The sequence below is a fragment of the Samsonia erythrinae genome (genome assembly GCF_004342665.1).
GTDB lineage: Bacteria > Pseudomonadota > Gammaproteobacteria > Enterobacterales > Enterobacteriaceae > Samsonia > Samsonia erythrinae.
The window spans coordinates 57,672-115,342 of the sequence record NZ_SMBY01000006.1 but is presented as its reverse complement, the minus strand read 5'-3'; the positions used below and the strand labels follow the sequence as shown (position 1 = coordinate 115,342).

The window sequence follows — 57,671 nt, the reverse complement described above, 5'->3', positions numbered from 1 at the left end:
TGCTGGGCGGGATGCTGGCAGGTCACGACGAGTGTGAAGGCACCATTGTGGAAGAAAACGGTGAGAAAATGATGCTGTTCTACGGCATGAGTTCCGCGTCTGCGATGGAGCGTCATGTCGGCGGCGTAGCGGAATACCGTGCCGCAGAAGGGAAAACGGTGAAGCTGCCGCTGCGCGGCCCGGTTGATAACACGGTGCGCGATATTCTGGGCGGTCTGCGTTCAGCCTGTACCTATGTCGGAGCGTCGCGTTTGAAAGAACTGACGAAACGTACAACGTTTATTCGCGTGGCTGAACAGGAAAACCGTATTTTCAACGGATAAACGTCGCGGCCTTTATTGCTGATTAGCGGTGTTTTACCTCATATTTTTGCGGTAATCCGCCGCTTTTGGCATCGGTGCTGGCCTGCTCAGGCCCCGGCCAATACCGTTCCTAATTGGAAGATGGGCAGGTACATGCCTATCACCAACGCCCCGACGATGCCGCCGACAACCATCATCAGCAGTGGCTCCAGCGTCTGTGTTAGCATGTCGGCCTGTTGCTGTACCCGCCTTTCGTGCCAGTCTGCCAGTTGTGTGAAAATCTCATCTAATGCACCGGTTTCTTCCCCTACTCGGATCAGCTGGGGGCAGGGTGTCGGGAATAAGTCTGCATGCGGCTGCGTGGCGTGATGTAGTGAGATGCCTTGATACAGTTGCGTTTGTATCTGCTGGATCGCACTTTGATAAAGCGGATGCGGGATCGTTGCGGCGGCATCCAGCCCTTCCGGCAGCGTCAACCCCGCATGCTGCGTCATCGCCAGTATGGTAAAAATTTGGTTTAAGGATTTACCGCGTATCAGGTCGGATACCAAAGGCAGTCTCAGCAGCCATTCCTGTTCTCTGGTTTTCCACGCAGGTTGTTTTTGCCTCAAACGAGCATACACCAGTATCAGGCCGCCGAGCAGCAGCAGCCCACAGAGTCCATATTCCGTCATAATGTCAGCCAGGTGGAGCAGTTGCCGGGTAAACCACGGCAGCGCCGTGTTGAACGGGGCGTAAAGCGTCGCGAACTCGGGTAAAACCAGCGTCAACATCATGGTGCAGACCAGCGTTGCGATGACCAAAATAAAACAAGGGTAACGTAATGCCTTAGTGACTTTCTGTTGCAGTCTGGAGTGCTTTTCCTGCTGCTGCGCCAGGTGTAAACAGCATGTGTCCAAGTTACCGGTCAATTCACCGACGGCAATAAGGGAACGGTACAGAGCGGGGAAGATGTGAGGATATTCGCTCAGCGCCTCAGACATCGCTTTTCCCTGTCCGATATGGGTGCAAACATCCCGTAGTACACAACGCCAGCCGGGACGCTCGTGTTGGTCCGCCACCAGATTCAGCGCCTCTGGCAGTGGTAAGCCTGCTTGTAGCAGCGCGGCCAACTGTTTGATGATTTCGCCCAACTGTTCGCGTTTCCAGTAGCCAACCGGCAGATAAGGGCCGTTTTTGACGAAGAGCGGCTGATAGCCCTGCGCGATCAGGTTGGCGTAAGCGTGCTGGCGGTGTTTGCCAATGCATTCACCGTCGGTAAATTCGCCTTCTGATGTCATTGCCTGCCAATAATATAAACGCGCCAGTTTCATTGTTGCTCCTGATGCATTGACCGCTCGTCGCCGACAACACGGTAGATTTCAGCGAGTGAGGTCAGACCGTCATTGACTAAAGCGAGCCCGGCAGCCAGCAATGTCGGATATTTTGAATCGCGTGACAGGGCGGACAATTCGTGGGGGCTGGCATTGCTGGCCAAAGCGGTTTGAAAGTCCTGCGTGACGGGGAGTAATTCATAGAGCGCCACGCGCCCGTAATAGCCGGAAAAGCAGTGGTGACAGCCATTGGCCTGCCAGTGCTGGAAGGGGCCTTGCCACAGCGTGTCCGGCAGCGCAGGTAACGGGTCGCCTGGCGTTTTACAGTGTGGACATAATCGACGAACCAGACGCTGCGCGATGATTAACTTCAGGGCGGCGGCGAGTAAATAACCGGGAATGCCCAAATGGTTGAGGCGGGTCAACGTTTCTACCGCTGAATTGGTATGCAGTGTGGACATGACCAGATGGCCGGTTTGCGCGGCTTTGACTGCAATTTCTGCGGTTTCGGCATCACGAATTTCACCTATCATCATGACGTCCGGATCCTGACGCAGCAAGGCGCGCAGGATCCGACTAAAATCCAGTTCGGCTTTAGGATTGATTGCGGTTTGGTTGATCCCCTGTAACGGAATTTCGACCGGATCTTCCACGCTACAGATATTGCGGCTGCTGTTGTTCAGCCAGCGTATTGCGCTGTAGAGCGTGACGGTTTTGCCGCTGCCTGTTGGGCCGGTGACTAGCAGCATGCCCTGAGAAGCGCTGAGTACGCTGATCAGCTGTTGTAATGCCTCAGGCGTGAACCCCAGTTTCTCCAGCGCTAATTCCTGTTGATGGGTTTGTAAAATGCGTAGCACGACTTTTTCACCCTGATGGACGGGGAGTGTCGCGATACGCAACGAATAGTCGTGTTGATCCAGCGTCAGGCTGAATTGACCATCCTGCGGCAGCCGCCGTTCCGCGATGTTCAGCTTGCCCATGATTTTCAGCCGCGCGGTAATGCGGTTTGCCAGATCGGGGTGCGGTGAGGCGATCTCCTGTAAAACGCCGTCAATACGTAGCCGTACGCGGTAGCCGTCCGAGAGCGGTTCAAAATGAATATCGGAGGCCCGACGTTGAACCGCCAACCGTAGCGTTTGGTGAATAAATTGCACAACCGGCGAGTCTTCGTTGCGTTCCCGGTAGCCGGTATCGGCATGATAGGTTTCTGTGGATTCAGCAACCGTATTGTACGGCTCAAGCGGCTGTTCCATTCTGGCGGGGGGCCATTGTTCGACCATAATCCGGCGATTGCCTGCAAAGCGCAGCGCGGCAATCATCTCTTCAGAGGGAGGACCGGCGATGGCGATGGTAAGCGTTTGTTCATCAAGGTTAAGCAAGCGTGCATGATAGCGTTGGCACAGCGTCCGCAATTCGCTGAGCATGTGTTCGGTAGAAGACGATGAGTCTGTCATGATTAACCCGCCGCGTTATCGAAACGGAAAACGTCCTGACAGGCCGCTTGCAGGCTTTCCATGTTGTTGTCTGTGGCACAGCGTTTGGTCCAGCGCGAGGCGCCGGCTTCCGCATCCCACTCCGGCGTCAGAATGACGCGCAGTCCTTGCAGGGTGGACTGTCCGGTTAGCGTAATCACGCCCTGAGCGACGCTAACGGCGCTGACATAACGTGAAGATCTGCTGGCCGGTATTCCCTGACGCCCCGTGTCACAGGTTGTAAAGGCCGCATTTTCCAGGCCGCAGAGATCGACCGGCGTTTTATACGCCACCATCGTTTGCAGCATGTCCGTCAGCGCGGCTTTTTGCAGGTAGCCCTGATAGGCAGGCACGCCAATGGCGCTGAGGATCGCGACGATCGCAATCACAATCATCAGTTCAACCAGTGTGAATCCTTGTTGTGTGATCATGTTTATTTCCCTGTTGTGGCGCATAAAATCGATGTGCATGCATCGTGGTATCTGGCCCGCAGCATAGGAAAAGGGCCGGAATCTGGCGAGCGGGGAAAAGCAAAATAGGAAAGCGCGGCAAAGCTTTTTTAAAAGGTTACGCAACGTTGAAAAAAATTTGCGGGTAGATACGCAGTATTACGCGAGAGGGAACGGGGATGCCGCCGTGAAAAACGTGGGGGCGTAACAAAAACGCCAACGAGGCGCACACGGCACCTCGCCAGTAGAGAGGGGATATCAGTGGAAACGCATGGATAAATCCAGTGCCTGTACGTGCTTGGTTAAAGCCCCGACCGAAATATAGTCCACGCCGGTTTCCGCATAGGCTCGTAACGTATCGAGAGTGACGTTGCCGGAAATTTCCAGCAGCGCGCGACCTTGCGTGATATCAACGGCCTTTCGGATGTTATCCAGACTGAAATTATCCAGCATAATGATATCTGCGTCGGCGTCCAGAGCCTGCCGTAGCTCCTCTAACGATTCGACTTCAACTTCTACCGGGACGTCGCGGCGTAACGACTGCGCTTTTTCTACTGCATTCTTGATTGAGCCCGCGGCGATAATGTGGTTTTCCTTGATCAGGAAGGCATCGGACAGGCCAAGCCGATGATTAGTTCCGCCGCCGCAGGATACCGCGTATTTCAGCGCGGTACGCAGCCCCGGCAGCGTTTTACGCGTATCGAGCAGTCGGGTGCGCGTTCCCTGTAGAACCGTAACATAGCGGCTGACTTCGGTCGCGACGCCAGACAGCGTTTGCAGGAAATTCAACGCGGTGCGTTCCCCCGTCAGGAGCTGTTTGGCTGGTCCGGTAAGCTCGCACAGCGTTTGATTCGGGGTGATGGCATCGCCGTCGGCGACCTGCCAGACGATGCTGACATGGTTGCCTAACTGAAAAAAGACCTCTTCAACCCAGCGTTGACCACAAAAAATGCCGGCCTCACGCGTGATGATGCGTGCGCTTGCGGTGCTGTTATCGGGGAGTAGCCGGGCAGTAATATCCTGATTAATATCGATACTGCCGCCCAAATCTTCACGCAATGCCAGTTGCACGCTGGCGGGGATATCTTGTGCAATACGGGAACGCAAGGTTTCCTGACGCTGTTCCTGACTGTCGCGACGCGTTGACATGTTCAAACTCCGAAAGGGGATTCGGACACCTATGCTACCTTGTTTATATCAAGACAGCCACAATGAATAGTCTTTATAATTCATGTCGTTACTCTCTGGCGGTCGTTAATGGCCGCCAGAGATGACCGCGGTTTAGAAATTGTAACCGACAACCAGGTAGTAGCCCCAACCGGTGGATTTCACCTCAAACGGGCCTTTGCCGAAATCCAATTCTGTTCCGTCAGCCCACTGTCCACCGTTGTGGAAATAGCGTGCGACGAAAGAGTAGTGCCAGTGGTCGTAGCCAAGCGCCAGAATGTGGCTGGAGGCGATAGCATTGTTTGTGCGGCTGGCGCCCGATTTATCTCGCAGCTTTGAGCCAAAATCGAAATTGGTAAAACTGATATACGAGACGTTGCCGCCCAGCAGAGATCCCAGCGGGTAGGCGTATTTTACTTTTATGCGATAGCCGTCCCACTCGTTCTCATTACCTGCATCATAGTTCTGCCATTGGTATTTGGCATAGCCGTTCAGTGAGAGAGACAGATCGGTGCCGGTATCGATATCGGTCCCTAACCCCATGTACCAGGTGCTCTGACGTGAACTTTTATTCCGGCCCTGATCGTAAATCACGTTATTGGCGATATACCACTCTTTAAATGGCCCGACGCTCAGGTCGGCTCCCGTCAGTTTATCAATGGAGAAACGCGGTTCGATTTCGACAAATAGCGGAGAACCTCTGTCCCAAATACCGCGGCTGCCGGGATCGCCGCCAAAAAACTTGGGCGCATCGGCGTAGCCGTAGAAATCGAACCAGTCTTTACGCGCAAACGCTTCGTATTCGAGATAGGTCGTGCTACTGAGCTGCGGTCCGAAACGCGTGTGGGCGCTACCGACAACGTTAATGCTCTGATGCCACCAATCTGACAGGTATTCAGCGTTGTGGTTGTTGTCAGCAAGGGCTGGCATAGCGCATGACAGAGCGAGCAATGAGCCTGCGGCGAAAGTTTTTTTCATGTTAAGTACCATTAGTGAGACGCCGCGTATGTGATACGCGAGGCAGCAAAATAATGTTTTGCGAGACCCAATAAAATCAGAGGCGGGTTTTGTCAGATATTGTAAGTGAAATTTGACTCAATGCACGAAAACGTTTGCTTTTAGATAGATGATTACATTTTTATTGTGATTCTAGTCACATAATGTGGTTGATAACGTCCTGCGATGAAGAAGGGGGCGTCAGCGCGGTTGGTATGACGACCTGCCATTAACATCACAAAAAGGGAGATAAAAACCATTGATATCCCGTTGAATAGGTAGGATGCCGTGAAACATGATAATCTTGAGGGCAAGGATTTTTCGCCCCATGGGTTTGCGCCTGATTCAGCCCGGCAAACGATACGATGCGAGGTTATCGCTGATGTTTTTGGAAAATGGCTGGCTATCTGACATTACACGTATGCCTTCGCCGCATTATGACGATCGCCCGAATAACGAGGTTCCTTCCTTACTGGTGATCCACAACATCAGTTTGCCGCCTGGCGAATTTGGCGGTCCCTACATCGACCACTTGTTTACGGCGACGTTAGATCCCACGGCGCACCCCTATTTTGCCGATATCGCCCATTTGCGCGTGGCGGCACATTGTTTGATTCGTCGCGACGGGCAGGTGACGCAGTATGTTGCTTTCGATCGGCGAGCCTGGCATGCCGGCGTGTCGGAATTTGAAGGACGTGAACGCTGTAATGATTTTTCGATTGGGATTGAGCTGGAAGGGACGGATACGTTGCCGTTTACGGCGGCGCAGTATCAGTCGCTGGTTGCGATAACGCAGGTATTAATGCGCCATTATCCCATTACACCATCGCGGATTGTCGGGCATAGCGACATTGCGCCGGGCCGTAAGACCGACCCCGGCCCGGCGTTTGACTGGGACTGCTATCACCGCCTGCTGCAAGAAAAGCGGGCAGAGAAACAGGAGAGCCAACATTCATGACGCTGTTTACGCTGTTGCTTACGCTGGCATGGGAGCGATTGTTCAAACAGGGAGAACACTGGCAGCTCGATCATCGGCTTGAGGTGGTGTTCCGGCATATTCCTTCTCCCTCTTTATTCCAAACGCTGTTTCTGATGCTGTGCAGCATGGGAGTGGTGGCTGGCCTGCTGTGGTTGACGAGTGGCCTGTTGTTCGGCCTGATTTCTCTTGTGTTGTGGATCGTCATCAGTCTGATGTGTATCGGGGCAGGTGAAATCCGCCAGCACTATCGCCGCTACTTACAGGCGGCCCAGCGCGGCGAGGCGGATGCCAGTCGGGAAATGGCGGCGGAACTGGCGCTGATTCACGGCCTTCCGGTGGGGGTCAGCGAAGGCGAGAAGTTAAAAGAGTTGCAAAACGCCTTGCTGTGGATAAATTTCCGCTTTTATTTAGCCCCGCTATTCTGGTTTGTCGTCGCCGGGCCTTACGGGCCGGTTGCGCTGGTGGGGTATGCTTTTTTGCGTGCCAGACAGACCTGGCTGGCACGGCATCACACGCCGCTGGCGCGTGCTCAGTCCGGTGTTGACCGCCTGTTGCATTGGCTTGACTGGATCCCTGTACGCTTGGCAGGGGCTGCTTACGCACTGTTGGGACACGGTGAAAAAGCGCTGCCAGCCTGGTTCGCGTCGCTAGGGGATTTCCGCTGTTCCCCTTACTGGGTGTTAACCCAGCTTGCTCAGTTTTCACTGGCGCGTGAATCTCATATCGAACCGGTTGAGACGCCCAAAGCCGCGGTGACGCTGGCGAAGCGCGTCACGTTGGTACTGGTGGTCGTGGTGGCGCTCCTGACGATATACGGTGCGTTGGTATAATTTCCCAACGCACGTTCCACGGATTCGTTCCTCGTTTAGCGCCGGTCTGCGGGCGGCTCGCCAAATACGGGCATGCCGCGAGGGTCCCAACCGAACGTTTTTATTCGCGTGTGTCGGTTGGGATCGTACAGCGGATCACCTTCGATCTTGCTATTGCTACGGGCGTGATACACCAAAACGTCCTCTCCCGTTTCCGTTTGGGTGAAACTGTTGTGCCCGGGGCCGAACTGACCGTTTGACCAGCTTGTGGCAAAGACCGGCTGCTGTGATTTATGCCAGCTCGTTGGATTTAACAGGTTGCTGTCCCTGTTCGCCCACAGTAAGCCGATGCAGTAGTTTTCGTCGGTGGCGCTGGCCGAGTAGGTGATCAAGATACGTTCACCGTGCTTAATGACGGCGGGGCCTTCGTTGACGTTAAATCCTCTCATTTCCCATGGCAGTTCCGGCTTGCTTAACATGATTGGCGTGCCTTTCAGCGTCCACGGATTTTCCATTTCCGCCAGATACAGGTTCGAATTGCCGGGAATGGCGGGGTCTTTCTGCGCCCACAGGTAATAATGCCTTCCCTGATGTTCAAACTGAGTAGCATCCAGCGAGAAGGTGTCGAATTGCGTATAAATTCTGCCTTTTTCAATCCAGTTGCCTGTTAACGGATCGCTGTCTGCGCATTCCAGTACGAACATACGATGCTGGAATAAACCGTCCTTAATCGCTTCAGTGGGGGCGGCGGCGAAATAGAGATACCATTTGCCGTTAATCACGTGCAGCTCCGGCGCCCAAATGAGCGCACTCAGCGGGCCACGTTCGTGCTTGAGCCAGATGGTGACCGGCGTGGCAAGGGGAAGCGCTTCCAATGAGTCTGCCCGGCGAATTTCAAGCCTGTCGTATTCCGGTACTGAGGCGGTAAAATAGTATTGACCATCCGAATGGCGAAGAATGAAAGGGTCTGCCCGCTGTTCAATCAGTGGATTAGGCCATTGATGTGGGTTCATCACTCTCTCCTTTTCTTGAGACGTTAAGTGGTTTGCTGCGCTGGCTATCGATATCGCTCAGTTCCCGATAGTTATTACGGCGTTTCTCCAAATCGATCTGTATTTGCCGCATGAGTTGGCGATCGACCTTGAGTAAACGTACCACGCCTGCGGTGATCAAATAGCCTAAGCTGGGGAGGAGGGTGAACAGCATGATGATGCCATGCAGAGCCTCCGCATTTTGCTGTTTAGCATTGGCATCATAACCATAGTAAGACAGCAGGAAACCGACCATCGCCCCCGCAATCGCCAGCCCGACCTTGAGGAAGAACAGGTTGCCTGAGAAGCTGATCCCGGTTATTCGCTTACCGGTTTTCCATTCGCCATAATCATCTACATCGGCCATTAGCGACCAGTGAAGCGGCGAAGGGATTTGGTGCAGGATATTCAGCAGGAAATACATCACCAGAATAAAGTGGGTCATGTGGGGGTTAAAAAAATAGAAGGCGCAGGAAAAGATCGCCAGCGCAATGTTGACCCAGAAAAACACTTTCAGTTTGCAGAAGCGGTCGGTAAGCGGTTTCGCCAGCGCGCTGCCGAACATCATGCCAACGACACCAAGGCTGATAAACAGACTGGCAAATGACGCGGACTTTTCCATCACCCATGTCACGTAATACATCGTTGCCGCCATGCGAATAAAACCGGGGCAGACGTTACACAGGGTGAGCAGCAGGATTCGCGGCCATTGATCGTTTTTCCAGATGTCCCTCAAGTCTGCTTTCAACGCATCATGAGTGGGGATTGCCGGTTTAATGCGTTCCTGAACGGTAGCGAAGCAAAACAGGAACATGAATAACGCCATGATCGCCATGACGCCCATCGACATTTGGTAGCCGCGTGCTTTGTCCTCCCCGCCAAACCATTCGGCCATGGGGAGCAGTGCAGAGGAGAGGATGAGCGTCGCGATGCCCACCATAATGAAACGGTATGACTGACAGGAAACCCGTTCATGCGGGTCGGCGGTGATGACGCCGCCCAGCGAGCAGTAGGGAATGTTGATGGCGGTATACGTCAGCGACATCAGAAAATAGGTGAGAAAGGCGTAAATGACCTTGGCGTTATAGCTCCAGTCTGGCGTAGTAAACATGAGGACGCTGAACACAACATAAGGCACGCAGATCCAGAGGAGATAGGGGCGAAAGCGCCCCCAGCGACTCTGGGTTCGATCGGCGATGGCGCCCATGATGGGATCCGTTATGGCATCGATGACGCGAATGGAAAGTAGCAGTGTTCCCACTAACGCGGGCGAGAGACCATAGACATCAGTATAGAAATAGCTCAGGAATAGCATGATGGCGCCGCCAATCATGTTGCATCCTGCGTCACCCATCCCATAACCAATCTTTTCTTTAACGGACAGCACGTTGTTCTTCATGACTGCTGACTCCTGTTACTCATGTGTAGACGTGATTATTCCTTCCGATTCGGGATCAATGGACGTATGAAATCGGTTGCAAAAATGGACAAATGAGTCAGACGGAGAGAAATGTGACGGCGGTTGCAAATGTGAAAAAGGCCGACAGCATCGGCCATAGGACATAAATGTTGGGCTTACTTCGCCTGCTTTTTCTGTTTTATCGTGTAGCCCGTGGCCAGAATCATCAGCCAGACCGGGATCAAAATGACGGAGATCCGGATACCCGGCGTCATGTACATAATGACCAGTATGCCGGCGAGGAACAGCAGGCAGATATAGTTTCCTAGCGGATAAAACAGCGCCTTGAACTTGGTCGCCACGCCGTCTTTTTCTTTTTGTGCGCGGAACTTCAAATGCGCCAGACTGATCATCGCCCAGTTAATCACCAGCGCGGACACGACCAGCGCCATTAATAGCTCGAACGCTTTACCGGGAATGAGGTAGTTGATCAGCACACATAGCGCCGTCGCCAGCGCGGAGAGGCCGATAGCGACCACAGGTACGCCACGGCGATCGACGGTTTCCAGCACTTTGGGGCCGTTCCCCTGTTTCGCCAGACCGAACAGCATACGGCTATTGCAATAAACGCAGCTGTTATAAACCGACAGCGCCGCCGTGAGTACGACGATATTCAATACCGTTGCCACCACATTGCTGTTCAATTCATGGAATATCATCACGAACGGGCTGCCGCCTTCTACCACTTTCCCCCACGGATAAAGCGATAAGAGGATAGCGAGTGAGCCGATGTAGAAAATCAGGATACGGTAGATAACCTGATTGGTGGCGCGTGGAATGCTTTTCTCCGGGTCATCCGCTTCCGCCGCTGTAATCCCCACCAGTTCCAGACCGCCAAAGGAAAACATGATCACGGCCATCGCCATCACCAGACCTAATCCGCCATTCGGGAAGAAACCGCCCTGCGCCCATAAGTTGGTAACGGTGGCCTCCGGGCCTCCTGCGCCGCTAAGCAGCAGCCAACCGCCAAAGACGATCATGCCAATAATGGCGGCGACCTTGATGATGGCAAACCAGAATTCCATTTCGCCGTAGATTTTCACATTCGCCAGATTGATGGCGTTAATCAACAGGAAAAAGGCAGCGGCGGACACCCAGGTCGGAATGTCTGGCCACCAGTATTGAACATAAATCCCGACGGCGCTGAGTTCCGCCATCGCGACCAGCACATACAGCACCCAGTAGTTCCACCCGGAGGCGAAGCCGGCAAATTCGCCCCAGTATTTATACGCAAAATGGCTGAACGATCCGGCGACGGGTTCCTCAACGACCATTTCCCCCAATTGGCGCATGATGAGAAACGCAATCAGTCCGCCAATCGCATAGCCCAGCAGGACCGATGGGCCAGCCATTTTGATTGTCTGCGCAATACCGAGAAAAAGCCCGGTACCGACTGCGCCGCCTAAGGCAATCAACTGTATATGGCGGTTTTTCAAACCCCGCTTCAGTGTGCCGCCCTGATGTTGATGATCCATCAAATTTAACCCTCTGCCTGTGCAAGTAAAAAACACGGTGTGAACGAACACGCGTATTATCGACTGTACGTTTGTGTCATTTTATTTTTACGGGAATAATCTTTCTTAAAATGGCAGGACCTCTACCGTTTGTCAGAGAATAGTGGTAGGTGAACAAGATTGCACTGATTTCTTAATGTCCGATAACTAAAAACTATTGTGTCATCAAAGTTTTTCTTCTTGTGCCGATTAACAGATAAGCCGCGGCGTTTTTTTGCGCATACCTCTTTCGTCTTAACCCTTATTTATATCCGCTTATCCTGGACGTAAAACGCCGCGTTGTCCCGTCGGCGTTGAGGGCGATCATGTCATCGATGTGTGAATTAAAATTCTTGTTTTATGAATTAAAATTCATTACCACGGCGTTTAAACGCTTCAGCAATGTCTGTTTTGCTGTTTCAAAAAAATTAAAATATGGATGGAAGGGGTAAGGGCTATACCACAGGCGGGCTATCGTTCTGCCGCTGCTTCCCAGGGCATTTGTTAAAATCCAGTGGGATTGATGTTTTAGGTCAACGTGCTTATGGACAGAACGTGAATACTTTGTTACTTTAGCGTCACGTTTTTTAAATTGGTATTACCAATTGACTCCGCGCCATTCGCAGAGAAGAATCCACTATGGCATACAGTAAAATCCGTCAGCCCAAATTGTCGGATGTGATTGAGCAGCAGTTGGAGTTTCTGATCCTTGAGGGAACCTTGCGTCCCGGCGAGAAGCTCCCACCGGAGCGCGAACTGGCAAAGCAGTTTGATGTTTCCCGCCCTTCTCTGAGAGAAGCCATTCAACGCCTGGAAGCCAAAGGGTTACTTTTGCGCCGTCAGGGTGGTGGTACCTTCATTAAAACCAATTTGTGGCAAAGCGTCAGCGATCCGCTGGCGGAATTGTTGAGCACACATCCTGAATCCCAGTTCGATCTTCTGGAAACACGCCATGCGCTGGAAGGCATTGCCGCCTACTATGCGGCGCTGCGCGGCACGGAATCGGACCTGCAACGAATTCGGGATTGCCACGCGGTAATTGAAACCGCGAGGGAAGCGGGCGATTTGGAAGCCGAGTCTGAAGCCGTTATGCAGTATCAGGTTGCTGTAACAGAAGCCACGCATAATGTGGTGTTACTGCACTTATTGCGTTGTATGGGGCCGATGCTCGAACAGAACGTGAGGCAGAATTTTGAGTTGCTTTATTTGAGCCGTGAAGTGTTGGCTCAGGTGAGCGTTCATCGCGCCAGCATTTTTGAGGCGATTGTTGCCCGCGAGCCGGAGAAGGCGCGCGAAGCATCACACCGCCACCTGGCGTTTATTGAGGAAATATTGCTGGATCTTAACCGGGAACATAGTCGACGCGAGCGTTCGCTGCGCCGGCTCCAGCAACGCAGGGATTGAGCGTCCTTGAGTATTTTGGGGCTCTGAATGCGGAAATGACGACGAGCCTGTCTTCATACGTTTTGTGACCGAATAGGCCAGAACGCATGGAGACAGGCTCCAATAACTAACTGATTAGAGAAGATAAGGAATAACCATGTCAGATCGTTTAAATAATGACGTGGATCCGATCGAAACCCGCGACTGGCTGCAGGCGATCGAATCGGTCATCCGTGAAGAGGGTGTTGAGCGCGCTCAGTTCCTGATTGATCAGGTTCTGAGTGAAGCACGTAAAGGCGGGGTCAGCGTTGCTGCTGGTTCAGCCGCGCGTCAATATATCAACACCATCGCAGTGGAAGACGAGCCGGAATATCCAGGTAATCTGGATCTGGAAAGCCGCATTCGCTCAGCGATTCGCTGGAACGCGATCATGACGGTGATGCGTGCTTCGAAAAAAGATCTGGATCTGGGCGGCCACATGGCTTCTTTCCAGTCTTCCGCAACTTTCTACGAAGTGTGCTTTAACCACTTCTTCCGCGCCCGCAATGCGCAGGACGGCGGCGACCTGGTCTACTTCCAGGGCCATATTTCTCCGGGCGTTTACGCGCGCGCTTTCCTTGAAGGCCGTCTGACTGAAGAACAGATGAACAACTTCCGTCAGGAAGTTCACGGTAACGGTCTGTCTTCTTACCCACACCCGAAACTGATGCCGGAATTCTGGCAGTTCCCCACGGTGTCAATGGGGCTCGGCCCGATCGGCGCCATCTATCAGGCTAAATTCCTGAAATATCTGGAACACCGCGGCCTGAAAGATACCTCCAAGCAAACCGTTTACGCTTTCCTGGGCGACGGTGAGATGGACGAGCCGGAATCCAAGGGCGCGATCACTATCGCGACGCGTGAAAAGCTGGACAACCTGGTCTTTGTTATCAACTGCAACCTCCAGCGTCTGGATGGTCCGGTTACGGGTAATGGTAAAATCATCAACGAACTGGAAGGCATTTTCAGCGGCGCCGGTTGGGAAGTGATCAAGGTTATCTGGGGCGGACGCTGGGACGAGCTCCTGCGTAAAGACACCAGCGGTAAATTGATCCAACTGATGAACGAAACCGTTGACGGTGACTACCAGACCTTCAAATCCAAGAACGGCGCCTATGTGCGTGAGCACTTCTTCGGTAAATATCCGGAGACGGCGGAACTGGTTAAAGACTGGACGGACGACCAGATTTGGGCGCTGAACCGCGGTGGCCATGACTCTAAAAAAGTCTATGCCGCACTGAAAAAAGCGCAGGAAACCAAAGGCAAGCCCGTGGTTATTCTGGCGCATACCATTAAAGGCTATGGTATGGGCGACGCGGCTGAAGGTAAAAACATCGCTCACCAGGTTAAGAAAATCAACATGGACGGCGTGCGTTACTTCCGCGATCGTTTCAATGTGCCGGTTAGCGATGAAAACATCGAAAAACTGCCTTATATCACCTTCGATAAAGACTCAGCAGAATACAAATATCTGCATGAGCGTCGTCAGGCGTTGGAAGGCTATCTGCCAACCCGTCTGCCTAAATTCAGTGAAAAACTGGAACTGCCGACGCTGGAAGATTTCAGCCCGCTGCTGGAAGAGCAGAATAAAGAAATCTCTACCACCATCGCTTTCGTTCGTGCGCTGAACGTGATGCTGAAGAACCCGTCTATCAAAGATCGTCTGGTTCCGATCATCGCCGACGAAGCGCGTACCTTCGGGATGGAAGGTCTGTTCCGCCAGATCGGGATTTATAGCCCGAACGGCCAACAGTATACCCCGCAGGACCGTGAGCAGGTTGCTTACTACAAAGAAGACGAGAAAGGTCAGATCCTGCAAGAAGGTATTAACGAGCTGGGCGCGGGTTCTTCCTGGCTGGCTGCGGCAACGTCTTACAGCACCAACGATCTGCCGATGATCCCGTTCTACATCTATTACTCGATGTTCGGTTTCCAACGTATCGGCGACCTGTGCTGGGCGGCGGGTGACCAACAGGCGCGCGGCTTCCTGATCGGCGGTACTTCCGGTCGTACGACGCTGAATGGCGAAGGTCTGCAACATGAAGACGGCCATAGCCACATTCAGTCCCTGACTATCCCGAACTGTATTTCCTACGATCCGGCCTATGCTTACGAAGTCGCTGTCATTATGCATGACGGTCTGCACCGTATGTATGGCGAAACGCAGGAGAACATTTACTACTACATCACCACGCTGAACGAAAACTACCACATGCCTGCGATGCCGCAGGGTGCGGAAGAGGGTATCCGTAAGGGTATCTATAAGTTGGAAACGGTTGAAGGTAGCAAAGGTAAAGTCCAACTGCTGGGCTCTGGTTCTATCCTGCGTCACGTGCGTGAAGCGGCTCAAATTCTGGCGAAAGACTACGGCGTAGGTTCTGACGTTTATAGCGTCACCTCCTTCACTGAACTGGCGCGTGATGGTCAGGATTGTGAGCGCTGGAACATGTTACACCCGCTGGAAACTCCACGCGTTCCTTACATCGCACAGGTGATGAACGACGCGCCGGCTGTAGCATCTACTGACTATATGAAACTGTTCGCTGAGCAGGTTCGTACTTACGTACCGGCTGATGATTACCGCGTACTGGGTACTGACGGCTTCGGTCGTTCCGACAGCCGTGAGAACCTGCGTCATCACTTTGAAGTGGATGCGTCTTACGTTGTGGTTGCGGCTCTGGGTGAACTGGCTAAACGCGGTGAAATCGATAAGAAAGTGGTTGCTGATGCGATTGCTAAATTCAACATCGATGCCGATAAAGTTAACCCGCGTCTGGCATAAGAGGTAAAGATTACATGGCTATCGAAATCAACGTACCGGATATTGGTGCAGATGAAGTTGAAGTCACCGAAGTTCTGGTGAAGGTTGGCGACAAAGTAGAAGCTGAACAGTCGCTGATCACGGTTGAAGGTGATAAGGCTTCAATGGAAGTGCCTTCTCCGCAGGCCGGTGTAGTGAAAGAGATTAAAGTCTCTGTCGGTGACAAAGTGGAAACCGGGTCACTTATCATGATATTCGATTCCGCCGACGGTGCAGCTGACGCTGCACCTGCCAAGGCAGAAGAGAAGAAAGACGTTGCTCCGGCGGCGGCACCCGCGGCCGCGGCGGCGAAAGACGTCAACGTGCCGGATATCGGCAGCGACGAAGTCGAAGTGACCGAAGTGCTGGTGAAAGTCGGCGATAAAGTTGAAGCTGAACAGTCCCTGATCACCGTCGAAGGCGACAAAGCCTCTATGGAAGTGCCGGCGCCGTTCGCCGGTACGGTGAAAGAGATCAAAATCAACACCGGCGATAAAGTGTCTACCGGTTCTCTGATCATGGTCTTTGAGGTGGCGGGCAGCGCGCCTGCGGCTTCTGACGCTCAAGCTGACGCGGCGCCTGCTGCGGCACCCGCGGCAGCGGCGGACAAAGACGTTAACGTACCGGATATCGGCGGCGACGAAGTTGAAGTCACTGAAGTGCTGGTGAAGGTCGGCGATAAAGTTGCAGCGGAACAGTCCCTGATCACCGTTGAAGGCGATAAAGCCTCTATGGAAGTACCGGCACCGTTCGCAGGCGTGGTTAAGGCGCTGAAAGTCAACGTTGGCGACAAAGTGTCTACCGGTTCTCTGATCATGGTCTTCGAAGTGGAAGGCGCTGCGCCTGCCGCGGCTCCGGCGGCCAAGCAAGACGCGGCGGCACCGGCTCCGGCGGCAAAACCTGCTGCTGCACCGGCTGCAAAAGCGGAAGGTAAGAGCGAATTTGCTGAGAATGACGCTTATGTTCACGCGACGCCGGTTATCCGTCGTCTGGCGCGTGAATTCGGTGTAAATCTGGCGAAAGTCAAAGGGACGGGCCGTAAAGGTCGTATCCTGCGCGAAGACGTTCAGGCGTACGTGAAAGACGCGGTGAAGCGTGCTGAGTCTGCGCCAGCTGCCGCTGGCGGCGGTCTGCCGGGCATGCTGCCGTGGCCGAAAGTGGACTTCAGTAAGTTTGGTGAAGTGGAAGAAGTGGAACTGGGCCGCATCCAGAAAATCTCTGGCGCGAACCTGAGCCGTAACTGGGTGATGATCCCGCACGTTACGCACTTTGACAAAACCGATATCACCGAACTGGAAGCGTTCCGTAAACAGCAGAACGCGGAAGCCGAGAAGCGTAAGCTGGATGTGAAGATCACCCCGGTTGTCTTCATCATGAAAGCCGTTGCCGCTGCGCTTGAGCAAATGCCGCGCTTTAACAGTTCACTGTCTGAAGATGCTCAACGTCTGACCCTGAAGAAATACATCAACATCGGTGTTGCGGTTGATACCCCTAATGGTTTGGTGGTTCCGGTGTTCAAAGACGTGAACAAGAAAGGCATCATCGAGCTGTCTCGTGAGCTGATGGCCATTTCCAAGAAAGCGCGTGACGGTAAGTTGACGGCGGGCGAAATGCAGGGCGGTTGCTTCACGATCTCCAGCATCGGCGGCCTGGGCACCACCCACTTCGCGCCGATTGTGAACGCGCCGGAAGTGGCTATCCTCGGGGTATCCAAGTCCTCTATGGAACCGGTCTGGAATGGTAAAGAATTCGCGCCGCGCCTGATGTTGCCGATTTCTCTCTCCTTCGACCACCGCGTGATTGACGGTGCTGATGGTGCACGCTTTATTACCATTATCAACAACACGTTGTCTGACATTCGCCGTCTGGTGATGTAATCAAAAAGCCGGCCTGACGGCCGGCTTTTTTCTGATAATCTGTTCGTTGCTATAGCGGATCGGGTTTAAAGACAAATCGTTCGTCGCTTTTTGTTTCTAAATTGTTAACAATTTTGTAAACTAGCGCGACAAAGACACGTCCCGGTGGAAGAGGGCGTTATTAAAAATGGCATCCCAAATCATCCCTGATGACGGGTGTGACGTCACAGACCCGCCGGAAATTAATTAAGAGGTCATGATGAGTACTGAAATTAAAGCTCAGGTAGTGGTACTTGGTGCCGGCCCTGCGGGTTACTCCGCGGCATTCCGCGCGGCGGATCTGGGCCTGGAAACCGTACTGGTAGAGCGTTACTCCACGCTGGGTGGGGTGTGTCTGAACGTCGGTTGTATTCCTTCCAAGGCGCTGCTGCACGTCGCGAAAGTCATTGAAGAAGCGAAAGCGCTGGCGGAGCACGGTATCGTGTTCGGCGAACCGAAAACCGACATTGATAAGATTCGTCTGTGGAAAGAAAAAGTCATTACTCAACTGACTGGCGGTCTGGCCGGGATGGCGAAAGGCCGTAAAGTGAAAGTGGTTAACGGTCTGGGCAAATTCACGGGCGCGAATACGCTGGAAGTGGATGGCGAAAACGGCAAAACGACGATTAACTTCGATAACGCCATTATCGCAGCGGGTTCACGTCCGATCCAATTGCCGTTTATTCCTCATGATGACCCGCGCGTATGGGATTCTACCGATGCGCTGGAGCTGAAAAGCGTCCCGGGGCGTTTGCTGGTGATGGGCGGTGGTATCATCGGTCTGGAAATGGGGACGGTGTACCACGCTCTGGGGTCGCAGATCGACGTGGTTGAAATGTTCGATCAGGTGATCCCAGCGGCGGACAAAGACATCATCAAAGTCTTCACCAAGCGAATCAGTAAGCAGTTCAATCTGATGCTGGAAACCAAAGTGACGGCGGTCGAAGCCAAAGAAGACGGCATCTATGTGACGATGGAAGGCAAAAAAGCGCCGGCCGAGCCACAGCGTTACGATGCGGTTCTGGTGGCTATTGGTCGTGTGCCGAACGGTAAAAACCTGGATGCCGGCAAGGCGGGCGTGGAAGTGGACGATCGCGGCTTCATCCACGTTGATAAGCAAATGCGCACCAACGTGCCGCACATCTATGCTATCGGCGACATCGTCGGTCAACCGATGCTGGCGCACAAAGGCGTGCATGAAGGCCACGTTGCGGCTGAAGTGATCGCCGGTAAGAAACACTACTTCGATCCGAAAGTGATTCCTTCGATTGCCTATACCGAACCGGAAGTAGCATGGGTGGGGCTGACCGAGAAAGAAGCGAAAGAGAAAGGCATCAGCTTTGAGACCGCGACCTTCCCGTGGGCGGCGTCTGGCCGTGCTATCGCCTCTGACTGCGCCGATGGTATGACCAAGCTGATTTTCGACAAAGAAACTCACCGTGTGATCGGTGGTGCGATTGTCGGTACGAACGGCGGTGAATTGTTAGGCGAAATCGGTCTGGCGATCGAAATGGGCTGCGACGCGGAAGATATCGCCCTGACCATCCATGCGCACCCGACGCTGCATGAATCCGTTGGTCTGGCCGCTGAAATCTTTGAAGGCAGCATCACCGACCTGCCGAACCCGAAAGCGAAGAAGAAGTAAGTTTTCTCCGGTTCGAATCGCGTGAATGTCATCCGGCACCCTGATAGGTGCCGGATTTTTTTGTCAGCGGCTTCGCAAAATGCATGCTCCGTCCGTTTATTTTTAGCTGCGTCAATTACAATCAAATTTCAAAAAGAAACGGTGTTTTATTTTTGAGGTTATGATGAGTCTGAATACCTTACGCACCTCTGTCTGGCTACTGGCGGCCTTGCTGTCCAGCCCTTCACTGATGGCGAATGAGATGAACCCTGAGATTCAATCCGCGACGAATCAGGCGGTGACAGATGAAGGGCTGCCTTCATTTTATCCGCAGCTTAAACAACAGATGACCTACCCGGACTCCTGGCTATCCGGGCATATTACGGATTTTGGTCAGTGGCAATCTCAGGCGAGAAAAACGCTGCGTTCGCTGCTGCTGACGCCGGATTCAACCAAAGATTTTGCGCCGCAGACGATGGAAAAACAGGATCGCGGCAGCTACATGGCAGAGAAAGTTGCGTTTAATCTGACCGATGAGAGCCGGGTAACCGCGCTGCTCCTGACGCCAAAAAGCGTGGGGCCGCATCCTGCGGTCATTTTGTTACACGACCACGGCGCGAAGTTTGATATCGGCAAAGAGAAGATGATCAAACCGTGGGGCAATGACGAACAGCTCGCTTCCGCACAGGCGTGGGCCGATAAGTTTTTCACCGGCCGCTTTGTCGGGGATGAACTGGCGAAGCGGGGTTATGTGGTACTGGCGGTGGATGCGTTAGGTTGGGGCGCGCGCGGGCCGATTAAATATGAGCAGCAGCAGGCGCTGGCGAGCAATTTCTTTAATCTGGGGCGCTCGCTCGCAGGTCTGATGGCCTACGAAGATATGCGGGCCACGGATTTTCTGGCATCGCTTAAGCAGGTTGATAAGCAGCGTATCGGGGCCGTCGGTTTTTCGATGGGGGCTTATCGTGCCTGGCAGTTAGCCGCGTTGTCCGACACCGTGGCGGCAACGGCGGCGGTATCCTGGATTGGCACCTACGAGGGCCTGATGACGCCGGGCAATAATGTGCTGAGAGGGCAGTCGGCATTTTATATGCTGCACCCGGGGCTCCCGGCACGCTTTGATTTCCCGGATGTGGCGAGCGTGGCCGCGCCGAAGCCGATGCTGGTCTTTAACGGCGGCAAGGACAAACTGTTCCCGGTGCAATCCGTTGAAGACGCCTATGCCAAAATGCATAAGGTGTGGCAATCCCAACGGGCGGACAGCAAACTGCAAACCAGGATCTGGCCGGAACTGGGGCATGTTTTCTATCAGGAACAGCAGGAGGCCGTCTTTCGCTTTCTGGACCAATGGCTGAAACCGACATCCCGTTAAAACAGCAACTCAAGCAAATAGCGCAGATCGCCTTGTTGCCGTAATGCGCAGCGGTCGGCGAGCGTGTTGCTGTCGAGGCGCGCCTGTGAACCCATAGTTTGCCGCAGTTTGGCGCGCAGATCGACGGGGCGTGCCGAGGTTTCCTTGCGCGTGGTGCGCTGGACTAGCGTGTTGCCGTTGCGCAGGTGCAGCGTGACCTCATGAAAACGTGCCTCCGGGTCAAGCTCATCAGGCGGCGCGGTTTCATCGGCGTGACGAATGACGCGTTTCGCCAGCGCGGCGATAGCTGGTTCAACCGCGTCTTCCGAAAAACGGGCCAGCTTCAGTTCCCCTTCCAGCAGCGCCGCCGCAATGACATATTCCAGACTGAACCTTGCCTCTACGCCGTTGGTCGGATTGCGGATAAAGGGGGCGACGTCGCCGCCCGGTGGAAACGTTACGGTGATATGTTCGATGGCGTCAGCCAAATCGGTGTTCGAGCCATTTTCCTGATCCCACTGCTTGCGCAGCGCAAACGCCGCTTCGGCCGCGCTGTGGGTACCGCCGCAGGTTGGGTAGCGTTTGAATTCCAGACCGGGAGAGAGAATACGCCACGGCGCTCCCCAGTTTTCCACCAGCAGGGCTGGCTGCTGTTTCCCATCGCCGTGTGCGGCAAGGAACGCCTCAATCACCTGCTGTTTGTTGCCCTCAAATCCCGCCAGCCCCAGCTTGACGGCGGTGAGCCCCGCTCTGGCGGCCAGCCCGGCGTGTAGCGGTTTGACCGCGGAACCAAACTGCGCCCGCAGACCGGCGGCCTGCGTGGCGGCCAGACCAAGGATCGTCTGCGTTTGTTCCACCGAGGCGCCAGCCAGACGCGAGGCGGCAGCGGCGGCAGCAAGCGCGCCGAGCGTCGCCGTGTTGTGATAACCCAGACTGTAATGGCGCGGACCGCATGCCAGCCCGATTCTGCCGGCGGTTTCCACGCCAGTGACATAGGCCGTCAAAAACGCCGCTTCCGTAACGGATAAATCTTCTGCGGCAAGAGCAAACAGCGCGGGTAGAATGACGGTGCCGGGGTGGCCGCGAAACGCCGGATGATAATCGTCAAAGTCCAGTACGTGACCGGCATAGCCGAGGATCAGGCTGCGCGTCAGGCTGTCTGTGCCGCAGAAGACCTGTTTTAACGGGGCAAGACCGCTATCGGCAATGGTGCCTTGTACGATCGGAAGCGCGGCGGCGATAAAATCGGTCACGCCGTCGCGGGCAGCATCAAGAGCGGCTTGGTCTGGCTTGCTATGGAGGATCAAGTGGGCAAGCGTTGCGGTGATATCGGTTTGATAAGTCATGAGTTGTGACGCGTTGCTGGTGGAAAGTCCTAATTTACTGTGCATCGTCGGATAGCCATTAATAACCAAATGGAATGTTTAATTCCATTTGGTTATTAATGGTCGGTGAGATCAGCAGCGTGTTTTTAGCTGTCCCGGCGTGATGCCGAAGGTACGGCGCAGGGCGGTGGTAAAGTTGGCCGGGCTGTTGTAGCCGGCGAGGCTGGCCGCTTGCGCAATACCGATGCCGTCTTTCTGTAAGGCCAGCATGGCGCGCTGGAGACGGCAGTTACGCAGGTATTCGAAAACGGACATATTGAACGTCTGGCGAAAATGGCGCTGTAGCGTGCTTTCACTCATATTGACGCTTCTGGCGATTTCGTTCATCGAAAGCCGATCGGCGCTGCCGCTTTCCAGCATCTCCCTGACCTGTTGCATTCGATAGTAACCCCGTAAGGGGACGCCGCTGTTTTTCTCCTGTGCCGCTCTGGCGGTCAGCGACGTGAAGGCTTCAATAATCAGGCCCATGCACTGCGTTTCCAGATGAAGACGCTGGAGCGGCGTTTGGCAAGGCCCGACATTCAGGATTTGTAACGCGATAGCCAACGCCTGACGAGACGGCGTCCACAGGTGTGTCGCCAGATGGGTCTGCGTGAAATCGTAGATGGCTCGCCAGTCGCCCACGCTGTCCATCATATTGCCGTACAGCCATTCCCTGTCGAACGTCAGCGTAACGGTTCGCTCATATTCATCACGTTTACCGGTGCGGGTAAATACCGTCGGTTCCGTCAGCGCAATCAGTGAGGCTGGCTGGCTCTCGCCCAAATGCAGTTCCTGATGACCAAATGCGATATGCGCATTGCCGCTCACCACGATGGCGATCTTGATTGCGTCATCCAGCAGATTTTGGGTTTTCATGTTGTGGCGATTAATCACATCCGCCGTATGTAGGATCAGATGCGGATTGAGCTGTACCACGCGGAATGACCCGAATAGCACCGGCAGGTTATCGATCAGTCGGGGGCCGATAAAACGGTAATGATTGGCGACCAGACTCGATTGCTGAACGATGTGATCTTTATAGATCGGCTTTGATGACTGCGTGAAGCTGCGCACGTGATGACCCACCTGATTTAACCCTTCGACCTGCGCCTTCCATTTTGATGCTTTGGCAAAACATTTTGCTGCTAGAGCAAACCCCGTCCTGAATGACAAATGTAACAATGACCGCGCCAAAATGGTAATGCAAATACTTCTCAATAGCATTTTTCGTTGAGGACGACACATTGCACAATAAATGCATTTTCCATTTCCGGCAATGCGCAGAAAAGGGCTGATGGGGCGCGCGGTATGACGTGTTTCGCCCGATGGCCGCCATCTGTGCGTTTTTATTCAGCCCCTTTGCTGATTGTCATGGGGGATCGCTGTTCCGAGCACGATGTTGAACCTTTTTCAGACTACGTCTTTATGTTTACAGGGCAGGGTGATTTTGATGAAACTACCACGATCGCGTCTTTATCTGGCGACGCTTATTGGCATCAGCGGCGGGATGGCCCCGTTTATGAATGGTGCGCAGGCTTCTCCCCCTTCTTCGACTGACGCTGTTTCTCAGGTGCAAGGTCGGACTGAGGATTATGCCGCTGGCGATACCATGGTGATTACCGCCGCGGAGCAAACCCGTCAGGCGCCCGGGGTGTCGGTGATTACGGCTGAGGATATCAGCAAACGCCCGCCCGCCAACGATTTGTCTGAACTAATCCGCACCATGCCGGGCGTGAATCTGTCGGGTAACTCCAATAGCGGTTCACGCGGCAACAACCGTCAGATCGATATTCGCGGTATGGGGCCGGAAAACACCCTGATTCTGGTGGATGGCAAGCCGGTTTACAGCCGTGCAGCCGTACGTTACGGCTGGCGCGGCGAGCGTGATACGCGTGGCGACACCAACTGGGTGCCTGGCGATATGGTGGAGCGCATTGAAGTGCTGCGTGGCCCGGCGGCGGCGCGTTACGGCAACGGTGCGGCGGGCGGCGTGGTGAATATTATTACCAAACAGCCAACGAATACGTGGCACGGAGCGTGGAATAGCTATATGAGCTTCCCGGCGCACCGGGCGGAAGGCGCGACGAAGCGTACCGATTTCAACCTGATGGGCGGTTTGACCGATACTCTGAGTATGCGCCTGTACGGCAATTACAATAAAACGCAGGCGGATGCCTGGGATATTAACGACGGCCATCAGCTATCGCCCCGTGCCGCCATTCCCGCCGGGCGTGAAGGGGTGCGCAACAAAGACATCAACGGGTTGCTACGTTGGGAATTTATGCCGCAGCAAACGCTGGAATTTGAAGTCGGGGCCAGTCGGCAAGGCAATATTTATGCCGGCGATACGGAGAATAACAACGGTAAAGCGGATACTCAGGTGCTTTACGGTCAGGAAACCAACCGTCTGTATCGTCAGAAATATGCATTGACTCACCGTGGCAACTGGGAAAGCGGGACCAGCGCGCTGTCTTATCTGCAATATGAGAAGACGCACAATACGCGTATTTTGGAGGCGCTGTCGGGCGGGCCGGCGGGCCGTCCAACGGGCGATGAATTTACTACCATTACGCTGGATGTTTACACGGCGCACAGTGAAGTGAGTGTGCCGTTTACCGCCGTGTTTGCGCAAACGGCAACGATTGGCGCTGAGTGGATAGAGCAGAAAATGCACGATCCTTCATCCAATACGCAGACGACCACCGAAGCCGGGAGTATTGGTTCTATCCCCGACACCCAGCGGAGTGAGGACATATCGTCGCGCATTGCGTCCGTCTTTGTGGAAGACAATATCGAAGTGACCGACAGTACCATGCTGACGCCTGCGTTACGTCTCGATCGCCACAGCATTGTTGGCACGAATTGGAGTCCGTCGCTAAACCTGTCACAGCAGTTGGGCGAGGATTTTACGCTTAAGCTAGGGATTGCCCGTGCGTATAAAGTCCCCAATCTTTATCAGTTAAACCCTAATTATTTGCTCTACAGCCGGGGTAATGGCTGCTATGGCGGCGGCGCCTGCTACCTGATGGGCAATGACGATCTCAATGCGGAGACCAGCGTCAATAAAGAGATCGGTATCGAGTTCAAGCGTGATGGCTATCAGGCGGGGATCACCTATTTTCATAACGATTACCGCAACAAGATTGAATCCGGCGTGACGAAAACGGGCAATGCCGTGGGCGGTAATCATTCAAGCTATGCCAATGCCAGTATCTACCAATGGGAAAATGTGCCGAAAGCGCGGGTCGAAGGGTTGGAAGGCTCGCTGACGGTTCCTCTGACGGACACGATCACCTGGAGCAACAACATGACCTGGATGTTGCGTTCGGAAAATAGAACCACCGGGGATTATCTGTCGATTACGCCGGAGTTTACCTATAACGCCTCCGTAAGCTGGCAGGCGACCGAGGCGCTCTCTTTCCTGGGAAGCATGACGTGGTATGGCCGCCAGAAACCGAAGAAATACAACTATCAGGGCGTAGCGGTTTCCTCGCTTCCTCTGACGGCAGCCTACGATACGCATGAAGTCAGCCCTTATGCGATATTTGGTTTGAGCTCCACTTACACGGTGAATAAGAACCTGAGTATCACCGGCGGGGTAAATAACCTGTTCGATAAACGTCAGTACCGCGCCGGGAATGCTCAGTCGCTGACCAGTACCTCATCGTCAGGCGTCACCAGTATCACCTCTTATGGGGGCGGTGCGGCGACCTACAACGAGCCGGGACGTACCTTCTTTGTCAGCGTGAAGACGTCATTCTGACGTTCTCTCGACGCCACGGCACAATCGTCTGCCGTGGCGTTTTTACGTCGAGCGTTGCCCTCTGAGGCAGAACCACATCTTTAAAAGGTTGCGGCGCCTGCGATCCTCGTCGGCTGACTTACACTTCCTTTCTTCCCGCCTCTTGCAAACGAAGTCAGCCACGGTTTTCTCACTGACGCTGTTGCCGTCAGGCGGGTCGCCTTTTTCTCCACGGCGTCAGAATCAGCATATAGTGTGCGTCGTCTGGGACATGTTATTCTGCTGAGGTCAGTATAATCAGTGAACATGATGGGGGGCGTAGCGCCGAACCCTATTAATGTTGCTATTATGTGAACGAATTAACAATCAATTCAAATTCTGATATGCTGACGAGGCTGGACCGGACACTCTATTACCTTACATCCACACGCTTACATTCAGGCATGGACATCACAACCGGGAACAAGAGCGCCGGGCATAATGAAGACAATGAGAGCGAGGAGAACGTCGTGCTAGAAGAATATCGTAAGCACGTAGCCGAGCGGGCTGCGCAGGGGATTGTTCCTAAACCGTTAGATGCCACGCAGATGGCCGCGCTGGTTGAGTCACTCAAGAATCCCCCGGCGGGCGAAGAAGAGGCATTGCTTGATCTGCTGATTAATCGCGTCCCTCCCGGTGTAGATGAAGCCGCCTATGTGAAGGCCGGTTTTTTGGCTGCCGTCGCTAAAGGCGAAGCCACTTCCCCCTTGGTCACTCAGGAAAAAGCGATCGAGCTGCTGGGCACCATGCAGGGGGGCTATAACATCCATCCGCTGATCGATGCGTTAGACAACGACAAACTGGCGCCTATCGCCGCTGAAGCGTTGTCCCACACTCTGCTGATGTTTGATAACTTCTACGATGTGGAAGATAAGGCGAAAGCGGGCAATGCGCACGCTAAAAAGGTGATTCAGTCCTGGGCTGATGCCGAGTGGTTCCTGTCTCGTCCGAAACTGGCGGAAAAAATTACCGTCACCGTCTTTAAGGTCACGGGTGAAACCAACACCGATGACTTGTCTCCTGCCCCTGACGCCTGGTCGCGCCCTGATATTCCGCTGCATGCGTTGGCGATGCTGAAAAACGCCCGTGAAGGCATTGAGCCCGATCAGCCTGGCGTCGTAGGGCCAATCAAGCAGATTGATGAACTGGCGAAGAAGGGGTTCCCGCTGGCTTACGTCGGCGATGTGGTCGGCACCGGATCTTCGCGTAAATCCGCCACCAACTCGGTGCTGTGGTTCATGGGGGATGATATCCCTTACGTGCCGAACAAGCGTGGCGGCGGCGTGGTACTCGGCGGCAAAATCGCGCCGATCTTCTTTAACACCATGGAAGATGCCGGCGCATTACCGATCGAAGTGGATGTCAACGATCTGAATATGGGCGATGTCATTGATATTTACCCGTATGAAGGCGAAGTCCGTCGTCATGATACCGACGAGGTGCTGGCGACGTTTGCGCTGAAGACCGACGTATTGCTGGACGAAGTGCGTGCCGGTGGGCGTATTCCGCTCATCATTGGCCGTGGTTTAACCGCGAAAGCGCGTGAATCTCTGGGCCTGCCGCACAGCGATGTGTTCCGCGTGGCGAAAGCGGTTGAGGCGAGTCAGAAAGGTTTCTCGCTGGCGCAGAAGATGGTGGGGCGCGCCTGTGGCGTTGAAGGGATCCGCCCTAACGAATATTGTGAACCCAAGATGACCTCTGTGGGGTCACAGGACACCACCGGGCCGATGACCCGTGATGAGCTGAAGGATCTGGCCTGTCTGGGTTTCTCCGCGGATTTGGTGATGCAGTCTTTCTGTCACACAGCCGCCTATCCGAAGCCGGTGGATGTGACCACGCACCACACGCTGCCCGATTTCATCATGAACCGTGGCGGGGTTTCCCTGCGTCCGGGGGATGGCGTGATTCACTCCTGGCTGAACCGCATGCTGCTGCCGGATACCGTCGGCACCGGCGGCGACTCTCATACCCGTTTCCCGATTGGGATTTCTTTCCCGGCTGGGTCCGGGCTGGTGGCGTTTGCCGCCGCGACGGGCGTGATGCCGCTGGATATGCCGGAGTCCGTTCTGGTGCGCTTCAAAGGCAAAATGCAGCCGGGGATTACCCTGCGCGATCTGGTTCACGCGATTCCGCTCTACGCCATCAAGCAAGGTCTGCTGACGGTGGAGAAGAAAGGGAAGAAAAACATCTTCTCCGGTCGTATTCTGGAGATCGAAGGTCTGCCGGATCTGAAAGTCGAGCAGGCGTTTGAACTGACCGACGCCTCGGCGGAACGCTCCGCGGCGGGATGTACCATCAAGCTGGATAAAGAACCGATCATCGAGTACCTGAACTCCAATATCGTGCTGCTGAAGTGGATGATCTCCGAAGGCTACGGCGATCGCCGCACGCTGGAGCGCCGTATTCAGGGGATGGAAAAATGGCTGGCCGATCCGCAACTGTTGGAAGCGGATGCCGACGCCGAATACGCGGCGGTGATCGATATCGATCTGGCGGACATTAAAGAGCCGATCCTGTGTGCGCCGAACGATCCAGACGATGCGCGCTGGCTGTCCGACGTGCAGGGCGAGACGATCGACGAGGTGTTCATCGGTTCCTGTATGACCAACATCGGGCACTTCCGCGCGGCGGGCAAGCTGCTGGACAGCCACAAAGGTCAGTTGCCGACCCGCCTGTGGGTTGCGCCGCCGACTAAAATGGATGCCGCGCAGCTAACGGAAGAGGGTTATTACAGCGTGTTTGGTAAGAGCGGCGCGCGTATTGAGATCCCCGGCTGCTCGCTGTGCATGGGGAATCAGGCGCGCGTGGCCGACGGCGCGACCGTGGTCTCAACCTCGACCCGTAATTTCCCGAACCGTCTGGGCACCGGCGCTAATGTCTATCTGGCCTCTGCGGAACTGGCGGCGGTAGCCTCGCTGCTGGGTCGCTTGCCGACGCCGGACGAGTATCAGACGTATATGGCTCAGGTGGATAAGACGGCAGAGGATACCTACCGCTACCTGAATTTTGACCAGTTAGGTCAATATACCGAAAAAGCCGCTGGCGTGATCTTCCAGACGGCGGTATAACCCGTCCTGCTAAACGGAGAGGCCTGATGGCCTCTCCGTTTATATCATTTAGCTCCGTTCCCCACGCTTTTGTCTTGCCGTCCGATTTTCTCACAAGAGCAGGCATTCGGTTCTTCCCGGCGAATGTCGTACTATCGCGCGCGTTATCACCGCCGCCGCCCGGCCCGGTTGTTGTGGAAAATACCCGGCGCTTTGCGAGCGGTCACGGTGACAGGACGGGCCGGCGGCTAAACTAAACACAAGCAACATCACAGTGGGGTAGCATCATGGACTATGAGTTTTTACGGGATGTGACGGGTCAGGTCATCGTTCGTATGTCGATGGGGCATGAAGCGATAGGACACTGGTTTAATGAAGAAGTGAAAGGACAGGTGGCGATCTTGACCGACGTCGAAGAAGCGGCGCGCGCCGTTGCAGGCAGCGAACGGCAGTGGCGGCGCGTGGGTCACGAATACACGCTGCTGCTGGATGCAGAGGAAGTCATGATCCAGGCCAACCAGCTGACGTTCAACACCGACGAACTGGAAGAAGGCATGAGCTATTACGACGAAGAAAGCCTGTCTCTGTGTGGTCTGGAGGATTTTCTGACGCTGGTGGCTAAGTATCGCGAGTTCCTGTGATGCGTTGGCGGACCGTTCTATGGGCGCAGGCATTTTTACGCGCACGGGGATATCTTATCTCGCGGGGAGACCGGCAGCGCTCTGAGGTGAATCTCTCACCTCAGAATCAGCGGGAAGAGGTCGGCTGATTTAGTCCATTGCCGCGTGGTCGATGGCCGGGTGTAATAACCACATACCCGCCAGCGATACGATAAAAAGCGTAAAAAATAGGGCGGATATGGCTAAATTGGTATTCAGTGGCAGCACACTCGCGAGTGCTGAGACGATCGAACCAAAGGCCAGCATTAAGCACCCTTGTAAACTGGCCGCCACCCCTGCGCGGTCGGGAAACAGCGACATTGAATGGGCCATGGCATTGGAAAAAATAAAGCCTTGTCCAAAGGCGACCAACATGATGCCCGCCAGAACGTTGGGCAGTGTTATTTCATGTGGATGCGCGGCGATCGCTGCCGTGCCAAGCGCGAAAAGCAGGAACCCGATGAGCATTAACATTGACGATGAAACCTGCCGGACGAGAAATCGGTTCAGCAGGGTCCCGCTCAGGTAGCAGAGACCGACCCCCAGCGCGGTAGTGCCAAAATATTGCGCACTTTGCCCCAAACGTTCCTGCACAATATAAGGACCGATAACATTCCAGAGCAGGAATGTGGAAAAACTGGCTCCAATGATTGTCACGGAGGCGCAGAAACGCTTATCGGCCAGAATAGCTTTGTAACCGGATATCGTCTCAATTGCGCGTCGCCGGCGCTCTGGAGGTAACGATTCTTTGAGGCCGGCAATGACGAAGATCAGAACAATCAAGCCATAAACGGCATAGATGACAAAGTTATACCGCCATCCCAGATACATTTCGACAAGTCCGCCAAGGTAGGGCGCGATGACCGGTCCTAAACCAAATGCCAGACTCAGATAGATGATCGCAACGGCAAATCGCGGCCCTTTCACATTATCGATCAATAGCGCTCTGGCAACCACCTGACAGGCGCCAATGGCGAAGCCCTGTAATGCTCTGGCGATGAGCAGCGTGGCGATCGACCACGCGAGGGTCGCCATGATGCTGCCGGCCAGAAAGATGAAAAGTCCCAATATAATGGCGAGTCTGCGCCCCCTCGCATCCGCAATGATGCCGAAAAACAGCTGACCCACCGCATAGAAGATCAGCGTAATGGTTATTGTGTTCTGCATTAACGACGGGCTTGCCGCCAGCTCTCTCCCGATCGCGGGGATACTGGGTGCATAGAGGTCTATCGCTATCCCTCCCACGCTATTAATCAATGGGGCGAGAAAAACAATAAAATTCTCGTAACGTTTATTCTTTTCCATCGCCTTACCTTACGTTGCCGAACGTGTTGGTGGTTCGTCCATGATGGAGCGGGTAGGACAACGGCTGGGCGGGAGCGTGCTTGCGGGTGGCGCAATCGCTGTTGGGCACCCATGCCGCCCTTGGCGCGAGTGGGAAAACGATCACCCGAGGCGAGTGACTATAGTAGGTCCCCCAGTTTATTTTTGGATCCTTGACGCGGGTTGGTTCTGCCTCCCCCAGATCGTCAAAACTGTCCACAAGCGTATGCAGGATCATACGAACCTGTTCGGTCGCGGTAAGTACCGCAATCCTGTAGTTATGTAACGTCAGGGTCTTGATGACCGTGTTGAGTAAATATTTTCCGGCACCGTTTCCACTGCAAAATGAAGCGAGAGAGCTGAGTTCGACGATCTTCACCCGCTCTACGTCGTAGGTGTGATCCAGCGTATCGTTCAGGTAATATTCGCTAAACAGTTTTCCTGAATCACCAAACGTTATACCTACACACGCATAGCCCGGCACATTGCCATCGCTGCCCGTCAGGCAGACAAAAAAATCGGGGTTAGGATCAGGTGTTGCGCCGTAATGTTTCAGATAATGAATACGTACCGCCATTTGCAGGCGGTGATATTCAGTCATGCCACGATAGTAATGACGAACGATGTACATACCGCCCCCTTATGCCTGTGCGTAAATCGAATCAAGAAAATGCGCTTCGATTTCCTTCCTTCGAGGCCGGCCGGTAACGGTATAGAATTCATCACGGAATGCAGCCGCATCCTGTATCAACTTGATTCGTTTCACTCGTGCGAAATCCGCCAGGTGATAATCCAGTCTTGCCATTTCTGCCAAAATGGCCGCTTCGTCTGCGGTGCCCAGGACGATAGCGCAGGGTTCGTCTTTACCTTCTCCCATGACGATCATGTCATCAATCAGCGGGCTTTCCTTATAAACGTTCTCAACCCACTCGGGGGAAATATTTCTCGCTGTGGACAGGATAATGACGTGTTTTTTACGGCCGGTGATATAGAGAAACCCGTCACGCAGTTCCGCGAGGTCGCCGGTATGCAGGTATCCGTCCGAAAGATCGCAGGCGGTATCATCAGCGCAGTAATACCCCGCGCACAGCGTTGGCGTTTTGACCAGTAACTCGCCATCGACGAATTTGGGGACGATACCATCCAGCAATTTTCCTGCTGAGCCTATTCGGCGTTCCGTGGGAGAATTTAGCGAGATGATTGAAGAGTTTTCGCTCAATCCATACGCTTCAAAAACCTGTACGCCTTTTGCGTCAAGCGCTTCCAGTACGGCCACGGGAATTTTGGCGCCGCCCGTGATGATATGAGGGCTCTGGTGGCCAAACAGCGCCCGGGCAGAGTGGGATTGCAGGAGCAGGTTGGCCTCCTCAAGCAGCTTGGGCGGCAGATAGAGGAAATTGGGATGATTGGGGGCCAGTAATTCCAGGTACTGGCGCGCGTTGCCGCTTGCTGACCCATATTCCGGCATTTCAGGCGGCATTAACGTTAACGTCCCGCCGGAAAGAATGGGAATGAAAACGCCCAGCACTTGTTCTATGAGGAGGCTCATCGGAACAATGGAGAAATAGTGCAGCGGCTGTGACGGCAGACGCTTCATCACATTATCCACCAGCAGGCCAACGGCTTCATCCCGGATCATGACCCCTTTAGGGCGTGATGTCGTCCCTGAGGTATGGATGATCGAGACGATGCCGGACGCAATGTGTTCATCCTCCTGTTCCGGCTGCCGCCTGGGGCTTGCGCGATGTATCGTTTCTGGCATGAAGCAGGTTTTGTCAGGAAAAATGTGTGCGATGCGTTGCGCCATCTCGTCATCCTGAACGAAGACGGCGGAGGCTTTACCAAGAAGGCTGTGGATCTGATCGTCAGAAAACTCGATAGGCACGGGTAATAACACTCCGCCGACTTTCTGAATAGCCAGGAGCGTCGATACCCAGTGGTAGCATGAGCGCATCGCGATGCCAAACACCTTCCGATCGCAGTTCCCTATCTTTTCCTCAAGCGCGCGAGCCAATGTGCTGACATCATCGCGTAGCTCATGAAGCGTGTAGTTCCGGCCATTCATCTCTTTGATCACGACGCGGTCGGGCGTCGTTGCCAGATATTCCTGCATTTTTTGGCTGATCATATATTGCTGCCTCCGACGCGATAGCTCTGGGCGCCGAAAATGCGTCGGGAAGGGTCATCAAGACGTCTGCGTCCGTGCATCACCCGCGTATTATCAATCACGATGATGTCGCCTTTTTTCCAGAAGTGGCTATAGGTATTACGCGCGGTAACCTCTTTGACCTCATCCCAGATATCCATATCAATCTCTTCACCGTCTTCCCAGGTAATACGCGGCGGCTCATAGTTAACGCTAGGGCCAAGCATTGAATTGCAAAAAGCGGGTTTACCGTTAAAACAGCTTGTTTCCACTGCGGAAATAATAAGTTCGGAGTGGATCAGGTTTTGATCGATCCGGCGGTAAGTTTGACCGGCAACGCTCTCATTCACAAACGCCAGATCGTCGTCATTAATTTCATCGATGGGTCGTTGCAGCTCGATACTCAAAAAGCGCTTCACATTACTCCACGGGATACGACGTGAGTAACGGATCTTACGCGTTTGAAATAACTTGCGCGTTTGGGCAGAGAGATCAAAGAGAACGCGTTGCCCGTCGCACAGGGTTGTTTCGGAGCCGATGGAGGCCGCTTCGAGGCAAAAAAACCACTGTAGATCGGGGTTGAACGGGAGGTTGCCATTTTCGCGGTGTAGTCCCATTTCGTGCAGGCCCGCGTCGATCTCGGCGGTGTTGGCCGTTGCGGCTTTGCGGGCAGGATCGAATGTCACGCGGGAAGAGTGCGCGCTGACAAAATCATTGAAGTCCTGAAGCGTATCGTTGAAATCGCGATAGATCACCGCGCCGCTATGAGCGAGATCGGTATACAAATTGTCCATGCTGATAGACGTCAGGACTCGAATATCGGGTTCAACGGCATAAATACATTCAAATCCATAGCATGGGATAGGGTGTCTGTAATAGGGCGAAGCGATGACGGAGGTCTGAGCTGACATAAAAAGTTCCTTTTAAGATAACCGTTCCAAACGTAGCTTTAACAACAAACCGAAAAATAAAATAATAGAAAACTTAACTATAGTGGTTTTAATAATTTAAAGATTAAGCGTAAATTTTAAAATGTAGCGGGTTCTGCACTTTTAGCATGCGGTTGGATCCTGTTGGAATGTGATTAAATTTCCGTATTAAATATAAGCATCTGACTTATGGTTTTGGGGACGTTAACTGGCTGATTGTGAAATATCCCCGCTAAGGGGGATAAGATAATCAATGTCGGTTCCTGATGATGGATATCGGATTAAATGACGTGATGAACGAAAACGTAAAATAGATAGGTTTCATCAATCACGCCAGGATTATTTTAAATAAATCAGTACAATGAATAGGATAATCTCTTTTTCATTGATTGATTTGCGTATTTCGGGAAACGCGCTGAATTAACGATCTCAGGCTAAAAACCTCTTCATGATGACTGCGCTCTTTGGCCCAAATCATATCCAGCGTGAACGTCGGGCAGCCTAATGGAGGTTTACAGACAATGACCTTTTCAGGAATAAGAAGAAATGGAAGCAATCTGGCGGGAAGCGCGAGCGTGACGGGCAGAGCGGCAACGATATTGATACAGGCCTGATAACTATTGGCGCGCGCCAGCAGTTTGCGGGAACGTCCGATTTTTTCTAACCAGCCATCGATGATATTTTTTTCGGATACCCAGGGGGTTGGAAAGATATGAGGGGAAGAACAAAAATCATCAATATTCATTGGCTTATCTGATGTCTGTCCCAGCAGGCTTGTGACGCACACGAACTCATCATCAAGAATGGACTGCCACTGTAAATCCGGGTGTAGCTGATGGTATCCGGGGCCAAAGCCCATGGCGATGTCGATATTGCCCGACATTAACCGATCGATGGGGAGCGAGTTTCCCAGCCGCTCGATGTGAAATGAGACATTGGCGCGTTCCCGGGCCAACGTGGTCAGCGATAGCGGCAGCAGCGACAGTTCAAAATACTCCGGCGCGCAAACTCGCCACACTTTATTGACGGAGGCCGGCGCACTGTCCTCATTCTCGGCGCACCTATTCACTGACTCTACGACAAGCTTGAGATACGGCGCTATTTTTACGGCCTTCAGTGTGGGGAGTAATATTCCATGCGACAGTACGAATAGCGCGTCGTCAAAGCAGGTTCGCAGACGTTTGAGACAATAGCTGACGGTGGGTTGGCTTATACACATAAGTTCTGCCGTTCTCTTGGCGCTTTGCTGCTCAAGTAAATTCAGAAATACCACAATATCCTGCAAATCCAATTGCTTTAAGTAATTACTATATAGCATAGAGTGTCCTTTATACTGACTGTGCTAAGCTGATTTTCCTGATTGACTCAACCTGCGCATTGGAAAACACTATTTCCGGTATCAGGCAGGGGCAAAAAAGTAAAGCCGATATTTAATTGTTTTGGTCAAAAGAATTTTATTATTCGTGTCGTTCTCTTATCTATTTCATCTCATCCTATCACCGGGTTTTTATCAATTACCATGCTATTTTGTCATTTTTTGACACAGAATAAATATTCGCCCTATTTCAATGCGAATTAGCGTCAAAACGGCCCGACGGATAATATGGCGAGCCGGGCGTGGTTAAATGATCGGTGGGGGGTGAAGGGCGTAGCGCATTCAAACATCCGTTACATGGCGCGGGGCCTGTCGGATTCGCTCTCTTTGGCAAGAACGGTGGGGCTTCACGCTGAAGCCTGCCTGCCGTGGAGGAGAGCAGGACGGCTTACCGACGCGGAGACTATAACGCCGGTTGGTTTGAGCATCATTATTTGGTCCGATGCTGAGCGGATGCCCCCGTCATAAGGCGGGGGCGTTTTCCGTCATTAACTCAATACGGGACGGCAAGAACCGTTCGGCAATGCCGTTTAGCGCACAATGATCCCCAGCAGAATACCCACCGCGCCGAAATCGGAATCGCTGAAGGTGGTATTCGCCAGACCGATGCTGCCGAGCACAGGCAACAGGAACACGGGCAGGAAGGTAATCAGCAATCCGTTGGCAAAGGCCCCTAAAATCGCGCCGCGTCGCCCGCCGGTCGCATTACCGAAAACCCCAGCCGCCGCGCCGACGAAAAAGTGGGGGACCACGCCGGGAATAATGACCGTCATCCCCAGCAGATACAGCAACACCATACCGACGACCCCAGCGGCAAAACTGCTCAGGAAGCCGACCAGCACGGCATTGGGCGCATAGGGGAAGACGACGGGGCAATCTAATGCGGGTTTGGCATTGGGCACCAGCTTGTCGGAAATGCCTTTAAATGCGGGGACGATTTCCGCAATCACCATGCGCACGCCTTGCAGCACAATATACACCCCGGCGGCAAAGGTAATGGATTGGATCAGCGAAAACATGAACCAGTTTTTCCCACCGGCATTCATGGTCTTAACCGCATCAGCGCCGGCAAACAGGCAGGTAAACATGAAGATAAAAAACATGGTGAAGGCGATGGCGACCGGCGTATCGCGCAGGAACAGCAGGCTTTTCGGTACTTCCATGTCCTCCGTGGATTTTTCTTTATTGCCCAGTTTGCTGCCGATAAACGCTGACAGCAGCTGTGATATCGCCGAAAAGTGACCAAAGGCGACATCATCCGATCCGGTGACCTTTTTCATGTAGGGGTGAATGATGGCCGGAAACAGCACCATTGACACGCCGACGACCAGCGAACCAACGGTAATCAGCAGCACGCCCTTCATCCCCGCCGTTGCCAAAATGACCGCCACCATCATTGACATAAATAGCGTGTGGTGCCCGGTCAGAAAAATATATTTCCACGGCGTAAAGCGGGCGATGACGATATTGATGACCATCGCGAAAAACATGATCATCGCCATTTCCGTACCGAAATTCTTCTGTGCTACCGCCACAATCGCTTCATTGTTGGGGACGACGCCAGCGATACCAAACGCATGGTGGAAAATGTTGGCGAAATCCCCCAGTGAGGACACGATCAGGCTCGCGCCGGCGCCGAGGATAAGAAAACCCATCACGGTTTTCACGGTGCCTTTGATACATTCCGTGGCGGGTTTTTTCTGTGCAATCAGGCCGATAAGCGCAATCAAACCGACGAGAATAGAGGGTTCGGACAGCACGTCGCTCATTAGAAAACGGAAGAATTCCATTTTTGCTCTCCTGCTTATAAGGCGCCAATTTCTGTCAGCGCGACCGACAGGCGTTCTTTCATCGCGACTTTGTCGATCATATTATTCAGGGACACGATCTTCCCCCCTACCGCCTGCGCCACCAGCTGGTCGGCGATATCTTTTGTACCGACAAAAATATCGCTGTTTGTGCCTTTCGCCGACCCCAGATCCACATGATCCACGTCGGCAACCACGCCGAGTTCCTTAATAATATTCTTAATGCTCATTTCCATCATGAGGCTAGTACCCAGACCATTACCGCATACGACTGTAATTTTCATTATGTGTGTCCCTTTGGTGGCAGTTAATAACGAGAAATAACGGAAAGTACCTGTTCTATTTCTGTCGCACGCAGCAATGCCGCGACGTCATCTGGCGTGTCGAACAGCTGTGCGAGCTGTGAAATAATCTCAATATGGCTATTGCTGTCCGTGGCGGCCAAAACAATAAGCAAGCGCACGGGGTCATTATCTTCAGACTGGAAAACCACACCTTCACGTAGCAGCGTCAGGCTGAGGCCGAGTTTGTTTACGCCATCTTCCGGGCGGGCGTGTGGCATGGCGATCCCCGGGCCGACAACATAGTAAGGGCCGATGGCCTCATGAGAACGGTAAATCGCTTCAATATAGGTCGGCTCGATTGTCCCGTTATCCAATAGCGGCTTGCAGGATAAGGCGATCGCGTGGCGCCAGTCGTTACAGGCAGGTAAAATTTGAACTACGTCTGGCGTTAGTAAAGTGTTAAGCATTAGCGTCATCTCTGTGTCATTCTGAGGGAAGAATAGTGGGCTTATTAGTAAAATAATGTGACATGAGTCTAAAAAGGTAGCGCTAACTGATATGTGTATCATTAACTGTGATCGGTTTGGCACCTGTGGCGCCGTCATTTGTTCCCCTGAGCAGATGCAGGCACACTGACGGATGTTGGAACACGTGAAAGCGGAGGACCTGTCGTGCTGCCGTTATGGGTGCTGAATACAGGACGCAGGGGGCGATTGGCCGCGCGGTGAGAAAATGACGAAAGGAGAGGGGGGACATGCGTAAGCGTCGTAGTACCGGTAAGGTTACACTCCAGGAGGTTGCCGACTACGCGGGCGTAGGGACGATGACGGTATCACGCGTCATGCGTAAGCCCGAGCAGGTCTCTGATAAGTTACGTAGTAAAGTGGAAATGGCCGCCAGAGCGCTAGGCTATGAACCCAATCATGACGCCAGCGCGCTCGCGAATCGCACTAACCGGGTGACGCTACAGGATATTGCAAACTACGCCGGCGTTGGCGCGATGACGGTTTCCCGCGCGTTACGGGCGCCGGGGCTGGTCTCTGATGCCACACAGAAGAAGATCCAGGAGGCGATCAATGCGCTGGGCTATGTACCGAATCAGGCGGCGGGGGCGCTGGCATCCGCTTGCCAGCCCGCCATCGCGGTGCTTTATCCTTTTCAACAAGATCGCGCCAGTATTCGTTTTACACAAGGGTTACAGCAGGCCGTTGGCAAACGTAGCATTCCGTTAATCATGGGCTGTCATGAATACCGGCAGAATACGGAAGCGGGGATCGTTGAAAAACTCTTGCAGCAGCGACCGGCGGCGCTGGTGCTATTCAGCGCGCAACTCTCACCGCGCACCCGAGAAGCGATACAGGCCAGTCATGTGCTCACGGTGAATGTCTCCGGCGCAGCCTCCCTGAGCACGAACATTAATATTGATATCGATCTGGCCGATGCGGCGGAGCAATTGACGCTTTCCCTGTTGGAGAAGGGGTATCGTTACGTTGCTTATATCGGTGCTCATACGGATAACCGTTTGCAAAAACAGCAGTTGAACGGCTGGAATAAAGCGATGTTGGCGCACTATCACAATGCAGATTTGAAAATTACGATCCCGGAGGCGCCGAGCTTACAGTTTGGACGCTATGCCATGACGGAACTGCTGCAAAATCAGCCGGAGCTGGATGCCATTATCTGTAGCCATGAGGAAATTGCGCTGGGCGCGCTTTTTGAGTGCCAACGCCGTCTGATGAAAGTCCCTTACGATCTGGCGATTGCCTGTCTGGATGGCTCGGAGCAATGTGACCACACGTTTCCGACACTGACCGCGATGCGGCTCGACTATGAAAAGTTAGGCGCAGAGGTCGGGCGTATGGTGTTAACGATGATGGATAATAACGACGGGCATCCCCCCGTCGTGGAAAATGCGACGTTCGTTTTTGAACCCCGCGACAGCAGCTAACCACCGCCGCGGCCGGCTATCGAATCCGTGTCAAGCGAGCGATGCCGCGTTGCCAAAGCGGGGGTGCGGTTAGCTGCCGCCCTCAATGTGCTTATCGTCGAAGAAATAGTCTTTGATGGATTCCGGCTTATGTTTAATCGCCCCCACGCGATGCAAGAATTGACCCAGTTGCAACGTATTGCGCGGCGTAACGCTGAATGACACCTCCGGGTTTTTCAGAATGCTTAGCAGCAGGGTGCGGTCGATGCGCGATTGCGTCACGCGAATAAAGGCGTCGGCGGCCTCTTCCGGATGGGCGCTGGCGAAGTCCGCCGCTTCCGCGATCGCGTTAACAAAGGCCTGATAGGTGCGAGGGTTGTTCTGGCGGAATTTTTCAGTGGTGTAGAGCACCACGGGGGAGTTCGGCCCGCCGGTGACCTGATAGGAGCTCAGGATGATATGGGCGTTAGGGTTGCCTGCCAGTGCCTGTTCCTGAAACGGGGCGTTGGAAAAATGGGTGGTGATTTCCGTCCCTCCGCTGATAATGGCGGCGGTCGCCTCTGGATGTGGGATCGCGACCTGAAGTTTATCCAGCCGGTTGTAAGCTTTGTCGCCCCACAGTTCCGCGGAAGCCTGTTGCAGGAAACGTGACTGCACGGAAACACCCACCGCAGGCACGGCGATACGGTCTTTATCCGTCAGGTCGGCGATGGTTTTCACCTTGGGATTATTACTGATCAGATAGTAAGGAAAGTGACCGGTTGCCACCACGGCACGCACATTCTGACGCCCTTTGGTGCGATCCCACAGCGTGAAGAGCGGCCCGGTGCCGGCCCCGGCAATATCTACCGAGCCGGAGAGCAGCGCGTCGTTGACTGCCGCGCCGCCGGAAAGTTGCAGATAGTTCACCTGAATATCCAGCCCTTCCGCTTTGCCGTGTTTTTCGATCAGCCTCTGATCCTGTGCGACGTTCAGCAGCAGATAAACGATGCCGAATTGCTGCGCGATCCGCAACTGGCCTTCCGCCTGCGCCTGCGTCGGCAGGCCGGTTCCCGCGAGTAGCACCGCGCCGGCTAGCGTCAGGCTAAGCCATTTACGGCTCAGCGCGTTCCCTGCGTAAAAAGGGCGGGTTGTATGACTTTTGTTATGCATAATAAATTACCCATCAATAGGTTAGGGCTGTGTGCAGCCTGATAAAATGAGGAAAGCGACAAGATCGCTTTCTGAGAATAGAAAAGCGTGCGCGGCGTGATAAAGAGTTTTTTGACATAAGCTAGACGGGGAATTTATGGCGCGAAAACTTTATTTTCTTTTGTTGGTTTGGTTTGTTATGCGCGACCGCCATCGGTGACGCGATTACCGCACCGACAAGGCATTTTGTTTTTTTATTACTTTGTTTTTAAAAGGATTAAAAGCGGGAGTATGACGATGCGTGTGGCGGATGGCGCGGTATTTTTTGTCCGGCTGTATTGAGGGCAGGGGAATCTCTGCCATTTTCCACATTTGTTTAGCGATAATTCATCGAATCTGACAGGCCAGCCGGAGGGCTGGTCTGTCAGGCATCGAGATGCATGCAGGCGAATAACGTTTTTATCCGCGTGCGGGTGTCGAGGCGTCGTGTCGGGTTTACGCTTTAATTGGCTCAACTTTCCCCATCAGGAATAAGTAGTTGATGATGCCTAATAACACTAATATTGCCGAGAACACCAGCGCATAAGTAAACGATCCCGTCGCGGCAACAATTGCGCCGGTGATAATTGGACCAACCGCGCCTCCCATATTCGACACCGTATTTTGCAAGCCCGCCACCATCGATACCATATTTTGCGGCGCGACATCGCCGGGTAAAGCCCAGACTTGTGATGCGGCGACCGTGGTGCCCGATTTAGCAACGCATAATAATATGACGGTGACGACGACAGAATCGGTAAAGGGCGCAAATCCAATACATAACGCCATTAATAGGCCGATGGTCAGAAATAGTTTACGCGTCGCCGTTAACGAGAGGATCTTTTTATGCGCGATTTTATCCGAGGCCCAGCCGGCAAAGACTTCAATAATCATCCCGGATATTAATGGCAGCGCGGCGATAATGCCCATCTTAATAAAGTCCATGCCTTTTTCTTGCACCAGATAAGTCGGTAGCCAGGTAATAAAGAAATAGGACGTATAATTGATGGTGAAAAAGCCCAGACACATCGCCCAGATATTCCGATAGCGCAACAGCTGATACCATTTCATGGGACGTTCGGTATTGGTGCCGTGTTTTTGCACCTGACCCTGGCGGATATAATCCACTTCCGCCTTACTGATTTTTTTATGATCCTCCGGGTTTTCGGAATAAATAAAATACCAGGCGATGACCCAAAGAATGCCCATCGAACCAATAATGGCGAACGTCAAGCGCCAATCGAATACGTAAATCATCCAGACGATCAGCGGCATGGCGACGGCGCCGCCAAATTTTGACGCGCTGTCGAATAACCCTGAGATGGTGGCGCGCTCTTTGTCCGGGAACCACTTTGCGGCGATCCCCGCGTTGCTGGGGTAGGCGGCGGCTTCGCCAATACCTAATGCGATGCGCAGGCCAAGAAGGGATTTAAAACCGGTGGCGAGCCCCATTGCCGATGTTGCTACAGACCACCATCCTACGGCTAAGCCCAACGCTTTTTTTTGTCCAAAGCGGTCAGCGAACCAACCGGCCGGAATTTGCAACAGTGAATATGACCAGAAAAAGGCGGCCATGATAAAACCCATCATTTCTGGTGTTAAATGTAATTCACTGACTAAATGGGGTGCCGCGGCTGAAAGCACGGTTCTATCAATATAATTGATGGCAATGGCTAGCCACATTAATGCAGCTATCCACCAACGTATTGATGTTTTTTTCTCTATCATGTTATTCATGATTTTCGCCATCCATTCGGTGGTGTTTTTATAAGGTGATGTAATATCTCAGTCGATGAACTTACATATTGTTCATGATGTTTGTTGGTTTTTGTTTTTTAATGATGCAGTCAATAATTTGCTCAACGCAATGCGAACCTACTGCGCTGATAGCCCCATCGGTATATCCAGCGATATGCGATGTGGGAATGAAATTGTCTAATGTGAACAGGGGGTGTTCTTTCAGCGGTTCATGTTCAAATACGTCTGCCGCTGCGCCCGCTATTTTTCCTTCTTTTAATGCGGAATAAAGTGCATCCTCATCCACGACGCCGCCGCGAGAAACATTAATTAAGTACGCGCTGTCTTTCATCTTATTTAATCGGTCACGGTTAAATAAGTGATGTGTTTCTTCCGTCAGCGGCGTATGCAGCGTAATAAAATCACTCTCTTCGGTCAGCGTATTCATATCGACAAATTCAATATGGTTTTTTTCTGCGAACGCGTGGTCAGGATAAAAATCGTAAGCGAGGACTCGCATGGAAAAACCGCGGGCGCGCAAGGCGACTTCTTTCCCGATATTGCCAAGACCGACGATCCCTAATGTTTTGCCATAGGCATCGGTCGCGAAAATACGCGGCCAGTTTCCCGCGCGGGTTTGTCGTTCCGCCTGAGAAAGCTGTCTGGCGCAATTGAGTAATAAAGAGAACGCAAAATCAGCAACGGCGTGTTTGTTGGCGTTGGGAACATTGGTGACGAAGATGTCGCGTTTTTTTGTGGCGGCAAGGTCGATGTTATCCACGCCGACGCCATGTTTGCAGACGATTTTTAACTGCGGCGCGTGTTGCAGCAAGGCGTCGTTGATGTCGGTAAAGGCCACGATCATGGCAACGGCGTCTTTCAGATGAGGGATGAGCGTTTCCAACGAGGCATCGGCCGGTAACGCAACAAGTTCAAACCCGTGTTTTTCCAGATCGGCGATAGGCGTGCGATCATATTTAGCAAAAGAAGGTGAGGTTGAAATAACTTTCATCACTATTTTCCTAAGGTGTCGATTTACAGGCAGCACAGCGGCTCGCCGTCTGTGCTGCTAAAAAATAAGTGAGTTAATTGAGTAAACGGCCAATAATATTGCGGATAGCGTCCTCGTCTTGCGCCGAGAACTGGATCGGATAGCGGCTCACGCCGACATCCTCGCCCATGATCGTCAGCGCTTTTTTGACGACCGCAGGCGAAAAGGCGATGGCGTAGAGCGTCTTACGTAATTCAGCCACCTGTTCTTGCGCCTCACGCGATCCTTCAATATCCCCGGCATGGAAGCGATGCCAGATTTGGCTGATGGGTTCCGGCGCGACGTTCGCCAGCCCGGAAATGCAGGCGGAGCAACCGTCGACAAACCCCTGATGAATGAGCGAATCAGGGCCGTTTAAAACGTTAAATCCCGGTACGCCTTTCACGGCCTGCAAATAACCGCTCAGACTCTCATAGCTGCCTGCGCTGTCTTTAATGCCGATAATGTTGGGGTGATCCGCCAGCGTGCGGACGGTTTCCGGCGCCAGCGTATTCCCCGTGCGGGCGGGAATGTTGTAGAGAAAAACCGGCACCGTCAGCGCATCGGCGACGGCGGTGTAGTGGGCGATCAGCTCTTCCTGCTTGAGCGGAATGAAGTACGGGGTGATCACGGAAACGGCATCCACGCCCAGCGCGGCGATGCGCTTACCCAGCTTGATGGTTTCCCGCGTGGAGATTTCACCGATATGGCCGACAACCGGGACTTTTCCTGCGGCTTCATCCACACAGGTTTCGGTGACGGCGACTTTTTCGTCGGTGTGCAAGACAAAAAATTCGCCGTTGGTGCCGTTACAGAAAATACCGTTGCCGTATTGCATTTGTCGCTGAACCTGACGGCGCAAGGCGGCGGGGTTGAATTCACCCTGGTTATCAAACGGGGTGACGATGGCGGTCAAGACGCCGGCAATTTTGCTCATTATGTCATTCCTCTCAATCGGATAAACGGAAACTAGAACAGGGTCAGATAAACGTCGCGGACATCGTCGGCGCTGACCGGTGTCGGCACGTTTTTCATCAGGCGCTGAACCTGTAGCGCGGCATCGACCAGATAAGGCAGGTGATCTTTTTCCACGCCAAGCTGTTGCAAGGTGTTTGGTAGGTCGAGCCGTTTGACCAGCTCGGTGAAGTAGATCACCAGCGCCTGGGCTTTTTCTGCCGTATCAAGTGTCGGATCGGCGTCGGGCAGCAGGTCATACGCCTGTGCGAATTTGTCCTGTGCCGCGTGCTGGACGAAACGCATGCAGGGCGCGAGCAGGATCGCGTTCGCGACGCCGTGCGGAATGTGATACTTGCCGCCTAGCGGGTAAGACATGGCGTGGACCAGATGCGTTCCGGAATGGGCAATGGCGGCACCGCCGTAATAAGAAGCCCACAGCATATTCAGTTTGGCTTCGAGATTGCCCGGCTCGCGCACGGCGGTTTCGAGGTTGGCGAACAGCTTTTTCAGCCCAATCAGCGCATAGTTGTCGCTGACCGGGTTGGCAATGGTTGACGTGAAGCACTCGATCAGGTGGCAGAGGGCGTCAATCCCGGTGGAGGCGGCAATATGCGGCGGCATACTGGTGGTTAACTCCGGCACCAGCGCGACATAGTCCGGCATCATGACCGGCGTGATAATGCCAATTTTGGTCTCTTTTTCCGGAATCGCCAGAATCGCATTGGGCGTCGCTTCAGAACCGGTTCCCGCCGTCGTCGGGACGAGCAGAGAAAGTGTGCGGCGTGTGGGTTTTTCCCCCGCTAACAGACTGTCCAGCGTCACGGTTTCATCTCCTGCGCACAGGAGGGAGAGCAGTTTGGCGACGTCCAATACGCTGCCGCCGCCCACGCCGATCACCAGGTCGGTTTGGGTTTGGGGGATCTGACTCAGGATCCGGGCGACATCGTGCTGGCTCGGCTCAGCGGGAACGTTATCCACCAACAGAACCTGCGGAACGGCTTGCTTAACCTGGGCGATCAGCGCCTGAACGTCAGGCAGACCGACAATGTTTTGGTCGGTGACGAATAAAACATGCTGCTTACCAGATAACAGGTGGCTGATGTCCTGGAGTACCCGGTAACCGCTGAGTATGGTGCTGTTGATGTTCATGCTTATTACCTTGCCTTGTTCTCTTCTTCTTCGTCGTGGCGTCATCGCCATGATGATTGTTTTCAGTCAAATGAGGTGTCGCTAATCACAACGCCGTACCATTTGCCGTATCGTGGAGGTAATTTATAGGTGAAATTCCTGTTAAATAATTTGATATTGCTCACATATAATCAAATATGATTTAATATAATCATTGTCAGGTAATCAATCGAACATGAGGGACGCCAAACGTGCAGCAATCAGCAGAGCAGGTCTTCGTTGTCGCTGATGATTTTACAGGTGCCAATGACGCGGGCGTCGGTCTGGCGCAGCATGGCGCACGGGTTAACGTCATATTCGACGTCAATAAACTGCGTGCGGATTGGTTGGGCGACGCCGTGGTCGTCAATACCGACAGCCGTGCGGCACGGCAGGATATCGCGTCCCAACGTACCGCAGAGGCGGTCGCCGCCTGGCTGAACGCCGGCGGTCAGGGCTGGATGATCAAGAAAATCGATTCCACGCTGCGCGGGAATCTGGGGGCGGAAGTCGCGGCGGCGCTATCTGCCGCGGATTTGCCCGTCGCGCTGATTGCGGCCGCCTCGCCGGCGCTGGGACGCGTGACTCGCCGCGGCGCCGTCTGGGTTAACGGTCGTCTGCTTAGCGAAACAGAATTTGCCAGCGACCCGAAAACGCCGGTGACGTCGGCTTCTATCGCTGCGCGTCTGGCGGAACAAACGGCCTTGCCGGTGGCGGAGCTGCATCTTGATGAGGTACGCAAAGACACGCTAGCCCAGCGTTTGCAGCAGCTGGTGGCTGAGGGCGCGCGGCTGATCGTGCTGGATTCGGAGGCGCAGGATGATTTGACTCGCATCGTCGATGCCGCTCGCGCGCTGCCGTTTCGCCCGCTGCTGGTGGGTTCGGCAGGCTTGAGCGAAGCCCTGGCGAACGCGCTGGTTTTTACCCATAACATCGACCGGCCGCTGTTGGCCGTTGTGGGGTCAATGAGCGATATCGCTCAGAAACAGATTGCGGCGGCCTGCCAGAGCCGAGACGTCACGCTGGTTGAAGTGGATATCCAGGCGATTTTTTCCCCCCGCGCCTCAATCGCCATGGCCGCCGAGCGTCAGACGGCGGTTGCGGCCCTGATGAAGGGCCAGCACTGCATAATCCGCACCTGCCACGACGAAAATCAGCGCTTTGAAATCGACGCGCGCTGTCGGGAATTTGGCATGAGCCGACAGCAGCTTGGTGAAACGATCGGCCACTATCTGGGGGAATTAACGCGCAGCATTGTTCAGGCCGCGGACGGCGCGAAGCGATGTCTGCCGGGCGGGCTGTATTTATCCGGTGGCGATATCGCGATTGCCGTGGCAACCGCGTTGGGGGCCACCGGTTTTCAGGTTAAGGGGCAAATCGCATCCTGCGTGCCGTGGGGATACTTGCTGAACAGCACGATTGGCACGATCCCTGTCATGACGAAAGCAGGGGGTTTTGGTAACGAAACGACACTGCTCGACGTTTTACGTTTTATTGAGGAGAAGGCCAGTGAGTAAAATTATTGCGGTAACGATGGGGGATCCGGCGGGGATTGGGCCGGAAATTATTATCAAATCTCTGGCCGAAGGCGAGCTCTCCGGTGCCTCTGCCGTCGTCGTCGGCTGCGTGCAGACGATGCGTCGTATTCTCGCGCTGAATGTTGTGCCCGAGGTCGAGCTGAACGTCATTGAGAAACCCGCAGACGCGGTGTTTGCGCCCGGCGTGATGAACATCATTGATGAGCCGTTGCAGGATCCCGCCGCGCTACAGCCGGGTGTCGTTCAGGCACAGGCTGGCGATCTGGCCTATCGCTGCATTAAGAAGGCGACTGAACTGGCGATGGCGGGGCAAGTCCATGCGATTGCGACCGCGCCGCTGAATAAGGAAGCGTTGCACGCCGCGGGCCATCTTTATCCGGGCCATACGGAACTGCTGGCGAAGCTGACCAACAGCCGCGACTATGCGATGGTGCTGTACACCGATAAGCTAAAGGTGATCCACGTTACCACGCATATCGCGCTGCGTAAGTTTCTGGATACCCTGAACCGCGAGCGGGTGGAAACCGTGATCGACATGGCGGACGTCTTCCTTAAACGCGTCGGTTTTACCCATCCGCGCATCGCCGTTGCGGGGGTGAACCCGCACGCGGGAGAAAACGGTCTGTTTGGCGATGAGGAGATCAACATCGTGTCCCCTTCGGTTGCCGCGATGAAAGCGAAAGGCATTGATGTTTATGGCCCGTGCCCGCCGGATACCGTTTATTTGCAGGCGTATGAAGGCCAGTACGACATGGTGGTGGCGATGTATCACGATCAAGGGCATATTCCGCTCAAGCTGTTGGGCTTTTACGATGGGGTGAATATCACTGCCGGTCTGCCGTTTATCCGTACATCGGCCGATCACGGTACCGCATTTGATATTGCCTGGACGGGAAAGGCGAAGTCTGAAAGTATGGCGATCTCTATTCAGTTAGCGACGCAACTTGCCTGATCTGCGGGGGGCATCACCGTTGGCGGCGCGAGGTGTGAGGGGCACGAAAGACAATACAACGCGCATGACCGGATATCTTCCTTCCCGTGCCCGGGAAGGTTTCTGGTATCCTGCAACCAGAAATACTGACGTCGTACGGATAATAAAAGCGTTCCTGGTGCCGCTGTCCCTGGCACAAACCCGTCGCTCTTCTATCCTATTATCATCGTTTTCATTCTTTATCTCGGTTTCCCAACCACTTAAAATAATGTTATGACAGCAAAATGGATAGCGCCGTGGATCCCATATTAACCGATGCTTACCGCTCAGGCGGGGAGAAAATAAAAGGGCAGAGCCGTCTCGATCAGATCATGGACTATCTGAAAAGCCACAATCTGGTGACGGTAGAGGAGCTGGTCTCCGTTGTCGATGCCTCTCCGGCGACCATTCGCCGCGATTTGATCAAGCTGGACGAACAGGGCGTGATCAGCCGAAGTCATGGCGGGGTAACGCTTAATCGTTTTATTCCTTCCCAGCCGACCACGAATGAGAAGCTGCATCGTAATCTTCAGGAAAAACAGGCGATAGCCCGCTATGCCGCAACGCTGGTGAAGCCGGGCAGTGCGGTGGTGCTTGACGCCGGCACGACAATGCTGGAACTAGCCCGCAATCTGACCCATATCCCGCTGCGCGTGATTACTGCCGACCTGCAAATCGCGCTGTTTCTGTCCGAATTCAAACAGATTGAAGTGACCATTATCGGCGGTCGTATTGATGACAGCAGCCAGTCTTGTATTGGCGAGCATGGCCGTCGTCTGTTACGCAGTATTTATCCCGATATTGCGTTCATCAGTTGCAATTCATGGAGTCTGGATAAAGGCGTCACAACGCCGACGGAAGAGAAAGCCGGCGTGAAACAAGATCTCGGTGTGAACGCCAGTCGACGAGTCTTGCTGGCCGACAGCAGTAAATACGGGGCGTATTCCCTGTTCTGCGTCATGCCTTTGTCGGCGCTGACGGATATCGTGACCGACAGCGCGTTAGAGCCGGAGACGCTGGCGCAGTTGAAAGGCAAAGCCTTTAACCTGACGTTGGTCTAGTCCCATATGGGGGCGCCTTCCCTGGCGTGTTGTCGGGCGAATTATCGCCGCGCGTTCACTTCATACTGGCGGCAAGGGTATCGACGTTGTGTTTAAAGGCCGCGGTATAGGTTGCTGCCGGACCGGATGCATCGGTCAGCGCTTCAGGATACAGTTCGCCGCCGGGCTGCGCGCCGCTGGCACTTGCGATTTGTTTCACCAGACGCCCATCGGTCTGGTTTTCAATGAAGTAGCTCTTTACCTTTTCGCGTTTGATTTGCTTAATCAGCGCCGCCACTTTCTTACTACTGGCTTCGGATTCGGTGGAGTAACCGACCGGTGACAGGAACTTCACGCCGTAGGCCTGGCTGAAATAGCCGAAGGCATCATGGCTGGTTAGCACCTTGCGTTTTTCCGCTGGAATGTCGGCAAAGGTTTTCTTCGCATAGCGATCCAACGCTTGTAGCTGCTTGATGTAGGCTTCCCCTTGCTGACGGTAGTCATCCGCATGCTGCGGATCGGCTTTCACCAGCGCGTTGACGATGTTGCGCGCATAAACCACGCCGTTGCTCATACTATTCCATGCATGGGGATCGGTTTCCGTCTTCCCGTCTTCCACCATCGTTTTTGTTTCAATCCCGCTTGATGCCGTGATGATGTCTCCGCGATAGCCGGAAGCACTCACCAGCCGGTCGAGCCATCCTTCCAGTCCGAGTCCGTTAACGAAAACCAGATCGGCGTGCGCCAGCGTCTTGCTGTCTTGCGGGGAGGGTTCAAAATCATGCGGATCGCCATTGGGCCCGACCAGATCGGTCACGGTCACGCGATCGCCGCCGATGTGGCTGACCATATCGCCGAGCACGGAAAAGCTGGCGACAACATCCAGATTCTTCGCGATGGCCAGTGGGCTAAGCAACAGGCTGGATAGGATGACGGTTAACAGTGAACGTTTCATTTTTACCTCATAAAAGTGGTTGATAACGGGAAATAGCAAGGAGTCGGTCAGCGATGTTGGCGTAGCAGCCCGCCGTGCTGACCTGCGCAGACCGAGAAGCAGAAAAACAACGTCATGGTCAGGATAATGGCAGGCCCGGCAGGCAGCTCGGCATAGTAAGACCACAGCAGGCCGAGCAGGCTGGCGATCGAGCCTTGCAGTACGGCGATGCCGAGCATGACGGGCAGGCGCTGTGTCCAGAAACGCGCGCTGGCGGCGGGCAACATCATCATGCCGACCGTCATCAGCGTGCCTAACAGCTGGAATCCCGCCACCAGATTCAGCACCACCAGCGACAGAAACAGGGCGTGAGTCAGCATCCGGTAGCGCCCTGAACAGGTGCGCAGGAAGGTGACGTCAAAAGATTCCACCACCAATGCCCGATAGATCACCGCTAGCGCCAACAGGGAACCCGAGCCGATCAGCGCGATGTCGATCAGCGCGGCACGATCGACGGCCAGAATCGAACCGAACAGAACATGCAGCAAATCAATGCTGGAGCCGCGTAGCGAGACCAACGTAACGCCGAGCGCCAGTGAACCGAGATAAAAACCGGCGAAGCTGGCGTCCTCTTTCAGCTGTGTATGCTGACTAACCAGCCCTGAGAGCATGGCGACAGCCAACCCGGCGATAAAACCGCCGACCCCCATCGCCAGCAGCGACATCCCGGAGATGAGATAGCCGATTGCCACGCCGGGCAACACCGCGTGCGACAGCGCATCGCCAATCAGGCTCATACGTCTGAGCAGCAGGAAGCAGCCCAGCGGGGCGGCGCTGAGCGTCAGGACCAGACAGCCAACCAGCGCACGACGCATAAAGCCAAATTCGGCAAAGGGAGAGGTGATGAGATGGAATAGCGTCATGCCGTTACGATCCTGAGTGTGGACGCATAACTGCCGTCCGTGTGCTGGCCGGGTAGAATGGTCTGTGTCTCCCCCCAGCGATGACCGCCCTGTGTCAGCTGCAAGACATACGGAAAGTGTTGCCGGACGAGTTCCAGATTGTGCAACACGGCCAGAATGGTTCTGCCGTCGGCGTGGAGTCGCTCGATAATCTGCATCAGCGATTGCGTGGTTTGGCTATCGACGCCGGTGAAAGGCTCGTCCAGCAAAATGAGCGGCGCCTGCGTGAGCAGCAGCCGCGCAAAGAGCACACGCTGTAGCTGCCCGCCGGAGAGGATGCCGATATGGCAATCGGCGAAATCACGCATTGAGACGGCGTCGAGCGCATTGCTCGCCTTGTGGCGCCAGCTGGCGTTAATGCCGCGCAGCAATCCGCGATGCGGCAGGGATCCCATTAGCACCAGATCGCGCACGCTGATAGGGAACTGGCGATCAAACTCGGAGAGCTGGGGTAAATACCCAATCGTATTAGCGCGACCGCCGCCGAGATGGAAAGAACCTGAAAGCGGCGGCAGCAAGTTTGCCAGCGTTTTCAACAGAGTGGATTTGCCGCTGCCGTTCGCGCCGATAATCGCCGTCAGCGATCCTGGTTGAAAGCAACCGCTTATTGTGCCCAGCGGTGGGTGGCCCCGATAGCCAAAGGACAATTCCTGTAAGGTCATCATGGCAACATGACCGCCCATCCAACCAGAAGCCACAGCGCAACCAGCAGTAAGGAAGCAAGGGATACGCGCTTCAGCGCGGAGAGGGAATAAAAGCTTGTCATTATCATCGGTAAAGGTTGATTTGTTACATTATAACATATCATCGATTACCACGAATGCCATCCTGAATAGGTAAGAAAGTATGTCATTCCGTCATGCTTTTTACCTGCGCCGATAGACCCGTCAGGAGCCGCACGTCAGAGGGCCCGTTCGGTACATTAAGACGAGCGAAAATTGAGCGATACATCACAAAAAATAAAAGTTAACGTTAACATTTGTGCTTGCCATCACAAATATCCCCGGTTTATATTTAACTTCGCCAATGTTAACGTTAACAATGGTGTCGGGATTTTTGTGGAATACCTCACCATGAATAAACATGCATACACTCCGGCATATTCTGCCAGGCGAAATTACTTCAAATTAAGTGGACTCCTCTTCACTTTTTTCTGGACATGGTCTTCAGTCTTTTCGCTTATCTCGCTTTGGCTGAATCAGAAAGTCGGCCTGCGGGGAACCGATACCGGGATCATTTTCTCCATCATCAGCCTCACTGCCTTTTTTGCCCAACCGGTTTATGGCTTTATCCAGGATAAGCTGGGACTGCGTAAGAACCTGCTGTGGGGGATTGGCGCGCTGTTATTGCTGAGCGGGCCGTGGTTTATTTTCGTCGGAACGCCGCTTTTACGCTGGAATATGTTTTTGGGGGCATTCAGCGTGGGGATCTATGTCGGCGCGACGTTTTTCGCCGGGATCGGCGCGCTTGAGTCCTATACCGAGCGCGTCAGCCGCATCATGGGGTTTGAGTACGGCAAAGCCCGCATGTGGGGGTCGCTTGGATGGGCGGGGGCGACGTTCTTCGCCGGTATGCTGTTTAACCTCGATCCTAACCTGAATTTCTGGATGGCCTGTGTGTCGGCCAGCGTCTTTTTGCTGCTGCTATGGCACCTTAATGAGATTAAACCGCACGCGATGGGGGAGCTGGAATACGGCAAGAGTAATGCCTTAACGCTCGCCGATGCCATCGGGCTATTGCGCTTGCCGCGGTTCTGGTCGCTGGTGGTGTTTGTCTGCGGCGTGAGCGTCTATAACGTTTACGATCAACAGTTTCCCGTCTATTTCGCCTCGCTGTTTAGCGACCCCGCCAGAGGCAATGAAATGTTCGGATTCCTCAATTCTTTTCAGGTGTTTTTGGAAGCCGGCGGCATGTTTTTAGCGCCTTTTCTGGTTAATCGCATCGGGGCCAAACGCGGACTGCTGTTAAGCGGCCTGATCATGACGCTGAGGATATTCGGTTCGGGATTGGCGGACGATACGTTCACGATCTCGCTGTTAAAATTACTGCACGCCGTTGAGCTCCCGATTCTGCTCATCTCCATGTTCAAATACATTACCTCGCAGTTTGATAAACGCCTTTCGGCCACGCTCTATCTGGTGGGATTCCAGTTTGTCACCTCCTTTTGCGCCGCCATCCTCTCGCCTGTCGTGGGTTATGGCTATGACGCTATGGGCTTTGCTAACACCTACATGCTTCTGGCCGTTGCGGTGTTTGTGCTGACATTGGTATCTGCCATTTTACTCAGCTCAGCGCAGCACGAACCGGTTTCTGAAACGATCAATACGACAGCACGGTGAAATGATGAAATCACGTTTGATAAAGGCAGAATCTGCGCGGGATGCGCTGTTGACGCAGCGCGGCAACACGTTTTACCCGCGCTACCACTTAGCGCCGCCTGCGGGATGGATGAATGATCCCAATGGCTTAATCTATTTCAATGGCCGCTACCACGCTTTCTACCAACATCACCCCATGAGCGAACATTGGGGACCAATGCATTGGGGGCACGCGACGAGTCCGGATATGGTGCACTGGCAGCACGAGCCTATCGCGCTGGCGCCCGGAGATGAATACGATCTGGATGGCTGCTTCTCTGGCAGTGCGGTGGATGATGGGGGCGTGCTATCGCTGATTTATACCGGGCATGTCTGGCTATCAGGGGAAGGCGACGACAGCGCCATTCGTGAGGTGCAATGTCTTGCGATCAGCCACGATGGCATCCATTTTGAAAAACGGGGCGTCATTCTCACGCCGCCGGATGGGATCATGCACTTTCGCGATCCCAAGGTCTGGCGTGACGGCGACAACTGGTGGATGGTTGTCGGTGCTCGTGACGCGCGTGACAAAGGGCAGGTGTTGCTTTATCGCGGCATCTCGCTATCGGAATGGTGTTTTGAACGGGTATTGGCGCAGGCCAACGCTCAGGAAGGATTTATGTGGGAGTGCCCGGACTTTTTTCCGCTGGGCGAACACGATTACCTCATGTTTTCGCCTCAGGGAATGAACGCAGAAGGCTATGCCTATCGAAATCGTTTTCAAAGTGGCGTATTGCAAGGGCATTGGCGGCCGGAAACCGTGTTTAAGCGGACAGGTGTCTTTGAAGAGCTGGATCATGGTCATGATTTTTATGCGCCGCAGTCCTTTTTAGCGGCGGATGGCCGACGCGTCATACTGGGATGGATGGACATGTGGGAATCCCCCATGCCGTCTAAACGGGAAGGCTGGTCGGGAGCCTTTACCTTGCCGCGCGAACTGAGTGAACAGAACGGAAAGCTATACCAGCGGCCCGTTCGCGAAGTTGAGAGCCTGCGCCAGCAACGGCAGTATATCGAGCCTGCGACCATCACGAACACGCATATCATTACGGAATGCGCAGAGGCGGTTGAGCTGGAAATCTGTTGGGATGTCGCGCGAAGCCAGTCCGAGCAGTACGGCATCAGGTTGGGCGACGGCCTGCAACTTTATGTGGATAACCAGGCTAAACGTTTGGTGCTATGGCGGCGTTACCCGCAGGAAGGGATGGACGGCTACCGGAGTATTGCGCTGCCCGTTTGCGCGCGCCTGAATATTCGGATGTTTATCGACCGCTCTTCGGTGGAAGTGTTCGTGAATGATGGAGAAGCCAGTATGACGAGCCGTATTTATCCCCAGCCGGAGCAGCGCGCATTGACGCTCTACGCCAATCAGGGGGAAGCGGTAATGCTCGGCGGCTTTTTCTGGCTTCTGGGTTAAGCGCCGGGTTTCATCACGCTTGACGATTCATAGCGTAGAAACATTGAAGGTTAATGAACGGGCACCGCCGACTGAAAGGCAGTGCCCGTTTTTCAGTCCGGGCCGTCAGTCGAACTAGGTTGATGAGCGTATCAATAGAGGGCAAGGAAGCTGTTGGCAACCGCCGTTTTCCCGCTTTTCAATAATGTGAAGCGTTGCCTGACGACCAATCTCATCGTGGGGTAACTGTATGGTCGAAAGGGGGGGAAGAAATAAATCTCCCATACCGACCTGATTATCAAACCCCAATACCGCGACCTGCTCAGGGATGGCGATCCCGTTGGCGAGCAAGACCTGATAAGCGATAAAGGCGATCCGATCGTTGCCGCAGATCAGGACATCAAAATACGGTCGGTTGTTTTGTATTCGGGTCGCCAGCAGGCCAGCCAAATCGGTGTAGTGCTCGTCTCCGAGCAACATGTGGTGTTGCGATACGTCGGAGAGTGAACGTCCCGCTTCGAGCCACGCGCGTTCAAACCCTGCGCGGCGGTCGTGGCTTGCCGGTTCTGCTTCGGGTAGCCAAAAGCAGAGCGGCTTTTGATAACCGCGCTCAATAAGATGGCGTGTCGCCTGATACTGGGCGTCAGCATTATTGGGAACGTAGGCAGGGAGCGAGCGATCGTCTGACAGACAGTTCGCTAAGATGACATTTTCCCCACGCAGCGCGCTCGGCAGAGTGACATGGCGAAGCCCCATGGTGGTATAAATAATGCCGTCCGGCCTCTGAGCTAACAGCTGTCGTACTGCGCGTTCGCTGTCCTGCTCTGAAAAGATATTAATCAGGAAGCTATTCCAACCTTTTTCCCGGGCCGTTTGTTCTATCGCCAATAAGATTTCGACGGAGAACGGGGTCGTCGCGGTATCTTTCGCCAGAATCGCAATCGTCGAGGCGCGATTGCGCTGGGTGCGTATTTTTCGTGCGGAATGGTCGGGAATATAGTTAAGCGTTTGTACCGCTTGCATAACGCGTTTTCTGGTTTCGGGGCGAACGGTATCGGGATGGTTGATGACGCGAGACACCGTCATCATTGATACCCCCGCCAGCTGCGCAACGTCCTTCAGGGAAACCATACTTTTTCCATTATGATGAAGATGATGACCACTTTATCATAAAAGGGTGTTCAATAGCCGATGGCCACCACAGGATAATGTGGTGGCCATCGGTGTGACGGGATAATGTCGCACTCAGAACGGAATGTCGTCGTCGAAATCCATTGGCGGTTCGTTGCTCTGCGCGGGCGCGCTATTTTGCGCCGGGCGCTGCTGAGCCTGTGCGCCGCCGCTGAATTGGGCGCCGCCCTGCGGTTGTTGTGGTTGACCCCAACCGCCTTGCTGCTGACCGCCGCCCGCCGCCGCGCCGCCGCTCTGACGCCCGCCCAGCATTTGCATCGTGCCGCCGACGTTAACCACGACTTCCGTCGTATAACGTTCTACGCCGGATTGGTCGGTCCATTTACGGGTTTGCAGTGCGCCTTCAATGTAGACCTGAGAGCCTTTGCGCAGGTATTCGCCGGCGACTTCCGCCAGCTTGCCGAACAGCACTACGCGGTGCCATTCCGTTTTCTCTTTCTGCTCACCGGTCTGCTTGTCACGCCAGCTTTCCGACGTCGCCAGCGTGATGTTGGCAACCGCACCGCCATTCGGCATATAGCGGACTTCCGGGTCTTGACCCAGATTCCCGACAAGAATCACTTTATTAACGCCTCTGCTGGCCATGCTCGTGTCTCCTGATGAATCGATAGATTTATTTAAGTCTAAACGATCAATCTTAACATGGGAAAACGCTCTGTCATACCTGCGAAGTGGCTTCCGAAACGAAAGCCGGATTTGCAGCGTTTGCAACGTAAACAAGTTTAATACTGTATATCCATTCAGCTTTTTTTGTGGCAAGCTATTCCGGGCTTGCCGCTTCTTCGAGTCGCTGCAAGCGACGTTAAAAAACGTGTCCGGCATTTTTTTTATGCCATAATTGCTGGTTTCGTACCGGTTCTCTCTGTTCGAGAGGCGATGACAAACCGTTTTTATTCCGGGAAGTGTGTGAATGGATAAGATCGAAGTTCGTGGTGCTCGTACCCATAATCTCAAGAATATCAACCTGACAATCCCCCGTGACAAGCTGATCGTCATTACGGGGCTGTCTGGCTCGGGTAAGTCATCGCTGGCGTTTGACACGCTGTATGCCGAAGGGCAGCGGCGCTATGTGGAATCACTCTCCGCCTATGCCCGTCAGTTTCTTTCGCTGATGGAAAAACCGGACGTCGATCATATCGAAGGGCTGTCGCCTGCCATTTCCATCGAACAAAAATCCACCTCGCATAACCCGCGCTCCACGGTTGGGACGATTACCGAAATTCATGACTATCTGCGCCTGCTGTTTGCCCGCGTAGGGGAGCCGCGCTGCCCGGAACACGATGTGCCGCTGGATGCGCAAACGGTCAGTCAGATGGTGGACAATGTGCTGGCGCAGCCGGACGGCAAGCGCCTGATGCTGCTGGCGCCGATAGTGAAAGATCGCAAAGGCGAACACAGTAAAACATTGGAAAATCTGGCTTCGCAAGGCTATATCCGCGCCCGTATCGACGGTGAGGTTTGCGATCTGTCCGATCCGCCGAAGCTGGAATTACAGAAAAAGCACACGATCGAAGTCGTCGTCGATCGGTTTAAAGTGCGCGAAGATTTGGCGCAGCGGCTGGCGGAATCGTTTGAAACCGCGCTGGAGCTGTCCGGCGGTAGCGTGGTCGTGGCCGATATGGACGATCCCACGCAGCCTGAACTGCTGTTCTCGGCGAATTTCGCCTGCCCGATCTGTGGCTACAGTATGCACGAGCTGGAACCGCGAATGTTCTCGTTCAACAACCCGGCGGGCGCGTGCCCGAGCTGCGATGGGCTGGGCGTACAGCAGTTCTTCGATCCGGCTCGCGTCGTGCAAAATGCGGAGCTGTCGCTGGCGGGAGGCGCGATTCGCGGCTGGGATCGCCGCAACTTCTACTATTTCCAGATGCTGCGCTCGCTGGCGGAGCATTACCAGTTTGACATCGATGCCCCGTTTGAAAGCCTGAGCGCGACGGTGCAGAAGGTGATTTTGTACGGCTCCGGCAAAGAGAACGTCGAATTCAAATATATTAACGATCGCGGCGACACCTCC

Annotated in this window: 46 protein-coding genes (2 of these 46 cut by a window edge); 18 read left to right on the top strand and 28 right to left on the bottom strand. The window is 54.0% G+C overall.

What is annotated here, in order from left to right; all coding sequences use genetic code 11:
* Positions 1-323: the final stretch of a GMP reductase gene (locus EDC54_RS11270; RefSeq protein WP_132456190.1), read on the top strand. 718 nt of this gene lie to the left of the window's left edge; only the last 323 of its 1,041 coding nucleotides appear in the window; its start codon lies beyond the left edge, outside the window; it ends in the stop codon at positions 321-323.
* Between the two features lie 86 nt (positions 324-409).
* On the opposite strand, the gene hofC is transcribed toward EDC54_RS11270, so the two are convergent.
* The 5 genes from hofC to EDC54_RS11245 all read right to left on the bottom strand — a co-directional run bounded on the left by hofC (position 410) and on the right by EDC54_RS11245 (position 5,681).
* Positions 410-1,615, bottom strand: coding sequence for a protein transport protein HofC (gene hofC / locus EDC54_RS11265; RefSeq protein ID WP_132456188.1), 1,206 nt, complete (start codon positions 1,613-1,615; stop codon positions 410-412).
* Positions 1,612-3,069 carry a type II secretion system protein GspE gene (gene gspE, locus EDC54_RS11260; protein WP_132456186.1) on the bottom strand — a complete coding sequence of 486 codons (1,458 nt, stop codon included), beginning with the start codon at positions 3,067-3,069 and terminating at the stop codon, positions 1,612-1,614. The genes hofC and gspE overlap by 4 nt, the downstream gene beginning before the upstream one ends.
* Positions 3,070-3,071: 2 nt before the next feature.
* The gene (gene ppdD, locus EDC54_RS11255; RefSeq protein WP_132456184.1) at positions 3,072-3,518 is read right to left on the bottom strand and encodes a prepilin peptidase-dependent pilin; all 447 of its coding nucleotides are present in this window, start codon (positions 3,516-3,518) and stop codon (positions 3,072-3,074) included.
* A gap of 276 nt (positions 3,519-3,794) precedes the next feature.
* Positions 3,795-4,685, bottom strand: coding sequence for a carboxylating nicotinate-nucleotide diphosphorylase (nadC, locus tag EDC54_RS11250; protein ID WP_132456182.1), 891 nt, complete (start codon positions 4,683-4,685; stop codon positions 3,795-3,797).
* Between the two features lie 132 nt (positions 4,686-4,817).
* Complete coding sequence (locus tag EDC54_RS11245) at positions 4,818-5,681, bottom strand: nucleoside-specific channel-forming protein Tsx (RefSeq protein WP_132456180.1); 864 nt, start codon at positions 5,679-5,681, stop codon at positions 4,818-4,820.
* 400 nt (positions 5,682-6,081) lie between these two features.
* Between EDC54_RS11245 and ampD the strand changes: the two genes are divergently transcribed.
* Together ampD and ampE are read left to right on the top strand one after the other, a co-directional pair.
* Positions 6,082-6,657: a 1,6-anhydro-N-acetylmuramyl-L-alanine amidase AmpD gene (gene ampD, locus EDC54_RS11240; protein WP_132456413.1), complete on the top strand. Its 576-nt coding sequence runs from the start codon at positions 6,082-6,084 to the stop codon at positions 6,655-6,657.
* The gene (gene ampE, locus EDC54_RS11235; protein ID WP_132456178.1) at positions 6,654-7,508 is read left to right on the top strand and encodes a beta-lactamase regulator AmpE; all 855 of its coding nucleotides are present in this window, start codon (positions 6,654-6,656) and stop codon (positions 7,506-7,508) included. The genes ampD and ampE overlap by 4 nt, the downstream gene beginning before the upstream one ends.
* 35 nt (positions 7,509-7,543) lie before the next feature.
* Here the strand turns inward: ampE and EDC54_RS11230 are convergent, their stop codons facing one another.
* From EDC54_RS11230 to EDC54_RS11220, 3 genes are all read right to left on the bottom strand, one after another.
* Positions 7,544-8,500: a glycoside hydrolase family 43 protein gene (locus tag EDC54_RS11230; protein ID WP_132456176.1), complete on the bottom strand. Its 957-nt coding sequence runs from the start codon at positions 8,498-8,500 to the stop codon at positions 7,544-7,546.
* Positions 8,478-9,917: a glycoside-pentoside-hexuronide (GPH):cation symporter gene (locus tag EDC54_RS11225; RefSeq protein WP_132456174.1), complete on the bottom strand. Its 1,440-nt coding sequence runs from the start codon at positions 9,915-9,917 to the stop codon at positions 8,478-8,480. The genes EDC54_RS11230 and EDC54_RS11225 overlap by 23 nt, the downstream gene beginning before the upstream one ends.
* Before the next feature lie 176 nt (positions 9,918-10,093).
* Positions 10,094-11,452, bottom strand: a complete 1,359-nt coding sequence (locus EDC54_RS11220; protein ID WP_132456172.1) for an amino acid permease — start codon at positions 11,450-11,452, stop codon at positions 10,094-10,096.
* A gap of 657 nt (positions 11,453-12,109) precedes the next feature.
* Between EDC54_RS11220 and pdhR the strand changes: the two genes are divergently transcribed.
* The 5 genes from pdhR to EDC54_RS11195 all read left to right on the top strand — a co-directional run bounded on the left by pdhR (position 12,110) and on the right by EDC54_RS11195 (position 20,583).
* Positions 12,110-12,874, top strand: a complete 765-nt coding sequence (gene pdhR / locus EDC54_RS11215; RefSeq protein ID WP_132456170.1) for a pyruvate dehydrogenase complex transcriptional repressor PdhR — start codon at positions 12,110-12,112, stop codon at positions 12,872-12,874.
* Between the two features lie 136 nt (positions 12,875-13,010).
* Positions 13,011-15,674: a pyruvate dehydrogenase (acetyl-transferring), homodimeric type gene (gene aceE, locus EDC54_RS11210; RefSeq protein WP_132456168.1), complete on the top strand. Its 2,664-nt coding sequence runs from the start codon at positions 13,011-13,013 to the stop codon at positions 15,672-15,674.
* 14 nt (positions 15,675-15,688) lie between these two features.
* Complete coding sequence (gene aceF, locus EDC54_RS11205) at positions 15,689-17,569, top strand: pyruvate dehydrogenase complex dihydrolipoyllysine-residue acetyltransferase (protein ID WP_132456166.1); 1,881 nt, start codon at positions 15,689-15,691, stop codon at positions 17,567-17,569.
* A gap of 238 nt (positions 17,570-17,807) precedes the next feature.
* Positions 17,808-19,232 (top strand): dihydrolipoyl dehydrogenase, encoded by a 1,425-nt coding sequence (gene lpdA / locus EDC54_RS11200; protein ID WP_132456164.1) that lies wholly within the window; start codon positions 17,808-17,810, stop codon positions 19,230-19,232.
* Between the two features lie 163 nt (positions 19,233-19,395).
* Positions 19,396-20,583 (top strand): dienelactone hydrolase family protein, encoded by a 1,188-nt coding sequence (locus EDC54_RS11195; protein ID WP_132456162.1) that lies wholly within the window; start codon positions 19,396-19,398, stop codon positions 20,581-20,583.
* Here EDC54_RS11195 and EDC54_RS11190 read toward each other — a convergent pair.
* Positions 20,580-21,908: an MmgE/PrpD family protein gene (locus EDC54_RS11190; RefSeq protein WP_132456412.1), complete on the bottom strand. Its 1,329-nt coding sequence runs from the start codon at positions 21,906-21,908 to the stop codon at positions 20,580-20,582. The genes EDC54_RS11195 and EDC54_RS11190 overlap by 4 nt on opposite strands.
* Positions 21,909-22,019: 111 nt before the next feature.
* Positions 22,020-23,003: a helix-turn-helix transcriptional regulator gene (locus EDC54_RS11185; RefSeq protein WP_230514505.1), complete on the bottom strand. Its 984-nt coding sequence runs from the start codon at positions 23,001-23,003 to the stop codon at positions 22,020-22,022.
* A gap of 376 nt (positions 23,004-23,379) precedes the next feature.
* On the opposite strand from EDC54_RS11185, the gene EDC54_RS11180 reads away from it, so the two are divergent.
* The 3 genes from EDC54_RS11180 to yacL all read left to right on the top strand — a co-directional run bounded on the left by EDC54_RS11180 (position 23,380) and on the right by yacL (position 29,398).
* Complete coding sequence (locus EDC54_RS11180; protein WP_132456158.1) at positions 23,380-25,692, top strand: TonB-dependent siderophore receptor; 2,313 nt, start codon at positions 23,380-23,382, stop codon at positions 25,690-25,692.
* A gap of 488 nt (positions 25,693-26,180) precedes the next feature.
* A complete protein-coding gene (acnB, locus tag EDC54_RS11175; RefSeq protein ID WP_132456156.1) occupies positions 26,181-28,778 on the top strand; it encodes a bifunctional aconitate hydratase 2/2-methylisocitrate dehydratase in 2,598 nt (865 codons plus the stop codon).
* Between the two features lie 266 nt (positions 28,779-29,044).
* Positions 29,045-29,398 (top strand): protein YacL, encoded by a 354-nt coding sequence (gene yacL, locus EDC54_RS11170; RefSeq protein WP_132456154.1) that lies wholly within the window; start codon positions 29,045-29,047, stop codon positions 29,396-29,398.
* 129 nt (positions 29,399-29,527) lie between these two features.
* Here yacL and EDC54_RS11165 read toward each other — a convergent pair whose 3' ends face one another.
* From EDC54_RS11165 to EDC54_RS11130, 8 genes are all read right to left on the bottom strand, one after another.
* Complete coding sequence (locus tag EDC54_RS11165) at positions 29,528-30,721, bottom strand: multidrug effflux MFS transporter (protein WP_132456152.1); 1,194 nt, start codon at positions 30,719-30,721, stop codon at positions 29,528-29,530.
* Between the two features lie 4 nt (positions 30,722-30,725).
* A complete protein-coding gene (locus tag EDC54_RS11160; protein ID WP_132456150.1) occupies positions 30,726-31,370 on the bottom strand; it encodes a thermostable hemolysin in 645 nt (214 codons plus the stop codon).
* A 9-nt stretch (positions 31,371-31,379) separates the two neighbouring features.
* Positions 31,380-32,867: an AMP-binding protein gene (locus EDC54_RS11155; protein WP_132456149.1), complete on the bottom strand. Its 1,488-nt coding sequence runs from the start codon at positions 32,865-32,867 to the stop codon at positions 31,380-31,382.
* Positions 32,864-33,796, bottom strand: coding sequence for a TauD/TfdA family dioxygenase (locus EDC54_RS11150; protein WP_132456147.1), 933 nt, complete (start codon positions 33,794-33,796; stop codon positions 32,864-32,866). The genes EDC54_RS11155 and EDC54_RS11150 overlap by 4 nt, the downstream gene beginning before the upstream one ends.
* Before the next feature lie 400 nt (positions 33,797-34,196).
* Positions 34,197-35,132: a LysR family transcriptional regulator gene (locus EDC54_RS11145; RefSeq protein ID WP_132456145.1), complete on the bottom strand. Its 936-nt coding sequence runs from the start codon at positions 35,130-35,132 to the stop codon at positions 34,197-34,199.
* A gap of 587 nt (positions 35,133-35,719) precedes the next feature.
* On the bottom strand, positions 35,720-36,979 hold the full coding sequence (locus tag EDC54_RS11140; RefSeq protein WP_132456143.1) for a PTS ascorbate transporter subunit IIC: 1,260 nt from the start codon (positions 36,977-36,979) through the stop codon (positions 35,720-35,722).
* A 14-nt stretch (positions 36,980-36,993) separates the two neighbouring features.
* Positions 36,994-37,281: a PTS sugar transporter subunit IIB gene (locus EDC54_RS11135; RefSeq protein ID WP_132456141.1), complete on the bottom strand. Its 288-nt coding sequence runs from the start codon at positions 37,279-37,281 to the stop codon at positions 36,994-36,996.
* A 23-nt stretch (positions 37,282-37,304) separates the two neighbouring features.
* The gene (locus EDC54_RS11130) at positions 37,305-37,748 is read right to left on the bottom strand and encodes a PTS sugar transporter subunit IIA (protein WP_132456139.1); all 444 of its coding nucleotides are present in this window, start codon (positions 37,746-37,748) and stop codon (positions 37,305-37,307) included.
* Positions 37,749-38,035: 287 nt separating this feature from the next.
* On the opposite strand from EDC54_RS11130, the gene EDC54_RS11125 reads away from it, so the two are divergent.
* Positions 38,036-39,229, top strand: coding sequence for a LacI family DNA-binding transcriptional regulator (locus EDC54_RS11125; RefSeq protein WP_132456137.1), 1,194 nt, complete (start codon positions 38,036-38,038; stop codon positions 39,227-39,229).
* Between the two features lie 69 nt (positions 39,230-39,298).
* On the opposite strand, the gene EDC54_RS11120 is transcribed toward EDC54_RS11125, so the two are convergent.
* From EDC54_RS11120 to EDC54_RS11100, 5 genes are all read right to left on the bottom strand, one after another.
* On the bottom strand, positions 39,299-40,360 hold the full coding sequence (locus EDC54_RS11120) for an ABC transporter substrate-binding protein (RefSeq protein WP_132456135.1): 1,062 nt from the start codon (positions 40,358-40,360) through the stop codon (positions 39,299-39,301).
* A gap of 474 nt (positions 40,361-40,834) precedes the next feature.
* The gene (locus tag EDC54_RS11115; RefSeq protein ID WP_196238454.1) at positions 40,835-42,115 is read right to left on the bottom strand and encodes an MFS transporter; all 1,281 of its coding nucleotides are present in this window, start codon (positions 42,113-42,115) and stop codon (positions 40,835-40,837) included.
* Positions 42,116-42,176: 61 nt separating this feature from the next.
* Positions 42,177-43,127, bottom strand: a complete 951-nt coding sequence (locus EDC54_RS11110) for a phosphoglycerate dehydrogenase (RefSeq protein WP_132456133.1) — start codon at positions 43,125-43,127, stop codon at positions 42,177-42,179.
* A 73-nt stretch (positions 43,128-43,200) separates the two neighbouring features.
* The gene (locus EDC54_RS11105; RefSeq protein WP_132456131.1) at positions 43,201-44,082 is read right to left on the bottom strand and encodes a dihydrodipicolinate synthase family protein; all 882 of its coding nucleotides are present in this window, start codon (positions 44,080-44,082) and stop codon (positions 43,201-43,203) included.
* Between the two features lie 32 nt (positions 44,083-44,114).
* Positions 44,115-45,251, bottom strand: coding sequence for an iron-containing alcohol dehydrogenase (locus tag EDC54_RS11100; RefSeq protein WP_132456129.1), 1,137 nt, complete (start codon positions 45,249-45,251; stop codon positions 44,115-44,117).
* 230 nt (positions 45,252-45,481) lie between these two features.
* Between EDC54_RS11100 and dtnK the strand changes: the two genes are divergently transcribed.
* The 3 genes from dtnK to EDC54_RS11085 all read left to right on the top strand — a co-directional run bounded on the left by dtnK (position 45,482) and on the right by EDC54_RS11085 (position 48,838).
* Positions 45,482-46,786 (top strand): D-threonate kinase, encoded by a 1,305-nt coding sequence (dtnK, locus tag EDC54_RS11095; protein WP_132456127.1) that lies wholly within the window; start codon positions 45,482-45,484, stop codon positions 46,784-46,786.
* Positions 46,779-47,759: a D-threonate 4-phosphate dehydrogenase gene (locus EDC54_RS11090; RefSeq protein WP_132456125.1), complete on the top strand. Its 981-nt coding sequence runs from the start codon at positions 46,779-46,781 to the stop codon at positions 47,757-47,759. Before dtnK ends, EDC54_RS11090 begins: the two co-directional genes overlap by 8 nt.
* Before the next feature lie 263 nt (positions 47,760-48,022).
* Positions 48,023-48,838 carry a DeoR/GlpR family DNA-binding transcription regulator gene (locus tag EDC54_RS11085; protein ID WP_132456123.1) on the top strand — a complete coding sequence of 272 codons (816 nt, stop codon included), beginning with the start codon at positions 48,023-48,025 and terminating at the stop codon, positions 48,836-48,838.
* A 55-nt stretch (positions 48,839-48,893) separates the two neighbouring features.
* Here EDC54_RS11085 and EDC54_RS11080 read toward each other — a convergent pair whose 3' ends face one another.
* The 3 genes from EDC54_RS11080 to EDC54_RS11070 are packed head-to-tail and all read right to left on the bottom strand — an operon-like array spanning position 48,894 to position 51,378.
* Positions 48,894-49,772 carry a metal ABC transporter substrate-binding protein gene (locus EDC54_RS11080; RefSeq protein ID WP_132456121.1) on the bottom strand — a complete coding sequence of 293 codons (879 nt, stop codon included), beginning with the start codon at positions 49,770-49,772 and terminating at the stop codon, positions 48,894-48,896.
* Positions 49,773-49,819: 47 nt separating this feature from the next.
* Entirely contained in the window at positions 49,820-50,674 is an 855-nt protein-coding gene (locus tag EDC54_RS11075) for a metal ABC transporter permease (protein ID WP_132456119.1), read from the bottom strand.
* Positions 50,671-51,378 carry a metal ABC transporter ATP-binding protein gene (locus EDC54_RS11070; protein WP_132456117.1) on the bottom strand — a complete coding sequence of 236 codons (708 nt, stop codon included), beginning with the start codon at positions 51,376-51,378 and terminating at the stop codon, positions 50,671-50,673. Before EDC54_RS11070 ends, EDC54_RS11075 begins: the two co-directional genes overlap by 4 nt.
* A gap of 408 nt (positions 51,379-51,786) precedes the next feature.
* On the opposite strand from EDC54_RS11070, the gene EDC54_RS11065 reads away from it, so the two are divergent.
* Both EDC54_RS11065 and EDC54_RS11060 read left to right on the top strand, forming a co-directional pair.
* On the top strand, positions 51,787-53,052 hold the full coding sequence (locus tag EDC54_RS11065) for an MFS transporter (protein ID WP_132456115.1): 1,266 nt from the start codon (positions 51,787-51,789) through the stop codon (positions 53,050-53,052).
* Position 53,053: 1 nt separating this feature from the next.
* Positions 53,054-54,487, top strand: coding sequence for a glycoside hydrolase family 32 protein (locus EDC54_RS11060; protein ID WP_132456113.1), 1,434 nt, complete (start codon positions 53,054-53,056; stop codon positions 54,485-54,487).
* A 114-nt stretch (positions 54,488-54,601) separates the two neighbouring features.
* Here the strand turns inward: EDC54_RS11060 and EDC54_RS11055 are convergent, their stop codons facing one another.
* Positions 54,602-55,597, bottom strand: coding sequence for a LacI family DNA-binding transcriptional regulator (locus EDC54_RS11055; RefSeq protein ID WP_132456111.1), 996 nt, complete (start codon positions 55,595-55,597; stop codon positions 54,602-54,604).
* A gap of 114 nt (positions 55,598-55,711) precedes the next feature.
* Positions 55,712-56,242, bottom strand: coding sequence for a single-stranded DNA-binding protein SSB1 (ssb1, locus tag EDC54_RS11050; RefSeq protein ID WP_132456109.1), 531 nt, complete (start codon positions 56,240-56,242; stop codon positions 55,712-55,714).
* A gap of 325 nt (positions 56,243-56,567) precedes the next feature.
* Here ssb1 and uvrA point away from each other — a divergent pair, with 325 nt between their 5' ends.
* A protein-coding gene (gene uvrA, locus EDC54_RS11045; protein ID WP_132456107.1) for an excinuclease ABC subunit UvrA crosses the window boundary here: on the top strand, positions 56,568-57,671 show its beginning. Its footprint extends 1,731 nt past the window's final position; the window shows 1,104 of its 2,835 coding nt (coding positions 1-1,104); its start codon is at positions 56,568-56,570; its stop codon lies beyond the right edge, outside the window.

Excerpts from the sequence above, each read along its gene's own strand:
- hofC (WP_132456188.1), bottom strand. The coding sequence starts at position 1,615 with ATGAAACTGGCGCGTTTATATTATTGGCAGGCAATGACATCAGAAGGC.
- gspE (WP_132456186.1), bottom strand. The coding sequence starts at position 3,069 with ATGACAGACTCATCGTCTTCTACCGAACACATGCTCAGCGAATTGCGG.
- ppdD (WP_132456184.1), bottom strand. The coding sequence starts at position 3,518 with ATGATCACACAACAAGGATTCACACTGGTTGAACTGATGATTGTGATT.
- nadC (WP_132456182.1), bottom strand. The coding sequence starts at position 4,685 with ATGTCAACGCGTCGCGACAGTCAGGAACAGCGTCAGGAAACCTTGCGT.
- EDC54_RS11245 (WP_132456180.1), bottom strand. The coding sequence starts at position 5,681 with ATGAAAAAAACTTTCGCCGCAGGCTCATTGCTCGCTCTGTCATGCGCT.
- ampD (WP_132456413.1), top strand. The coding sequence starts at position 6,082 with ATGTTTTTGGAAAATGGCTGGCTATCTGACATTACACGTATGCCTTCG.
- ampE (WP_132456178.1), top strand. The coding sequence starts at position 6,654 with ATGACGCTGTTTACGCTGTTGCTTACGCTGGCATGGGAGCGATTGTTC.
- EDC54_RS11230 (WP_132456176.1), bottom strand. The coding sequence starts at position 8,500 with ATGAACCCACATCAATGGCCTAATCCACTGATTGAACAGCGGGCAGAC.
- EDC54_RS11225 (WP_132456174.1), bottom strand. The coding sequence starts at position 9,917 with ATGAAGAACAACGTGCTGTCCGTTAAAGAAAAGATTGGTTATGGGATG.
- EDC54_RS11220 (WP_132456172.1), bottom strand. The coding sequence starts at position 11,452 with ATGGATCATCAACATCAGGGCGGCACACTGAAGCGGGGTTTGAAAAAC.
- pdhR (WP_132456170.1), top strand. The coding sequence starts at position 12,110 with ATGGCATACAGTAAAATCCGTCAGCCCAAATTGTCGGATGTGATTGAG.
- aceE (WP_132456168.1), top strand. The coding sequence starts at position 13,011 with ATGTCAGATCGTTTAAATAATGACGTGGATCCGATCGAAACCCGCGAC.
- aceF (WP_132456166.1), top strand. The coding sequence starts at position 15,689 with ATGGCTATCGAAATCAACGTACCGGATATTGGTGCAGATGAAGTTGAA.
- lpdA (WP_132456164.1), top strand. The coding sequence starts at position 17,808 with ATGAGTACTGAAATTAAAGCTCAGGTAGTGGTACTTGGTGCCGGCCCT.
- EDC54_RS11195 (WP_132456162.1), top strand. The coding sequence starts at position 19,396 with ATGAGTCTGAATACCTTACGCACCTCTGTCTGGCTACTGGCGGCCTTG.
- EDC54_RS11190 (WP_132456412.1), bottom strand. The coding sequence starts at position 21,908 with ATGACTTATCAAACCGATATCACCGCAACGCTTGCCCACTTGATCCTC.
- EDC54_RS11180 (WP_132456158.1), top strand. The coding sequence starts at position 23,380 with ATGAAACTACCACGATCGCGTCTTTATCTGGCGACGCTTATTGGCATC.
- yacL (WP_132456154.1), top strand. The coding sequence starts at position 29,045 with ATGGACTATGAGTTTTTACGGGATGTGACGGGTCAGGTCATCGTTCGT.
- EDC54_RS11165 (WP_132456152.1), bottom strand. The coding sequence starts at position 30,721 with ATGGAAAAGAATAAACGTTACGAGAATTTTATTGTTTTTCTCGCCCCA.
- EDC54_RS11160 (WP_132456150.1), bottom strand. The coding sequence starts at position 31,370 with ATGTACATCGTTCGTCATTACTATCGTGGCATGACTGAATATCACCGC.
- EDC54_RS11155 (WP_132456149.1), bottom strand. The coding sequence starts at position 32,867 with ATGATCAGCCAAAAAATGCAGGAATATCTGGCAACGACGCCCGACCGC.
- EDC54_RS11150 (WP_132456147.1), bottom strand. The coding sequence starts at position 33,796 with ATGTCAGCTCAGACCTCCGTCATCGCTTCGCCCTATTACAGACACCCT.
- EDC54_RS11145 (WP_132456145.1), bottom strand. The coding sequence starts at position 35,132 with ATGCTATATAGTAATTACTTAAAGCAATTGGATTTGCAGGATATTGTG.
- EDC54_RS11140 (WP_132456143.1), bottom strand. The coding sequence starts at position 36,979 with ATGGAATTCTTCCGTTTTCTAATGAGCGACGTGCTGTCCGAACCCTCT.
- EDC54_RS11135 (WP_132456141.1), bottom strand. The coding sequence starts at position 37,281 with ATGAAAATTACAGTCGTATGCGGTAATGGTCTGGGTACTAGCCTCATG.
- EDC54_RS11130 (WP_132456139.1), bottom strand. The coding sequence starts at position 37,748 with ATGCTTAACACTTTACTAACGCCAGACGTAGTTCAAATTTTACCTGCC.
- EDC54_RS11125 (WP_132456137.1), top strand. The coding sequence starts at position 38,036 with ATGCGTAAGCGTCGTAGTACCGGTAAGGTTACACTCCAGGAGGTTGCC.
- EDC54_RS11120 (WP_132456135.1), bottom strand. The coding sequence starts at position 40,360 with ATGCATAACAAAAGTCATACAACCCGCCCTTTTTACGCAGGGAACGCG.
- EDC54_RS11115 (WP_196238454.1), bottom strand. The coding sequence starts at position 42,115 with ATGAATAACATGATAGAGAAAAAAACATCAATACGTTGGTGGATAGCT.
- EDC54_RS11110 (WP_132456133.1), bottom strand. The coding sequence starts at position 43,127 with ATGAAAGTTATTTCAACCTCACCTTCTTTTGCTAAATATGATCGCACG.
- EDC54_RS11105 (WP_132456131.1), bottom strand. The coding sequence starts at position 44,082 with ATGAGCAAAATTGCCGGCGTCTTGACCGCCATCGTCACCCCGTTTGAT.
- EDC54_RS11100 (WP_132456129.1), bottom strand. The coding sequence starts at position 45,251 with ATGAACATCAACAGCACCATACTCAGCGGTTACCGGGTACTCCAGGAC.
- EDC54_RS11085 (WP_132456123.1), top strand. The coding sequence starts at position 48,023 with ATGGATAGCGCCGTGGATCCCATATTAACCGATGCTTACCGCTCAGGC.
- EDC54_RS11080 (WP_132456121.1), bottom strand. The coding sequence starts at position 49,772 with ATGAAACGTTCACTGTTAACCGTCATCCTATCCAGCCTGTTGCTTAGC.
- EDC54_RS11075 (WP_132456119.1), bottom strand. The coding sequence starts at position 50,674 with ATGACGCTATTCCATCTCATCACCTCTCCCTTTGCCGAATTTGGCTTT.
- EDC54_RS11070 (WP_132456117.1), bottom strand. The coding sequence starts at position 51,378 with ATGATGACCTTACAGGAATTGTCCTTTGGCTATCGGGGCCACCCACCG.
- EDC54_RS11065 (WP_132456115.1), top strand. The coding sequence starts at position 51,787 with ATGAATAAACATGCATACACTCCGGCATATTCTGCCAGGCGAAATTAC.
- EDC54_RS11060 (WP_132456113.1), top strand. The coding sequence starts at position 53,054 with ATGATGAAATCACGTTTGATAAAGGCAGAATCTGCGCGGGATGCGCTG.
- EDC54_RS11055 (WP_132456111.1), bottom strand. The coding sequence starts at position 55,597 with ATGGTTTCCCTGAAGGACGTTGCGCAGCTGGCGGGGGTATCAATGATG.
- ssb1 (WP_132456109.1), bottom strand. The coding sequence starts at position 56,242 with ATGGCCAGCAGAGGCGTTAATAAAGTGATTCTTGTCGGGAATCTGGGT.